General features: G+C 39.5%; 52 protein-coding genes and 1 tRNA gene (1 of these 53 running past the window's edge). 26 read left to right on the forward strand and 27 right to left on the reverse strand.

From position 1 onward, the window contains the following. Positions 1-76: 76 nt before the first annotated feature. A complete protein-coding gene (locus tag F777_RS0112750) occupies positions 77-1,612 on the reverse strand; it encodes an OmpA family protein (RefSeq protein WP_026752380.1) in 1,536 nt (511 codons plus the stop codon). Between the two features lie 181 nt (positions 1,613-1,793). Here F777_RS0112750 and F777_RS0112755 point away from each other — a divergent pair, with 181 nt between their 5' ends. Beyond that, on the forward strand, positions 1,794-2,756 hold the full coding sequence (locus tag F777_RS0112755) for a polyprenyl synthetase family protein (RefSeq protein WP_026752381.1): 963 nt from the start codon (positions 1,794-1,796) through the stop codon (positions 2,754-2,756). Continuing rightward, entirely contained in the window at positions 2,756-4,468 is a 1,713-nt protein-coding gene (gene recJ / locus F777_RS0112760) for a single-stranded-DNA-specific exonuclease RecJ (RefSeq protein WP_026752382.1), read from the forward strand. The genes F777_RS0112755 and recJ overlap by 1 nt, the downstream gene beginning before the upstream one ends. Here the strand turns inward: recJ and htpG are convergent. From htpG to F777_RS0112780, 4 genes are all read right to left on the reverse strand, one after another. Beyond that, positions 4,428-6,287: a molecular chaperone HtpG gene (htpG, locus tag F777_RS0112765; protein WP_026752383.1), complete on the reverse strand. Its 1,860-nt coding sequence runs from the start codon at positions 6,285-6,287 to the stop codon at positions 4,428-4,430. The two genes, recJ and htpG, sit on opposite strands and share 41 nt — an antisense overlap. A gap of 113 nt (positions 6,288-6,400) precedes the next feature. Continuing rightward, entirely contained in the window at positions 6,401-7,477 is a 1,077-nt protein-coding gene (locus F777_RS0112770) for a hypothetical protein (RefSeq protein ID WP_026752384.1), read from the reverse strand. A 54-nt stretch (positions 7,478-7,531) separates the two neighbouring features. Further along, a complete protein-coding gene (locus F777_RS0112775; RefSeq protein ID WP_152530921.1) occupies positions 7,532-8,878 on the reverse strand; it encodes a DUF5689 domain-containing protein in 1,347 nt (448 codons plus the stop codon). Then, on the reverse strand, positions 8,875-11,409 hold the full coding sequence (locus F777_RS0112780; protein ID WP_026752386.1) for a TonB-dependent receptor: 2,535 nt from the start codon (positions 11,407-11,409) through the stop codon (positions 8,875-8,877). The genes F777_RS0112775 and F777_RS0112780 overlap by 4 nt, the downstream gene beginning before the upstream one ends. Before the next feature lie 169 nt (positions 11,410-11,578). On the opposite strand from F777_RS0112780, the gene F777_RS0112785 reads away from it, so the two are divergent. The 6 genes from F777_RS0112785 to rplI all read left to right on the forward strand — a co-directional run bounded on the left by F777_RS0112785 (position 11,579) and on the right by rplI (position 16,928). Continuing rightward, positions 11,579-12,613 carry an endonuclease/exonuclease/phosphatase family protein gene (locus F777_RS0112785; RefSeq protein WP_026752387.1) on the forward strand — a complete coding sequence of 345 codons (1,035 nt, stop codon included), beginning with the start codon at positions 11,579-11,581 and terminating at the stop codon, positions 12,611-12,613. Positions 12,614-12,691: 78 nt separating this feature from the next. Further along, positions 12,692-13,630, forward strand: a complete 939-nt coding sequence (locus tag F777_RS0112790) for a hypothetical protein (RefSeq protein WP_026752388.1) — start codon at positions 12,692-12,694, stop codon at positions 13,628-13,630. An 85-nt stretch (positions 13,631-13,715) separates the two neighbouring features. Then, positions 13,716-15,650, forward strand: coding sequence for a TlpA family protein disulfide reductase (locus tag F777_RS0112795; RefSeq protein WP_026752389.1), 1,935 nt, complete (start codon positions 13,716-13,718; stop codon positions 15,648-15,650). A gap of 49 nt (positions 15,651-15,699) precedes the next feature. Then, on the forward strand, positions 15,700-16,122 hold the full coding sequence (gene rpsF, locus F777_RS0112800; RefSeq protein ID WP_235785953.1) for a 30S ribosomal protein S6: 423 nt from the start codon (positions 15,700-15,702) through the stop codon (positions 16,120-16,122). Positions 16,123-16,124: 2 nt separating this feature from the next. Continuing rightward, positions 16,125-16,388: a 30S ribosomal protein S18 gene (gene rpsR, locus F777_RS0112805; protein ID WP_026752391.1), complete on the forward strand. Its 264-nt coding sequence runs from the start codon at positions 16,125-16,127 to the stop codon at positions 16,386-16,388. Between the two features lie 93 nt (positions 16,389-16,481). Further along, a complete protein-coding gene (rplI, locus tag F777_RS0112810; protein WP_026752392.1) occupies positions 16,482-16,928 on the forward strand; it encodes a 50S ribosomal protein L9 in 447 nt (148 codons plus the stop codon). An 81-nt stretch (positions 16,929-17,009) separates the two neighbouring features. Here rplI and F777_RS0112815 read toward each other — a convergent pair whose 3' ends face one another. Both F777_RS0112815 and F777_RS0112820 read right to left on the reverse strand, forming a co-directional pair. Next, a complete protein-coding gene (locus F777_RS0112815; protein WP_026752393.1) occupies positions 17,010-17,237 on the reverse strand; it encodes a WG repeat-containing protein in 228 nt (75 codons plus the stop codon). Next, positions 17,237-19,066 carry a WG repeat-containing protein gene (locus tag F777_RS0112820; RefSeq protein WP_026752394.1) on the reverse strand — a complete coding sequence of 610 codons (1,830 nt, stop codon included), beginning with the start codon at positions 19,064-19,066 and terminating at the stop codon, positions 17,237-17,239. The genes F777_RS0112815 and F777_RS0112820 overlap by 1 nt, the downstream gene beginning before the upstream one ends. 247 nt (positions 19,067-19,313) lie before the next feature. On the opposite strand from F777_RS0112820, the gene F777_RS0112825 reads away from it, so the two are divergent. Then, a complete protein-coding gene (locus tag F777_RS0112825; protein ID WP_026752395.1) occupies positions 19,314-19,709 on the forward strand; it encodes an RNA recognition motif domain-containing protein in 396 nt (131 codons plus the stop codon). Positions 19,710-19,781: 72 nt separating this feature from the next. Continuing rightward, positions 19,782-20,666 (forward strand): aldo/keto reductase, encoded by an 885-nt coding sequence (locus tag F777_RS0112830; RefSeq protein ID WP_037369479.1) that lies wholly within the window; start codon positions 19,782-19,784, stop codon positions 20,664-20,666. On the opposite strand, the gene pgk is transcribed toward F777_RS0112830, so the two are convergent. Then, entirely contained in the window at positions 20,667-21,887 is a 1,221-nt protein-coding gene (gene pgk / locus F777_RS0112835) for a phosphoglycerate kinase (protein WP_037369482.1), read from the reverse strand. A gap of 84 nt (positions 21,888-21,971) precedes the next feature. Then, the gene (gene gap / locus F777_RS0112840; RefSeq protein WP_026752398.1) at positions 21,972-22,985 is read right to left on the reverse strand and encodes a type I glyceraldehyde-3-phosphate dehydrogenase; all 1,014 of its coding nucleotides are present in this window, start codon (positions 22,983-22,985) and stop codon (positions 21,972-21,974) included. 138 nt (positions 22,986-23,123) lie between these two features. Here gap and F777_RS0112845 point away from each other — a divergent pair. Next, positions 23,124-23,195 (forward strand) — tRNA-Glu (locus F777_RS0112845). On the opposite strand, the gene F777_RS18640 is transcribed toward F777_RS0112845, so the two are convergent. From F777_RS18640 to F777_RS0112855, 3 genes are read right to left on the reverse strand one after another with little or no spacing between them, the layout of a single operon-like run. Then, complete coding sequence (locus F777_RS18640) at positions 23,158-24,771, reverse strand: recombinase family protein (RefSeq protein ID WP_081720548.1); 1,614 nt, start codon at positions 24,769-24,771, stop codon at positions 23,158-23,160. The genes F777_RS0112845 and F777_RS18640 overlap by 38 nt on opposite strands. Further along, the gene (locus F777_RS18030) at positions 24,704-24,868 is read right to left on the reverse strand and encodes a hypothetical protein (protein ID WP_161631517.1); all 165 of its coding nucleotides are present in this window, start codon (positions 24,866-24,868) and stop codon (positions 24,704-24,706) included. Before F777_RS18030 ends, F777_RS18640 begins: the two co-directional genes overlap by 68 nt. 54 nt (positions 24,869-24,922) lie before the next feature. Beyond that, positions 24,923-25,855, reverse strand: a complete 933-nt coding sequence (locus F777_RS0112855) for a hypothetical protein (protein ID WP_026752399.1) — start codon at positions 25,853-25,855, stop codon at positions 24,923-24,925. A gap of 104 nt (positions 25,856-25,959) precedes the next feature. Between F777_RS0112855 and F777_RS0112860 the strand changes: the two genes are divergently transcribed. Both F777_RS0112860 and F777_RS0112865 read left to right on the forward strand, forming a co-directional pair. After that, positions 25,960-26,427, forward strand: coding sequence for a hypothetical protein (locus F777_RS0112860; protein WP_026752400.1), 468 nt, complete (start codon positions 25,960-25,962; stop codon positions 26,425-26,427). Then, positions 26,384-26,713 carry a hypothetical protein gene (locus tag F777_RS0112865; protein ID WP_026752401.1) on the forward strand — a complete coding sequence of 110 codons (330 nt, stop codon included), beginning with the start codon at positions 26,384-26,386 and terminating at the stop codon, positions 26,711-26,713. Before F777_RS0112860 ends, F777_RS0112865 begins: the two co-directional genes overlap by 44 nt. Positions 26,714-27,127: 414 nt before the next feature. On the opposite strand, the gene F777_RS0112870 is transcribed toward F777_RS0112865, so the two are convergent. Continuing rightward, entirely contained in the window at positions 27,128-29,134 is a 2,007-nt protein-coding gene (locus F777_RS0112870; RefSeq protein WP_026752402.1) for a DUF4365 domain-containing protein, read from the reverse strand. Positions 29,135-29,587: 453 nt separating this feature from the next. Here F777_RS0112870 and F777_RS17415 point away from each other — a divergent pair, with 453 nt between their 5' ends. Further along, positions 29,588-30,859 carry an FISUMP domain-containing protein gene (locus F777_RS17415; RefSeq protein ID WP_051408608.1) on the forward strand — a complete coding sequence of 424 codons (1,272 nt, stop codon included), beginning with the start codon at positions 29,588-29,590 and terminating at the stop codon, positions 30,857-30,859. A 278-nt stretch (positions 30,860-31,137) separates the two neighbouring features. On the opposite strand, the gene F777_RS0112880 is transcribed toward F777_RS17415, so the two are convergent. The 4 genes from F777_RS0112880 to F777_RS0112895 form a co-directional block, all read right to left on the reverse strand. Beyond that, a complete protein-coding gene (locus F777_RS0112880; RefSeq protein WP_161631518.1) occupies positions 31,138-31,716 on the reverse strand; it encodes a hypothetical protein in 579 nt (192 codons plus the stop codon). A gap of 336 nt (positions 31,717-32,052) precedes the next feature. Beyond that, positions 32,053-32,946 carry an IS3 family transposase gene (locus F777_RS0112885; RefSeq protein ID WP_051408404.1) on the reverse strand — a complete coding sequence of 298 codons (894 nt, stop codon included), beginning with the start codon at positions 32,944-32,946 and terminating at the stop codon, positions 32,053-32,055. Further along, positions 32,943-33,350 (reverse strand): transposase, encoded by a 408-nt coding sequence (locus F777_RS0112890; RefSeq protein WP_026750796.1) that lies wholly within the window; start codon positions 33,348-33,350, stop codon positions 32,943-32,945. The genes F777_RS0112885 and F777_RS0112890 overlap by 4 nt, the downstream gene beginning before the upstream one ends. Before the next feature lie 117 nt (positions 33,351-33,467). Then, the gene (locus tag F777_RS0112895; protein ID WP_026752404.1) at positions 33,468-34,361 is read right to left on the reverse strand and encodes an AraC family transcriptional regulator; all 894 of its coding nucleotides are present in this window, start codon (positions 34,359-34,361) and stop codon (positions 33,468-33,470) included. A gap of 136 nt (positions 34,362-34,497) precedes the next feature. On the opposite strand from F777_RS0112895, the gene F777_RS0112900 reads away from it, so the two are divergent. The 11 genes from F777_RS0112900 (at position 34,498) to F777_RS16755 (ending at position 45,650) form a co-directional block, all read left to right on the forward strand. Continuing rightward, entirely contained in the window at positions 34,498-35,547 is a 1,050-nt protein-coding gene (locus F777_RS0112900) for an efflux RND transporter periplasmic adaptor subunit (RefSeq protein ID WP_037369485.1), read from the forward strand. A gap of 9 nt (positions 35,548-35,556) precedes the next feature. Beyond that, positions 35,557-38,661, forward strand: coding sequence for an efflux RND transporter permease subunit (locus F777_RS0112905; RefSeq protein WP_026752406.1), 3,105 nt, complete (start codon positions 35,557-35,559; stop codon positions 38,659-38,661). After that, entirely contained in the window at positions 38,658-39,437 is a 780-nt protein-coding gene (locus F777_RS16740; protein WP_037369488.1) for a patatin-like phospholipase family protein, read from the forward strand. The genes F777_RS0112905 and F777_RS16740 overlap by 4 nt, the downstream gene beginning before the upstream one ends. Next, positions 39,434-40,780, forward strand: a complete 1,347-nt coding sequence (locus tag F777_RS0112915) for a TolC family protein (protein ID WP_026752407.1) — start codon at positions 39,434-39,436, stop codon at positions 40,778-40,780. Before F777_RS16740 ends, F777_RS0112915 begins: the two co-directional genes overlap by 4 nt. Before the next feature lie 12 nt (positions 40,781-40,792). After that, positions 40,793-41,032 carry a hypothetical protein gene (locus tag F777_RS16745; RefSeq protein WP_037369490.1) on the forward strand — a complete coding sequence of 80 codons (240 nt, stop codon included), beginning with the start codon at positions 40,793-40,795 and terminating at the stop codon, positions 41,030-41,032. A gap of 10 nt (positions 41,033-41,042) precedes the next feature. Further along, positions 41,043-42,026 (forward strand): beta-ketoacyl-ACP synthase III, encoded by a 984-nt coding sequence (locus F777_RS0112920; protein WP_037369492.1) that lies wholly within the window; start codon positions 41,043-41,045, stop codon positions 42,024-42,026. 62 nt (positions 42,027-42,088) lie between these two features. Then, positions 42,089-42,709: a hypothetical protein gene (locus tag F777_RS0112925; RefSeq protein ID WP_139166666.1), complete on the forward strand. Its 621-nt coding sequence runs from the start codon at positions 42,089-42,091 to the stop codon at positions 42,707-42,709. Positions 42,710-42,742: 33 nt separating this feature from the next. Beyond that, positions 42,743-43,234, forward strand: a complete 492-nt coding sequence (locus F777_RS0112930) for a hypothetical protein (RefSeq protein ID WP_026752410.1) — start codon at positions 42,743-42,745, stop codon at positions 43,232-43,234. Between the two features lie 95 nt (positions 43,235-43,329). Next, positions 43,330-44,421: an adenylate/guanylate cyclase domain-containing protein gene (locus tag F777_RS17420; RefSeq protein WP_051408610.1), complete on the forward strand. Its 1,092-nt coding sequence runs from the start codon at positions 43,330-43,332 to the stop codon at positions 44,419-44,421. A gap of 17 nt (positions 44,422-44,438) precedes the next feature. Continuing rightward, on the forward strand, positions 44,439-44,960 hold the full coding sequence (locus F777_RS0112940) for a hypothetical protein (RefSeq protein WP_026752411.1): 522 nt from the start codon (positions 44,439-44,441) through the stop codon (positions 44,958-44,960). Between the two features lie 72 nt (positions 44,961-45,032). Next, positions 45,033-45,650, forward strand: coding sequence for a cation:proton antiporter domain-containing protein (locus F777_RS16755; protein ID WP_081720515.1), 618 nt, complete (start codon positions 45,033-45,035; stop codon positions 45,648-45,650). Between the two features lie 168 nt (positions 45,651-45,818). Here F777_RS16755 and F777_RS0112950 read toward each other — a convergent pair whose 3' ends face one another. The 3 genes from F777_RS0112950 to F777_RS0112970 all read right to left on the reverse strand — a co-directional run bounded on the left by F777_RS0112950 (position 45,819) and on the right by F777_RS0112970 (position 51,333). Next, positions 45,819-46,394: a hypothetical protein gene (locus F777_RS0112950; protein ID WP_026752412.1), complete on the reverse strand. Its 576-nt coding sequence runs from the start codon at positions 46,392-46,394 to the stop codon at positions 45,819-45,821. Positions 46,395-46,978: 584 nt separating this feature from the next. Next, positions 46,979-48,349: a RagB/SusD family nutrient uptake outer membrane protein gene (locus tag F777_RS0112965; protein ID WP_026752413.1), complete on the reverse strand. Its 1,371-nt coding sequence runs from the start codon at positions 48,347-48,349 to the stop codon at positions 46,979-46,981. 11 nt (positions 48,350-48,360) lie between these two features. After that, the gene (locus F777_RS0112970; RefSeq protein WP_026752414.1) at positions 48,361-51,333 is read right to left on the reverse strand and encodes a SusC/RagA family TonB-linked outer membrane protein; all 2,973 of its coding nucleotides are present in this window, start codon (positions 51,331-51,333) and stop codon (positions 48,361-48,363) included. Positions 51,334-51,480: 147 nt separating this feature from the next. Between F777_RS0112970 and F777_RS0112975 the strand changes: the two genes are divergently transcribed. Then, entirely contained in the window at positions 51,481-52,218 is a 738-nt protein-coding gene (locus tag F777_RS0112975; RefSeq protein ID WP_026752415.1) for an SOS response-associated peptidase, read from the forward strand. On the opposite strand, the gene moaCB is transcribed toward F777_RS0112975, so the two are convergent. The 7 genes in view from moaCB to moaA are tightly spaced (at most 9 nt apart) and all read right to left on the reverse strand, a layout consistent with a single transcriptional unit that may run on beyond the window. Continuing rightward, positions 52,213-53,127 carry a bifunctional molybdenum cofactor biosynthesis protein MoaC/MoaB gene (gene moaCB / locus F777_RS0112980; protein WP_026752416.1) on the reverse strand — a complete coding sequence of 305 codons (915 nt, stop codon included), beginning with the start codon at positions 53,125-53,127 and terminating at the stop codon, positions 52,213-52,215. The two genes, F777_RS0112975 and moaCB, sit on opposite strands and share 6 nt — an antisense overlap. A gap of 5 nt (positions 53,128-53,132) precedes the next feature. After that, positions 53,133-53,576: a molybdenum cofactor biosynthesis protein MoaE gene (locus tag F777_RS0112985; protein WP_026752417.1), complete on the reverse strand. Its 444-nt coding sequence runs from the start codon at positions 53,574-53,576 to the stop codon at positions 53,133-53,135. Further along, on the reverse strand, positions 53,569-54,678 hold the full coding sequence (locus F777_RS0112990; RefSeq protein WP_026752418.1) for a HesA/MoeB/ThiF family protein: 1,110 nt from the start codon (positions 54,676-54,678) through the stop codon (positions 53,569-53,571). Before F777_RS0112990 ends, F777_RS0112985 begins: the two co-directional genes overlap by 8 nt. Next, positions 54,678-54,911, reverse strand: coding sequence for a MoaD/ThiS family protein (locus F777_RS0112995; protein WP_026752419.1), 234 nt, complete (start codon positions 54,909-54,911; stop codon positions 54,678-54,680). The genes F777_RS0112990 and F777_RS0112995 overlap by 1 nt, the downstream gene beginning before the upstream one ends. A gap of 4 nt (positions 54,912-54,915) precedes the next feature. Then, complete coding sequence (locus tag F777_RS0113000; protein ID WP_037369495.1) at positions 54,916-55,647, reverse strand: sulfite exporter TauE/SafE family protein; 732 nt, start codon at positions 55,645-55,647, stop codon at positions 54,916-54,918. Between the two features lie 9 nt (positions 55,648-55,656). Further along, positions 55,657-56,826 (reverse strand): molybdopterin molybdotransferase MoeA, encoded by a 1,170-nt coding sequence (locus F777_RS0113005; protein WP_026752421.1) that lies wholly within the window; start codon positions 56,824-56,826, stop codon positions 55,657-55,659. A 5-nt stretch (positions 56,827-56,831) separates the two neighbouring features. After that, positions 56,832-57,671, reverse strand: the 3' portion of a protein-coding gene (moaA, locus tag F777_RS0113010; RefSeq protein WP_026752422.1) for a GTP 3',8-cyclase MoaA. The gene runs 141 nt beyond the window's last position; only the last 840 of its 981 coding nucleotides appear in the window; the start codon falls outside the window, past its right edge; its stop codon occupies positions 56,832-56,834.

Below are 57,671 nucleotides of genomic sequence, written 5' to 3' on the forward strand. Positions count from 1 at the left end.
ATTTTAGGACGAGGCAATGTCTGAAAACAAAAAAGCCCCAGGTAAAACCAGGGGCTTTTTCTATTCAAAGCTTTTATTAATTTCTGCTTTTCAAGTTTGGATGTGGAGCAGGTACGCTGTTTGGACCTTCTTCAGTAGTACCTTGTAGGTCTACAGATCCGGCTTTACCTTCCTGAGCATACACGAATAATAATCTGCTTTCAGCAATACCTTGCTTTTCAACCAGGTACTTGATAACCGCGTTTACTCTTTCCCAGCTTTGTTGCTGAGCAGCTTTGCTTGTAGCACCGTATCCGATAACTTTTACATTACAAGTTGGGTTAGCTTTCAATTGAGCTGCAGCTGCACCTAGAACTACCATTGCATCTTTGCTTAACTTAGTAGTAGTTCCTTTGAACTGTACGCTTGGTAAAGCACCGATTGAACAAGAAGCTTTTTGAGCTTGCATGCTGCTAACCATCTCTCTGATTTCCTTGCAACAAGCGTTCTCAGGACAAGTTCCGATACCATCATTGTTTACAGGGAAACATTTTTGAGAAGTCAACAATTCCTTATCTCTGTAATCAGGAACTCCATCACCATCTGTATCCTTAGATACACCATGAGAATCAACTGGAGCACCTGCTGGAGTATTTGGTTCCATATCAAACTGATCAGTTACACCATCTTTATCTGCATCAGGTAATACCACTTTAGGCATTTTCATGTGCTGAGGAGCATTTAACTCGCTATAGATAAAGTTGTTTGGATTGATCCAGTAAAGAGGCTGAACTTTCTTGCTGTTATCGCCAATGTTGATATTAACTCTGGCAGTAGTCATGCTGAAATAATCGTTGTTCTCGTTTCTAACATCTTTCCATGTATCAAGATAATCGTATCCTTTAAGTGTAAAGATGAATTTCTGCTCGATACCGATGTTTACTTTCTCGCTTACTTTAAATGCAGCACCCAAACCAATATTTGCAGCATGCATTAAAGCCCAAGATTTTCTATTGTTTACAGTAGCTCCGAATGCAGTTGAAATTAAACCATCCTGAGTATAGGCCTGACCTGGACGCTGACCGTAAAAGATATTGTATCCGCCAGGTTGGTTACCAGGAGCACCCTGGTATTGTGCTTTGGAGCCTAAAAAGCTATAACCAGCCAATACATACAAGTTTGTTTTTGGATTACCTCTGTAATAGCTAGGAGTATTCAAAGACGCAATCAAATCAAAACCCAAAGCCCACATAGAGTTCTTGTAAGCAGTCTGTCCAACAGCTACTCCGTAAGCATTTGGTGTTCCAGAAGTAGACGCTCCGGTTAAAGAACCTCTGAAAGATAAAACGTGTCCAAGAGCTTTTCTCAATGAAACGCCATATCCAAGACCTGTTTTACCTTTAATATCACCCACTAACCAAGTTGGTCCTAGGTTAAAACCCAATTCCCACTGGCTTCTTGGTTTTGCAGGATAAGGATACTGGTTATTCATAAATTCATTGTGCTGGGGCAGATCCTTAACTGCAATTTTGGAAGTGTCTTTCCAATCCCAACCCCAATTTGTCTGTGCGCTAGCTGCGAACTGTGCGAACACAAATAATGCAACTAAAAAAAGGAGCTTCTTGCTTGCCATAATCGATATTTGATTTAAAATTTAATTATAATCGCTGTAAAAGTACTTAATTTTTGATATAAATACTTTTAAATACTATCTGGGGGGATAATTGATAGTTATGACTGCGAATATAGTATAAACGCTGCATTTTACCTATTATTTTGTCATTTTACTGGGTATATTGCAGAATAATTATAACATGAACTTAGCAAAAAAGGTGATTTCGGCTGAATTGGCTCAATTTGAAGTCCATTTTAGAGAGGCCGTGAAGAGCAGAGTGGCGTTGTTAGATCGGATTATGCAATACATAGTAAAGCGAAAAGGGAAGCAACTTCGCCCGATGTTTGTATTGTTAAGTGCACGCTTGGGGGGTGAAATAAACGATAGTACTTATCGGGCTGCATCCCTGGTTGAACTTTTGCATACAGCCACATTGGTTCACGATGATGTAGTGGACGAATCCATGGAGAGAAGAGGCTATTTTTCTATCAATGCCCTTTGGAAAAACAAAATTGCCGTACTGGTTGGGGATTATCTTCTATCAAAGGGATTATTACTTTCATTAAACAACAAAGATCACGAGGTTTTGCGCATTCTCTCCGAAGCGGTAAAACTAATGAGTGAGGGAGAACTGCTGCAGATAGAAAAATCAAGAAATCTGAACCTGAGCGAATCCATTTATTACGATATCATAAACGGAAAGACAGCATCCCTGCTGGCTTCTGCCTGTTCTGCAGGTGCGTCCACTACTTTTGAAGACGCTGAAACTGTTGAAAAAATGAGGTTGTTCGGAGAAAAAGTGGGTATGGCATTTCAAATAAAGGACGATTTATTCGATTACAGCAGCCAGAATATTGGAAAGCCAACAGGTAATGATATCAAAGAGAAAAAATTAACCTTACCGTTGATATATGTCTTAAATAATTGTTCTTCTGAAATCAGGAAGAAAATTATTTATATCATAAAAAACCAGAATACACAAAAGGATAAAGTAGCTTTTGTAATTAGTCAGGTAGAAGAATTAGGAGGCATTGCTTACGCAACACAGAAAATGTTTACCTACAGAGATGAAGCATTGGAAATTTTGTACCAGTTTCCACCTTCTGAAGTAAGGGATGCGTTAGAGGAGTTGGTACGTTACACTACTGATAGGGCTTATTAATGCAGAAAAGATGGAAAATATTAGCTCAGAACGAAGAAGCAACCCGTTCCTTACAAGCCGCTATTAAAATCAGTTCAACTCTTTGTTCCATATTAATACAAAGGGGTATAACCAATTTTGAATCAGCGAAAGAATTCTTCAGACCTGAACTTTCACACTTACACAGTCCATGGTTAATGAAAGACATGGACAAAGCAGTAGACAGAATCATCAAAGCCATTCATCAGAAAGAAAAAATAATGATTTATGGCGATTATGATGTGGATGGAACTACCTCTGTAGCTTCTATGTTTCAGTTTATACAATCATTGCACAATAATGTGGAGTTTTATATCCCTCACCGATATAAGGAGGGATATGGAATTTCAAAAATTGGAATTGATTATGCAAAAGAACAGGGACACAGTTTAATTATCTCGCTTGACTGTGGAATTAAATCAGCTGATTTAATAGCATATGCTTCCTCGCTAGGCATTGATTTTATAGTATGTGATCACCATTTACCCGATGAAATCATACCCAAGGCTGTTGCCATTTTAAATCCCAAACAAAAAGATTGTGCATATCCTTACAAAGAACTCTGTGGTTGTGGGGTGGGATTTAAACTAATGACTGCACTAAGTGAAAAACTGAACCTTCCATCCGATCAATACCTGCAGTACCTGGATTTGGTATCGATTGCTATTGCTGCTGATATTGTACCCGTAACTGGCGAAAACAGAACGCTTGCCTATTGGGGATTACAAAAAGTAAACAGCAATCCATCCATAGGAATCAAAGCATTGATGGAGCTGGCCAACGCAAAATCTCCTATGAGTTTAACCAACCTAGTTTTTGTTATAGCCCCCAGGGTAAATGCGGCTGGCAGAATGGACGATGCAAAAAAAGCGGTTCAGTTGTTTATAGAAAAAGATAAAACTCAAGCAACTGCGTTGGCACAACTATTACACAGCGACAATACAGACAGAAGAGAAGCAGATGCATCTATTACTGTAGACGCAATGGAAATGTTGAAAGCAGACCCGCTAAATGAGCAGAGAAAAACAACGGTTTTGTACAATGAAAATTGGCATAAAGGTGTGGTAGGAATCGTTGCCAGCAGATTAATTGAAACCTATTACCGGCCAACCATCATCCTCACACGCAGCGGGGAATATGCAGCAGGAAGTGCAAGAAGTGTTGCAGGTTTTAATTTGTATGAGGCAGTTCATGCCTGCAGAAAATACCTGTTAGGATATGGCGGACATTTTGCAGCAGCAGGAATGACACTCGCTATTGATCAGATTGAAAATTTTAAAAATGCTTTTGAAGAAGTGGTTGCCAGCAGTATTACACCGGAACAACTCATACCGGAGATCGTTATTAATGCAGAGATTCAGTTTGTTGATATTACAGAGAAGTTTTACAATATTATCAAACAAATGGAACCCTTTGGACCCGATAATATGAAACCTGTATTCATTGCAAGAAATGTAAAAGATGCAGGCTTTTCCAAAGTGGTAAAAGACCTGCATCTTCGTGTTGTAGTGAAACAAGGTGATAAAATTTTATCCGGAATTGGTTTCAATCTGGGCGAAAAAATAATACACCTTCAGAACAATCAATCAGTTGATCTGGTATTTACCATTGACGAAAATGAATGGCAGGGCAATACCAGCTTGCAACTCAAAGTTATTGACCTCCTCCCTGCATCATCTGTACAGAGCGATTAATAAAGTTCGTCAGTTCTGCTCCCTTCAGTAATCCCTGAGACAACAAAGCCAGATCTGCAAGGTTTCTCACCTGATTGCTCTTAACGGCTTCATTGGATTCTTTCAGGATGGTCTGAAAAACAGGATGATTGCCGTTCACAGTTAAAGTAACTTCATCAGGCATCTGTGCATAGAAAGCAGTCATACCACCACCTGCAGCACCCATATCTTTCATACGGCGCATAAACTCAGGACGGGTAGCAATCACCGGAGGTGTATCTGTACTTAATCCTTTTACTTCTGTAGTTACATGTAATTCGGGAATCTGAAGCGTGAACAAATTCTTTAACTGTTCAGTTTCATCCTTCGACAATACAGACTCATTACTTTCCTGTTTGTCAATCAGATTGTCAACTATATCCGCATCCACTCTTACGAAACTGATATTCTCCCATTTCATTTCCATGGTATTCAGAAATGCGGCATCTACCAGGGTTTCCATTTTTACCACTTCATAACCCTTTGCCTTACATGCCTGTACATAAGCATCCTGTTGAACGGGGTTAGTAGTATAAAGAACGATATGCTTACCCTCTTTGTTTTTCTGCGTAGCTTCTGTAGCTGTTTTGTATTCATCCAACGTGAAGAACTTACCATCTACATTCTCCATTACCAGAAACTTGTTGGCCTTCTCCAGGAACTTGTCGTCGGTCATCATACCGTATTTCACAAACAGACCCAGACTCTCCCATTTCTGTTCAAACTCTGCGCGTTCATTTCTGAAAATTTCTTCCAGTTTGTCTGCCACTTTCTTGGTGATATGTGCATTGATTTTTCTAACATTCGGATCTCCCTGTAAGTAGCTTCTGCTTACGTTCAGCGGAATATCCGGGCTGTCAATCACACCATGCAGCAACATTAAGAATTCAGGTACAATGTCTTTTACTTCATCGGTAACAAATACCTGGTTGCAATACAACTGAATTTTGTCCTTCTGAATTTCGTAGCTCTGCTTGATTTTAGGGAAATATAAAACACCGGTAAGATTGAATGGATAATCCACATTCAGGTGAATCCAGAACAATGGTGTTTCACCAAAGGGATACAATTCACGATAAAATTTCTCGTAATCTTCTTTGGTTAATTCACTGGGCTTCTTAACCCAAATTGGATTCGTATTGTTAATTGACTTCTCTTCTGTTTTCTCGTCTTCTTTTTTTACTTCCGCATTTTGATCTTTGAAATATATAGGAATAGGAAGGAATTTGCAGAATTTCTCAAGGATACCTTTTAATTTATAAGCATCCAAAAACTCTGCACTCTCTTCATTAACGTGTAAAATAATGCGGGTACCTCTTTGTTTTTTTTCAACTTCGTACAATTCAAATTCAGGGCTACCATCGCAACTCCAGTAAACAGTAGCAGCATCATCCTGATAACTCTGTGTAATTACTTCCACTTTGGAAGCCACCATGAATGCGCTGTAAAAACCCAATCCGAAATGTCCTATGATATTGGCATCCTTGTATTTGGTCAAAAACTCTTCTGCTCCACTGAAAGCCACCTGATTCAGGTATTTGTCAACTTCTTCTTTGGTCATACCCACCCCACGGTCTTCGATGGTGATGGTTTTTTCTTTTGCATCCAATACAACATCAATGCGCAAATCCCCTAATTCTCCTTTTGCCTCTCCAATGGAAGAAAGTGTCTTGATTTTCTGGGTAGCATCGGTAGCGTTACTTACCAGTTCTCTTAGGAAGATTTCGTGATCACTATAAAGAAATTTTTTAATAATCGGGAAGATGTTTTCCGTCTGTACGCGTATCTGTCCTTTTTGCATATCAATGTTTTTTCCATGAGTTAGCAAAGAAAGTACCAATCAGAGAACCGCTGACAGGATGTCAAATAATGGCATTTCCTGCTTTTAAAAAGGAAAATTTTGACAGATTTTTTCTATTTCAGAACGGGAATATAAAAGCAGGCACCGGTAAGACCGTATTTCCCATAGTGCACTTCTTTAACTGGCGTGTAGTCTGACCAGATATTCCAATTGACTTCAATGTCGGTATAGCCCTGTTGCTTCAGAAATTGGATTATCTGGGCTTTAATAGCTTCGGTGCCCTCTGTGGGCCTGTTGTAAGTAACAAACTGGATGGTAGTTTTTTTATAGGGGAACTGGCGCATAAACTCTTCCAGTTCTTCCCGGGTAATCATCACCGATGAGAAATCATTTTTGGGTGGCGTCGGGTTTTTAGGTTCAGCTTTTACTGTAGTCCGCTCCGACTTTGTATCCGTTCTTACTGATTTTTCATATCTGGATTCCTGGTAAGCAGGAATATTATTTACCGGTTCTGAATAATTGTATGGGTTAGCAGGTCTGCGATTGTTCGTAGGGGGTATACTGCCGTTATAGGTCTGCTGAATTGTTTGTTCATCCCAATATTGTATGGTTGATTTAGGCCTGATATTATCGTCCACTCTCCTCTCCGTTTTTTTTCGGGGCGCTTCCACACTTTCCATATTTTCGGAGGGATAAGACTCTCTGATACGACGGGCAGGCTTAGGTTCTGCAGGTCTAGGCTCCATGGCTTTGGCTAACGTTGACTTTTCTACGGAGGACTCAACCACAGCGGGTTTGGCTACTTTTGATCTTACGGCCACAGGCTCAACTGTAGCTGGTTTTGTTTCAATTGGTTCTGCTTTTACTGTAGCTGACTCAATAGTTAAAGAATCAATTAAAGGAACAACTGCTTGTGTAGTGGAGTCATTATTATTAGATGAATCAGCTACCGGAGCAATATTTAGGCGGGATTCCATCAACCTGCGTTGCTCTTCGTACCAGGCCTGAGCGGACTCATCTACTACCTGTTCTTCTTTAACGAGTGGGACAATTTTTTCTTTCTGTTGGATCCACCAGAATGCAGCATACCCTATGCCGGCCATGATAAATAGCGCCAGCATGAGCAGGAGGAATCTTGGATTTTTTTTGTCTTGCGTTTCCTCTCCCGTTAAATCGGTTGCGGTTAACATAGTACTAAGTTAACAAAAATCCTTATACAACAAGGGTTTCAGCTTATAAATGCCTTATTGAGCAGTAATTTTAACATCATCTACCCAGAAGTTGGTATTTCGCTTCCCTGTTAAACTACCCAAATCGGACCCTGTATAACGAAATCCAATAAAAACCTGCCCCTTATAACCATGTAAAGAAATATTACCCGATTTAACCCAGCTTGCACCAATTCCATTGCTTGCCCCATTGGCTATATTGGCTTTTAAAGGCTGCCATTTTGCTTTCCAGGGTTGTCCCCTCCCATCGTAATTGGCAGACAACAATACTTCAAGGGAAGCGCCATTGTCAAAAGCGTCCCTGGTTAAAAATCCGAGTTGTTCATGGGTACTATTGTTAAGTTGAACAGGAGGTAAGATGAGCCAGCTACTAATAACTGATTCCTGTGACCCCAGTGCTGTAACTGAAGCGAATGAATTTTGCTGAAAACGCTGAATCTGAAAATCCTGTTTTGCCAGCTCGGGTATATTTTGCCAAAGCGGAATATTTAGGGTAGATGAAACGGGATACTGTTCAAAATCTTCGTAAAACAAAGTATATCCGATATTGTTACTGCATCTACTGTTTGTAAAATGTACATCACTGGTATCACGAATCATCAGTTGACGCTGCGAACCAAATTCAGAATATATCCCAGTAACACTGCCACTCCCATTAGGGGATTTTTGTTTTGCAAATTTGGCGAAGCCACTGGTTCTTAAATACACGGTTCCTCCGGAACAAAATTTAAGCGACAAACTATGGGTTACTTTGTTCACCCAATCCCCGAAAAAGGCTGCAGTATCATTTTCAGCAAACTGAATTTGATTCAGTTTTACCAATCTGCTGTGCAGCGAATCATGCAACTGATCATATCCTACTTCTATAGGCTCAGGCATTTTCTGTAATCCCACTGAAACAATATGCTTCTGAAATAAGGATGAAGGCAATGGAAGTATAGCCGGGAACTGCGGATCGGACCTGTCTATTCCCCCACCCAGCTGCAACATACCGCCATACTCTCCCATCCACAATCCATTCAATTTAACAACAACCGCCATCCCAATTGGATACAGCGCAGACAAACTAAAACCATCCAGTTTAAGGGTGATGGCTGCAGTACTATCCTGGATAACGATGGACTTATAAAAATTATCGGTTGCATCGTTAGCCGTAACAATTCCGCGGATTACTTCATTGTTTACAAACTGCTCGGCATTCCCCGCAATATGCGTATTGTAAATACTTTTGATAGAGGCATTCACTTGTTCAGCAGCTAATGCTGAAGTGGGAGGCATTTCTCTGCTTCTGGTGCATGCACCGCAGCAAACAAACAAAAAGAAAAACAGCTGATTCAATTTCTGAACATACCCTTGTTTCATAATTTCCATTTTAAACTCAAAGAATAGAGCGATCCCTGACGGTAATAATATTTATTGGGAAAACGATTCAAATCCTGCCCTGATAAATCCATTCTCAATTGTTCAAATCCGCCAGTAATAAAAGTCTGATTTAAACAATTGCTTATACCAAGAAAACATTGCAATGTGTAGGTCTTTCCCTTGCTGTTTCTGAAGAGTCGGAAGCTATACCCTACTGCCAGATCAACACTATGTATTGAAGGAAGCGCAGATGGATTTGTCCAGCGTTCAACATCAGAAGTATTCAGGTTGCCATTGATGGTTGAGGGAGAGCGCCGCAAGGGATTCATCGACAAAAATTGTGGCCCAAGAAAAGACCCACTGATATTTAAAAATAAATTTCCATTCAACCGATAGGATAAACCGTTATAAAAAGCCAAGGTTGGCATTCCAGGAACAGGATAACCCTTAATATAGAGCTCCCCTCTTTCGGTTTCAAAAGCAGCATTGTCGGGAAGTATGCTATACACAGGGCGATGATTGTAATAAAATTTTCCAAGACTAAATGCCGAGCTGATAGTAAATCCCCCACGTAATTCGAGGGCTGCACTTAATTCAACACCCAATGAACTGGTTCCGATATCAGACAAAGAATAGTTCACCAGGTTGCGATATCCATCATGATAGAAACTCATAACATCCATACTATTAGCAGTCCGATGATAGTAACCATTGAACTGTACTTTAAGCGTAGGTGCATTTAAAATATATCCGAGTTCTACCATAGAAAAACTTTCGCTTTCAATGGCCAAATTTTTTATTGAACTAGTTCTTGGAGAGAGATAGATATCGTTGGCAAGCGGCGGCTTGGAAGCCAGCATCCCATGAATGAAGGCATAATTTCTTCCATTAATTTTAAAAGTAGCACCTGCTTTCAATTGCCAGTTCTTAAACCAGTCCCTTTCTGATGGTCCATAGGAACGCATCGGAAACAACCCATTTCTATACAAGCCTTCCCGCTGGTACTGTGTTGAGCTGTATTCAACAGCGGTAAAAAAATCCCATTTAGGCAACTGATAAGCCAGTTGCAAAAGCCCCACCCATTGCTGTAAATGCATTTTAAAATTGTACCCCCAACGATCGCCCTCATGCAGCATTTGATCAGGATAATTCAGATCGTTTTGAATGGCAACTCCAGCATTGGGATCGTCTTCAGCAAATTGATTCCAGTTGAACGAATAAGCTGCCCCCATTAAATCATGGATACGTTTAAAATAATGATAGCGCTCCCACTTGTACTGAGACTGAAAAAGCAGTTTCAGGGAAGAACTATAATCAATTTGATAGCGGATGTTAAAAGCCAGTTTAGTGGACTGTTCAACTTTATCATCCATAAAATACCGGGCCCTTTTATCTGCTGTACTCTGTTGATTAGCCTGATACATGCTTTCCCAGTTCAATTGTAATTGCTCCGGATGGCTTTGCAAATGATGAATAATCTGATTTTGCAAAACAGAATCCTTATAAAAAGAAGGCAGGTAACGATAGTAATCTGGTCTGGGATCCGGAGCATTGTACCAATCCAACCCCCTGTTAAATTTCTCCCCGCTGCTAAACATCAGGGTGCTCACTCGTTTAATAATCGGGCTTATCTGAAAGGTCTGTGATACAATTGCAATCGGCTGATGCTGAAACTGCCAGTTGGCTTGTTTTAAATTACCCTGATACCAGCCCCATCCAGGCTGATACAATTTCTTACCAGTTAATTCTAACAGCTCTTCAGCAACTGCAGCAGTTCTTGTATTCATCTGCCGGTTACCCAACAAAATCAAAGACCAGTTTTGATTTTTAAACGTTTTATCAATGGCAAGAAAATAGGAAACCCCTTCGAAAAAATTGGCCGGATACAGTCCGCCCTTCCCCGATTTATAAGAAAAAGAATGCGCAATTGTCCACCCATTTTTTGTGGTATTCCAAACTTTGGTAAAGGCAATACGATTATGATAATTTCGATTGGAAATATTGTGCGTTACGGTTGTCTGCGGGAATAATTTTGCTGCATTCAGCTGCATAAAAACAGCATTTCCCGCAGCGCCAAACTGATATTCATTATTTCGCAAGCCCGCAAACAATTGCTGGTTACCCGTTACTTCATTGAGTCCTCCCCAGCTTGCCCAGGGTATACTACCATCTGACAATTGGCTGATATTGATATCCTGTACGTATTGCAAAAAATGCCGGTTGGAAAGCCCTTTGGGTTTAAATCTCCGCACGCTGAAACTAAACCCGGTTAATGCACTGAATAAATCTTTCCCGGACTGAAGTAAAGAAGGTACAACAACAGGTAAAGTTTCACCCACTTCTTCTTCAAAATCCTGCACATACTGATCTTTAAAATATTTCCAGCCCTCTTTATCTAGTGAACTATCTACCCATTGATTCTTTTTTACAAAAGTGTTTACAGGAGGTATCATCTGGGCCTTTACTTCAGGCCGCACAAATACATGAATACCTGCACAAAAATACAGGGAAGCCAATAACCCTTTCCGCATTTTGGAATAGTTGCGGAATTACAAACATTTTAAAACTAATGCGTTTATCCGATACAAGAAACCCTTTTAAAAAATTTGAGCGAACTACCTGAAAAAAACAGTTGTAATCCCCCCATAAAAAGCGTATTAATACGGTTCTCAAATGATTTGTTTTATTACAAATTGTTGGATGAAATGGATTAATATAATTGTTGTTTTCTTACTCTTATTCGATCAAACCAAAAAGCCTGTAGAGAAGGCTGTCATTGGGTTTTACAATCTTGAAAATTTATACGACACGATTGACAATATACTGGTAAACGACGATGAATTTATTCCTACAGGAGCTAAAAATTATTCAGGGAGCATTTACCAGAACAAACTATTTAAACTGGCTTATGTACTCAATCAACTGGGCACGGAAGACCATCCGCGGGGGGCTGCCATAATCGGGGTTGCAGAACTGGAAAACGATACGGTACTGAATCACCTGGTAAATCATTTTATGCTGCGCAACAAACAATTTCATTTTATTCATTTTGATTCCAGGGATGCCAGGGGGATTGATGTTGGCTTATTATACCAGCCAGATTTTTTCCATCCCTACACCGCTCAATCCTTACAGGTGAATTTGCCCGGAAGCAGCAAGGACGCTTATTACACACGCGACATTCTATATGTGAAAGGACAATTGAGCGGAGAGACTATTCATATTTATGTAAATCACTGGCCCAGCAGAAGAGGTGGTGAAGAAAGAAGTGCACCGGCAAGAGCAGCTGCTGCCAATACCTGCAGACAACATATGGATTCAATTCGTTTTCATGACCCATTAGCCAAAATTATTGTTATGGGTGATCTGAATGATAACCCGACTGACCCTAGTATACTGAATGTATTGGGTGCAACCGGCAATCAAAAACTTGCCAATAACCAGGTTTTATATAACCCTTGGATTGCTTTTTATCAAAAGGGTTTCGGGACCCTTGCCAACAGAGATGTATGGGGTCTGTTCGACCAGATATTAGTTTCAAAACCATGGTTAGTTCCAGAAGATAGCTCAAGCAAAAAATGGGAATATGTAAAAGCCGTCATTTTTCAACAACCTTATATGTTAGAAAATACGGGCAAGTACAAAGGTTATCCCATGCGCACCTGGGATGGGAACCAATACAGAGGTGGTTTCAGTGATCACTTTCCAACCTATATTGTTATTCGAAGAAGATGATGAACAGGTAAATACGTATTTATTCGTATTGATTATCCAGAAATAGTACATGAGTTTTGAATCATTAAAATGAAACTCATGAAAAGAATTATGCTATTGCTGATTTTTGGCATTGCCTGCTCTGTTATACAGGCACAGGAAGTCAATTTGAAAAATTTTGAAAAAGCTTATATCGCACAGGATTATAAAAATCCATTTAAAAGAGCCAAGAAGATTTGTTTTTTAGGTGTAAACCTGGGCATCAGAACACAATCATTTACTTCAAAAAACCAGAAAGGGACCAATACATTACATACTTATTTAGGAAACTTAACTATGGATGTAGGATATGAACTGGCGGACTTGTTCAGAAAAAAACTGGAAGACAAATTCGCAGAACTGGGATATACGATAGTAGATCCAAATTCACTAACAGAAAACGACTTGTACAAAAAACTGATGGAGAATACAACCAAAAAACAAGATGAGGAATTTTTCTCAAAAGATTTCGGAGTTGCTATCAGAACCTTCCCTTCCGGCAAACGCCCGGTGTTTAAATTCCCCAAATTCAATGGTGGAGCACACGCCAGACTGGCCAATCAAGAAGACATGATTGTGGTGAATATTTCTCCGGTATTGGAACCCTATTTTATAAACTGGGACAGAAAGTATAAATACACAACTGAATACACCGACAATTTTGACTTTGATCCTATCATGAGATTCACTACTTATGCCAATCCTTTCTGGTATGATGTACCTAATCAGATTGCGGGTCCGGATTACGGCTTCATTAATTTCGAAATCTTTGTTGGAAAAGATGCCGACAAACTTATCTATTCCAAAACCAACGATTACATCACTGACTTAACCAATGGAATCATGATTGATGGTAAGTTAAAACAAAATGCCATCAGTAGACTTACCTATTCTTATGGTATCAATATGGACGTTCCCAAATTCAAGGAAGCTGCCAGCGTTGCATTGGATGCTTATGTAGCTCATTTGGCTGCCTATGCAGCTGATAAAAGAAATTAAGTCATTGGTTTACAATATATATTAATATTTAACATTTGATGATTGATTAAATGAGTAACTTATAACCTCATTTAATCAATCATTTATGTTTAGAGTCTTCCGATTATTTGCACTGCTTCTTTTTACCCAAGCAGTAGTTGCGCAAAATTTTACGTACCAGCCGCAAAATCCACAGCCTGGTCAAAGCGTACGATTTACCTACAATGCAAAAGGCACTGACTTGCCGGGTAAAACTGAACCGAAGTTGGCCATTTTCCATTTTAACTTTCTGGACAATAAAAACGGTGTGATAGAAATAAAACCTATCGTCGGAAAAAATGGACTGTATACAGGCTCTTTTGTGGTACCGAAAACTGCCAAAGCACTGGCATTTATGGTGAAAGAAGGTTCTGTCTTTGAGAGCAACAAAAAAAAGGGGTATATCATCTCTATTAAAGATAAAACGGGCAAGCCTGTATTGGGTGCCAAACATGCACTGGCCAGTGTGTACAGTGGATTGGGAGAATACTACCTGGGTATAGAACCCAACCCTGACAAAGCCAGTGCGTTAATTAATGAGGAATGGAAATCATTTCCTAAAAATCGTTATGCTTTGTACAATCAATACCTGAGTGTCAATTATCAAGCAAACCGCAAATTACTCGATAGCAGCTTCGAGCAAATAGCCAAAGAAATTCGCAATCATCCTTTAGCGAAAGAAGAAGATTATTCCTTTTTATCCATGTATGCCAATGCGCTAAAGAAAGGGGAACTGGGAAAAGAAATAACCAATCAGATGAAATTGAAATTTCCCAATGGAAGCTGGAAAGGAAGAGATGCCATTGCTGCCTTAAATACCTTAGAAGATCTTGACAAAAGAAAGGAAGCACTTGATAAAATTGTAGCTGAGTATCCTGCTAAAGATGACAGAAGCAAGAATCAATACAGTTGGGCCTATCAATCAATAGTACAAAGTTATATAAAGAGTGCAAAGGTTTTCAACATGGAAAAGTTTCTGCAGTATTGCTCTCCACTGTCGAAGGAAGATAAATTATCTCTATTCAATAATACAGCCTGGGATTGGGCTTATAAAAAAGATACGTTGATTGCGGAAGCCGCTCAACTTTCCAGAGAAGCCACCATGTGGGCAGAAAACGAAATAAAAAACCCAACAAAGCCCAAACCTGAATTTTATACAAATGATCTATGGCTGGAAAGCAGAAAATCTACTTTCGGTATGTATGCGGATACATACGCTTATATTTTATTTAAACAGAAAGACTATACAACCGCGTTGAAGTATGCCAAGGAAGGCTGTGAAGCCAATAACTGGGCTAACAACGAATACAATGACCGTTATGCGGAAATTGCTGAAAAAGTTCTCAGCAATTCACAATTAGTTGCTGAGCTTGGTGTTTTTGTAGAAAAAAATACAGCCGGTACAAAAACAAAAGAGGTTTTAAAGAATGCCCTGACAAAAGAACTGGGCTCTGAAACTGCAGCCAATGAAAAAATGCAACTATTGGGTAAAGCAGCTTCCCTTAAAGCCAAAGAAGAAATAATAAAGAAAATGATTGACCAGCCCTCCGTTGATTTCAAACTGAAAAACCTGGAAGGCAAGGAAGTTCAACTGGCTAGTTTAAAAGGTAAAGTGGTAGTACTGGATTTCTGGGCTACCTGGTGCGGACCCTGTATTGCCTCTTTCCCAGGCATGCAAAAAGCGCTGGATAAATACAAAGACGACCCGAATGTAGCATTCTTATTCATTGATACCTGGGAAAGCCAGGAAACCATGGAAGAGCGCACCAAAGAAGTCTCGTCCTTTATTGCCAAAAACAAATACAGTTTCAATGTATTATATGACGAAAAAGATACATCTGATGCCTATAAAGTGGTTTCCGCCTATAAAGTAGACGGAATTCCTACCAAGTTCGTTCTGGACAAAACAGGCAAAATCAGGTTTAAAAGCGTGGGCGGAGACTCCAATATCGACAAATTAGTGTCTGAATTGAGCACGATGATTGAATTGGCAGGCCGTTAATTTGGTTAAAAAGGTTATTCTTCCTACTTTTGCAGCCCCAAATCTGTATTTGGCAGATTTTCCTGCTTGCAGGAATCCACTGGGAAAAAACCAATTTTTAACCAAAAAAATTCAAGTAATGAACAATTACGAATTGATGGTGATTTTCACTCCGGTTCTTTCTGAAGACGAATTTAAGTCTGCTCAGAAGAAATTCCAGGACATTATCACTGAACTGGGCGGTGCTACCGTTCACAGCAATCCTTGGGGTTTAAAGTCTTTGGCTTACCCAATTCAAAAGAAAACCACAGGTATCTACTGGGTTTTAGAATTCACTCTTCCTGCTGAAGGAGTAGAGAAGTTGAAGATTCAACTTTTACGTGACGAGCAAGTTATGCGTCACATGGTTACCCGTCTCGATAAATACGCCGTCGAGTACAATTATACCAAGAGAAATGGCGGATTTCCTAAAATTGAAAAAACCGAAGCATAATCATGGCAAAGAATGAAATCAAATACCTTACCGCGATTAAGCAGGAGAAGCCAAAGAAGAAATTCTGTCGTTTCAAGAAGTACGGTATTAAGTATGTAGACTATAAAGATGTTGAGTTCTTAAAGAAGTTCATCAACGAACAGGGTAAATTATTGCCTCGTCGTTTATCTGGTAACTCTTTAAAGTATCAGCGTAAAGTAACTGACGCCGTTAAGAAAGCACGTCAGATGTCTTTATTGCCTTATGTTACTGACTTATTAAAATAGAAATATTAGTTAACCATCCCTAATCGCATAGCAATATGCGAGACAGTCAAATCAACTATCATTGATTGGGCGCTGGGACTAAATCAAAACAAGATGCAAGTAATCTTAATTCAGGACGTAGACAATTTAGGTGGTAAAAACGAACTAGTTACCGTTAAGAACGGTTACGCTCGTAACTACTTAATTCCTCAAAAGTTTGCAGTTGAAGCAAGCCCTTCTAATTTGAAGCAATTAGAAGAAAAGTTAAAGGTAAAAGCTAAGAAAGAAGCTGCTATGCTGGCTGAAATCAACAAAGTAGTAGAAGTATTAAAATCTTCTCCTGTTAAAGTTGGTGCTAAGACCGGAACAAGTGGTAAAATCTTCGGTGCTGTTACTTCTTTACAAATTGCACGTGCTATCCGTGACCAGAAAGGTTATGAAATTGACCGCAAGCGTATCAACATCGTTGATGAAGTGAAAGAGTTGGGTAGCTACAAAGCAACCATCGACTTCGGTAACGGAAACAACACTGAAATTGACTTTGAAGTAGTAGAAGGATAATCTTTCTAATACCCAAAAAATAGAACGGCCCGATTCTCATCGGGCCGTTTTGCTTTTACCCCCCGATAAAAGCAAGTTTCTTTATAAAGTGCCCGGTCTGATGGGCGGAAGCTCGTTGGTTTTCTGATTTTGATCTAAAGTATCTTCAGGTACCCTTTTTCCAGTAGCATTGATATAAAACCACTCTGAGCCTTTTTTTACTAATGCTTTTTCTTTGTAGAGTGATCCGGCAAAATCATAAATAAAAGGAACGACCACTTTGCCTGTTTTATCAATAAAACCCCACTTCCCGGCCTTGGAAACATTCATTACGCCTCCGGAAAAATAAGGAAACAAGAACCCCCCAAATCCTTTCGGCCGGCCCTTGATGATAATAGAGTCGTATTTAAACTCATCATATGCTGCCAGGCTAACCATTGTTTTTTTAGTCTGATCAAAAATGAATTTTTTAGTTTTTCCTTCCCCCCCACTATTTCATTTTGATTAATTATTAAAACATTTTTATCATTGGTTATTTCCACCATGGATTGCTTTACTGGAACTAATTCTGCACCATTTGAAGTCAATACCCCCCATTTGCGATTTTCAACAGCATCAAAGCCCTCAAATAAATCATCCCATTCATCTTCTTCATCTTTCTCAGCATCTGCCGATTTTATCTCGTCATACCCCCCGGGATCATTTCCTTCAGCAACTATATAGTTTTTAGCCTGATTAGAAATAGATGAATACTTAAAGGGAATAATTTCTTTGCCATTTTTATCTATTACTCCCCATACAATTCTGTTCGTCTCACCCACTTTAGGGGCAGAAGCAATGTATTGCTGATTGGTGTCAAGGGAATTTATAGAATGATATTTAGGCATAATGACCCATTTGCCCGTAAGGTCCATGATTCCAACTTTTCCTCCATCCCCGGCTTTTGCCTTAGTAATCAATCTTCCGTCTTTTAGCTTAACAGGAAATCGATACCTCACTTTTTCTATTTCAGCTTTATCATCTACTGTTCCCGGTAATATTTTAGGCAAGCCATTTAAATCAACCAGTCCCCAGCCTTTGCTATTCTTTATATAGACATGCCCTTCCGATACATGATCAAGGTAACTGTAAATAAAGGGCAATACCGTTTTACCGCTTTGATTAATTAACCCCCAAAATCCAGACTCTGATTTACAGGAAAAATAAACTTCCCCATTTGATTTGCTGGCTTTAATCGCTTTCATGATAGGCGGAATAATCACTTTGCCTTCCAGATCGTACACACCAAACAAATTACCATAGTCAGATTCTGCAATAAAAAATTTTTCAGAAATGTATCCATTTCTATAAACCGGATCCACCAAACGAAATCCATCTTTATCTTTTAACCCATATCCAGATTTGTAAAGTCCAAAGTTTACTGAATATACTTCTGTTTGTTTAGATTGGGTAGGAACAGGCCGAGCAGCAACGGGCAAACTGGTTAATGGTTTGTATCCAGGCTGGATTTTCCCTTGACTGTAAGCCTGTCCAGTCCATTGGTGAACCTGAAGTTGTTCAAAAGCAACTTTCATCTCACTATTTGCAAACAAGCCTACATTAGGTGTAAACTTGGCAAGGCTAATCTGTTGTGATACAACCGCAACATCGTTTACAAAGAACTGGTAAGTGTTTCCGGTTTTTTCAACATATATTTCATTGGTCGCATTTAAACCTGTTTTAATTAATGAAGACTTAACCCATCCTTTTGTAACATTAGTAGCAATGCCGGCTTTCCCGTAATTGACCATATAGTATCCTGAACTGGAAATCCCGAACATGATATAATTATTTCCATTTTCGGCATTCAAAACCATACCATATCCATAATCCTGCAAACCAGCGAGCTGTGTTAAACTTGCTTTATAACCAATGCTAGTACTGCTGCTTAATCCAACACTAAATGTAACCCATTTGGTTACCCCCTTTTTCTTATTATGAACCTGATAAACATACTTGCCGTTTTGTAACCCATAGTCTGTTGAATCTGTGTTCATTCTGTTATTAAATTGGGTAAGCCCAAATCTATCGTCGTCAAAAGTGTAATTCACCACTTCCAATTTCTGCGCCTTTGCTACCATAGAAATCGTAACCAGAATGCCAAAAAAAATCTCTTTCATTTTATTAATATGAAAGGCCAAAGTAGTTAGTTCGGGATATCCCGACAATACCGCTTTTGCGGTATTTTTTGCCTATTTTGATATAGAATTGTCATTTTTTTGGAAAAATGCTGCTAATTCAGTAAAAACCCTATCTTTAACTGTCCAAATGCGGAAGCTCCAGGTCTCAGAACGTTTTCACGTAAATGTTTCAGGGTTTTTGGTTACTGTTTTTGCTTTGGTTTTTTGATCACTTAATTTCTAAAAAATGAACATTTACGTTGGAAATCTTAACTGGAACATGTCTAGTGAAGACCTTCAGAATCTGTTTGCTCCCTACGGTGAAGTAAGCAGTGCCAAAATCGTTACCGACAAATTTAACAACGACCGCAGCAAAGGCTTTGGTTTCGTTGAAATGGCTGATGATGATGCTGCCCGTGCAGCTATCGCAGCATTACACGATACTGAGGTAATGGATCGCAAAATTGTTGTGAACGAATCAACACCGCGCCCAGAAGGCGAAAGAGGCGGATTTAAAAAGAAGCCTTATGGTGGCGGCGGCGGTAATCGCGGCGGCTTTGGTGGTGGCAATCGCGGCGGCGGTGGATACGGTGGCGGTAATCGCGATCGTGGAAACGGCGGTGGCGGATACAACAGATATTAATCTAACAATCCTACGGATTTATAAAACTCGTTCTGACTGCAGAACGAGTTTTTTTTATTTCTATATTTAAGCATGGAAAATAATTTGATATTGAACAGTCCGGTTGCCGGCTGTATGCGTTGGGGAAAATGGGGTGCCAATTTTACCACATACGATTATCGCCAGATGATTGATCAGTGTTTATCAATTGGGGTAAATAGTTTTGACCACGCAGATATTTACGGGGATTATACAACAGAAGAAGAATTCGGAGAAGCTTTAAAGGAAGACAAGACCATTCGTTCACAAATAAAACTGATTACAAAATGTGGCATTCAGATGGTTACTGATAACCGACCCGAACATAGCATCAAATCGTACAATACCAGTAAAAAACATATTATTCGCTCGGCTGAGCAATCCCTAAAAAATTTTGGTACAGACTATCTGGATGTATTGCTGATACATCGACCAGATCCTCTATTAGATCCGGCAGAAGTAGCAGAAGCCATTCAATCCCTTCAAATACAAGGGAAAGTAAGATCGTTTGGCGTATCCAATTTTCTACCTCATCAGGTAAATATGTTAAGGAAATGGGTTCAGATAGATTATAATCAGATTGAAGTATCCATTATCCGAACCTCTCCGTTCACGAATGGTATTTTAGACAATTGCATGGAAAACGACATTGTACCAATGGCCTGGGCACCACTGGGTGGAGGTTTATTAACAGATGACCTGCATCCTCATTTCAGAAGCATCTCACATGCTGCTCATTTGCTTTCAGAAAAATATGCCATGGGATTGAATGAAATGCTGATTGCCTGGCTGAATACGCACCCTGCAGGTATTCTTCCTGTTATTGGCACAACCAAAGCGGAAAGACTGGATCAGGCAAAAAAAGCAGCTTCCATCAAACTAACCAGAGAAGACTGGTTCTTTTTAATGAAAGCTGCTACGGGTGAAGATGTTGCTTAATTAGCTATTGGAAATGGCAGCGATGCCTGGCAATATTTTTCCTTCAAAATATTCCAGCATGGCTCCTCCCCCTGTACTTACATAACTTACCTGATCGGCAAAACCAAACTGATTAACAGCTGCTACACTATCGCCACCGCCTACTAAACTATAGGCTCCGTTTGCAGTGGCTTTAGCAACCGCAACTGCGATTGCTTTGGTACCTGCCTGGAATTTTTCCATTTCAAAAACCCCCATCGGACCATTCCATAAAATGGTTTTTGAACGGGTGATGGCAGCTGTAAATGCCTCAATCGCTTTCGGACCAATATCCAGTCCCATCCAGCCATCAGGAACCTGGTTGCTGTCTGCTACCTGTGTATTGGCATCAGCAGCAAAATTGTCTGCAACCAGACTATCTACCGGCAAATGAATGGTTACACCCTTTGCCGCAGCTTTTTCCAATATTTCGAGTGCCGTATTCAAACGATCGTCTTCGCATAAACTTTTACCAATGGCTCCACCTTTTGCTTTCATGAATGTGTATGCCATTCCGCCACCAATAATAATATCTGTTGCTCTCTCCAATAAGTTTTCGATGATCAGGATTTTGTCACTCACTTTTGCACCTCCAATAATGGCGGTAAAAGGTTTTTCTGCTTTATGCAAAACCAATTCAGCAGCTTTTACTTCTCCTTCCATTAGTAAGCCAAACATTTTATTTCTCGGAGCAAAAAACTGTGCAATAACAGCAGTGGAAGCATGCGCCCTGTGAGCAGTTCCAAAAGCATCATTCACATATACATCTCCTAACTTACTAAGCTTCTCTGCAAATGCAGCATCCCCTTTTTCTTCCTCTTTATAGAAACGAAGATTCTCCAATAACAAAACTTCTCCTGCCTGCAATGCGGCAGATTTATCAATGGCTTCCTGTCCAATGCAATCGTTTGCAAACTGCACCAATACTTCCTTGCCCATTGCCTTAGTAAGGAGGGATTGCAAATGGCCGGTAATATGAATTAAAGAACTTTTGGTTTCAGGCCCTTCCTTGGGACGGCCCAGGTGGCTCATTAAAATAACAGAACCGCCATCCTTCAATATTTTTACGATTGTAGGGACTGCTGCACGCATGCGATTGTCATCCCCAATTGCATAAGTTTGTTTATCTAAAGGGACATTAAAGTCTACTCGGATTAATGCTTTCTTACCAGCAAAATGAAACGATTCAAAAGGACTTGCCATATAAAATATTTATTGGCAATTTAACCAAAAAACAAAAGCCGTCCTGAATTATCAGAACGGCTTTCGATAGATTTTTTCAACTATTTACTTGCTGATTAAGCCTGCAAAATAATTTACAGTTCTTACCAACTGACTTACATAGCTCATTTCGTTATCGTACCAGCTTACGGTTTTCACAATCTGAGCATCACCAACCGTCATTACTTTGGTTTGCGTTGCATCAAATAATGAACCGAAATGAGTGCCGATAATATCTGTACTTACAATTTCATCTTCATTGTAACCGAAGCTTTCGTTTGCAGCAGCTTTCATTGCAGCATTTACTTCTTCAGCAGTTACTTTCTTATTCAAGATAGAAACCAGTTCAGTTAAAGAACCAGTGATGGTTGGAACACGCTGAGCGCTTCCGTCTAATTTTCCTTTTAATTCAGGTAAAACCAAGCCGATTGCTTTGGCAGCTCCGGTACTGTTTGGAACAATATTAGAAGCAGCAGCTCTGGCTCTTCTCAAGTCGCCTTTAGGGTGCGGAGCATCCAAAGTATTCTGGTCGTTGGTATATGCGTGAATGGTAGTCATGATACCAGTCTGGATACCAAACTGATCATTTAAAACTTTAGCCATTGGAGCCAAACAGTTTGTGGTACAAGACGCACAGGAAATGATGGTTTCAGAACCGTCCAAAATGCTGTGGTTTACATTGTATACAACTGTTTTTAAATCACCAGTAGCGGGTGCAGAAATTACGACACGCTTAGCACCGGCTGCAAGGTGTGCAGCTGCTTTATCCTTATCAGTAAAGAATCCGGTTGACTCAATTACTACATCTACACCGTGCGTTCCCCAAGGAATTTGAGAAGGATCTTTCTGAGCATATATTTTAACGGTTTCACCGTTTACTACAATTGAATCTTCTGTAGAAGTGACAGAAGCATCAAAACGTCCTTGTGCACTATCGTACTTCAATAAATGAGCTAAAACCGCCGGACTAGTCAGGTCATTAATAGCAACCACATCAATTCCCTTCATATTGTAAATCTGACGAAACACCAGACGACCGATTCTTCCGAAACCGTTAATAGCCACTTTTACTGTACTCATTGATAACTGTTTTTATTTAAATAATTGCGTTAAAGGAACAAATTTACAGTTTATCAAATGATTTTGGGTATTTTGATAAAAAAGTTTGGCAGAAAAGAAATTGCCTCTTATTTTTGCAACCCGAAAGACAAAAACCATGGCCGGTTCGTCTATCGGCTAGGACAGCCCCCTTTCACGGGGCAAAGACGGGTTCGATTCCCGTACCGGCTACGAAACGAGAATCAAGGCTACTTCCAACGAGGTAGCCTTTCTCATTTTCCTCCGAAACCCTTGCTACACTTGATATTAGAGAAACTACACTATTTACTCTTGGAGTTCGAACTCGCCTATTTTGCTTATCATACCTCATTCCCTCCGGGAATAGCAAATATTGAAGACGTTGCTTATCGTCATAGTCGCATGAAACCCATAACTGTAGTGGGTCTAGCAAAATATCCAAACCATTTTTAATCGCCTTTTCTAAGTTCGAACTCTTAAAATCACTTTTGACAATTTCCTCTTCTAATTGCTTCTTTTCATCTATGTATTTGTTTCTGTATTTATCGTAAAGTTCTTTGGTGAATTCCTGATTAATAAACCTTTCTTCCAGTGCTTCCACTTTATCAGTCAATTCTGTAATCTTTCTTTTTCTAGATACATCCTCCTGTAGTTTGTCATTAAACTTATGCGATACAATTTCCTTTACTTGTGTTTCTATTTCTTCTATATGAGCTGGTTTAATCTTATATTTTTCCAACTCCTCCATAAAAAGCTTATTTATAATTGTAGCCTTTTCATTAACAGGTTCGGCATGTCCTCTGGTTTTATAATAGATATACCCTTTTTGTTTATAGCCAGTAAACGGAGAGTTCGTGAGCTCACTTTTTAAAAACGACTTTAATGGCATGTCGGGGTCTTTGAATTTCTTTGCAATTCCCTTATGTGGATTAGTAATTGCAACCTCATTTGCTTTCATAAATAACTCCATAGAAACTAGCGCAGGATGGTGCCCTTTAATTAATTTACCAGGGAAATATGCATTCACAAAATATCCGCAATAAAATGGATTGGTAATTTGGCGATAAAAGCTTTTATATTCGATTGTTGACCCTAATTGGCGCAATTGGTCTACGATTTCTTTGTTGCTCCATTTACCTTCTGCTTTCCATTTAAAGCCCATTTTCATAAACTTGCCCTGGTCATTGATTACATATTCGTGATACTTGGCTTTCTCCTTTCTTCTCAGGTTTGTATAACCATATGGGCAGTGACCAATATAATACCCCTGTTCAATTAATTCAGAAGTACCACGCATGGTTTTGGTTCTTCGTAAATCGTTATCATACTTACCAAAAGCAAAGAATATTTGTTGCTGCAACTCTCCAGCAGGTGAAGTAACATCAATATCTTGTAGCACACTAATTACCTTAACACCCATTTTACTTAAATCAATAATAAGTTCTTGTGCATGATCACTTCTTGAGAAACGCTCAAATGAGTAAACCAATATGGCTACTACATCCTTGTTTTTCCTGACATAATTAAGCATTAATTTAAACTCCTTCCGCTCATCCGTTTTGGCCGACTCCGCCTCGCCACCAAAAAAGGCTTTAATCTCAAATGACCTTTTGGCTGCAAATACGATAGCATCTTTTCGTTGAGTTTCAAGGGATGTATTGTCAAATTGAGAGACATCGGACACCCTTGTATAATTTACAATACTATTCCCCTCCCTCCATTTAGGCGGTTTCGCTTTTTTGGCAAATTTGGTTGTCATCTGCTGAAGCTGTAATTCCAAGTTGTTCATCTTGAAGTAATTTTTTGATAATTTGATTAGCGATAATCTCTGATAAAATTTGAATTGTTTTTAGTTCATTTTCATTGGATTGAAATTTTTGATCCATGATGATTTAACATTTCACCACTCGGCCCTTTAATGGGATGCGATTAGTATGCTGTTAATTCTTCGAGCCGGTTTTACCGGAAGTCATATTCTTCGTTGTTCTATTAAATGTAATTGTTCTATTATCTCTGGTACTAATTGTTACTTCTTCATAGTTTTTTAAATGAAGTATTTTTTTTACTTGTTCTGCCTGCTCATCTGTAAAAGTTTGTTGAACTTGAGTATCAACCCTCATTATTTTTTCTGATTGAATTAATATTCTTATTTCTTTGATATTTTTCTTTCTCAACTCCTTAAGCACTAAGCGCTCTTCATCTTCAAGCAAATAAGGTATAACAATATTTGAAAGCTCTTTATTATCAACAAATTCTTTTAGCAAGCCTTTGATTGATATATATATGTGCGGTGCTTCAACATCAAATGGTGCTTTGCTGTGGTTTGTAAACTCTTCACCTCTTTTTTCTACTACTAATCCATTTGGGTAAATTAAAACACCTGCTTCCTTTCCCATCTTTACACACCAAACAACCAAATCGGATAAGTAACTAATATCAAATTTCAACCCATATAATAATAGTTTGTCTCCTAATATGTATTCAATATCTACTAACATTTGCTGCTCAAACTCATCAAGCTTAATTTTTGATTGTTTTTTTATAAGGGTTTCTTTTTGTTGTAATAAATTTTTTGTTGGCAGATCATCAAAGTATGCATCTTTAAAAAAATAGTCGGTTACTTTTTCAGTATCCTTAACTGGATAGCCTAAAGCCCGAAGATTGTCCAATATTCTTAGCCAAATTAGTTGAGACAAACTTACCTCCAATCCCCAACCACCTTCTTTAATAAATGGCAATAAGTTATTACGTCTCCAAAAAGGAAGGCTTTTGTAAAGCGATTGCCCATCTTTTCCAGCAAAGTCTTTTAATGGTAAAATTGGCTGAAAGTAGCTCATCTCCAAATCCAACAAACTCAAGTAATCATTTTTCATGTTTTAAATTAATGCGTATTTTTATCTAAATTTTAATCTAAAGTAAGATTTTTTATAACATATACAAAAAATCTTACGATCTTTAATGTTTAATTAAGAATAATATGAACTCGAAAAAGAAAGAAATTTCCAGTAAACCATCCTTAACCTACCTTTTAGGACGTGCATGCGAGGACTGCGGGGAACCTATTGCTGACCAAGAACGCAAGACAAAAAGACATTGTAGTGAGTATGTAGATGAAAACGGAATTCACCACAATTGCCGTAGAAGAAAGTACCAGAAGAAACACCAAATACATGAAGATCGACTTTTGGATTGGGCAGCGGTGCAGAGGCAAACAAAAACAAAAATTGAAGAAACAGTTGCCACTCATGGCGAATTTGTAAACCTACAAATATTAGAGGCATATGGAATTGCATTAAACAACTACATAACAATCAGCCATGGATATCAAGAAAGTTATCTAGAATTTTTAGGCTACAACATAATTATTAACCCATTTAAACAATCAATAAAAATTCAAAAACATGATAAACCAAGAAGTAATGTGGATGATAGAACGTTATCATAAACCAGCACAAAACGTAAAAATCAAAACCACTTTCATATTAATCGGCTTAGGCATAATAGGTGTCGCCTATATTGCAATAAAATCGTCAATTACAATGTCAAAGGAAATTCTAGAGTTAAAGGCAAATACATTGAAAAACCTCGAATCCATACATAATTTAACCTCAAAAACTGCTATGCTTGAATATGACCTACAACAGAATGAATTAATTATTGGGTCATTAAGGAATGAAAGAAAGTCCTTGTTAGCAGAATTACATAAGGCTACTAAAAGTAGCCATACATAGTAATTCCTAATTTTTACAGAGAATACGTTAGGAACTTAGTGTTCCGGAACGATTTATTCTGTTCTGGAACGTTCTGTAACATTCAGGAAAGTACCTGTACGTTCTGTAATGTTCAAAACTATTCTCGAACATAAAAAAGCTGGAAATTACGCTTACCAGTTCACAGTATAAAACATCTTCTATACGTTAATATCACATCTGATGGAGTGTAAGTAAAGAATTAATGAATACTACTTCCCTCATAGAAAATACATAACATATTATTTTTCTCGACAATGAATGTACTGTATTGAAAGTTTTGTTAGCAGCAGCCCAGTAATATTCTCTACTGAACATTTGTTATCTGCTATTACTTTCAGATAAGCCGCTACCACTTAAATTTTTTTTGATTAATTATTCAACAATTTTTTGCTTTCATTCTTTATTAACAACACTAGTCTGATATCCCCAATCAGAGAGAAGTTTGGCGACATCAGTAGCTTCACTGCTTTCGAGACCTGTCTCCCTGCTTTTCAAGATAAACCGGATGGGAGATTGGTATCGTTCACCATTTGGTCCGACATTGGAGGGAGATTGCAGAATGAGTAGTTTACCTGTTGCGTTTGAATTGAAAAATGTCCTATACCCTTTCATCTCATCTATAATAAAGGAGAGACTAGATTCCTGTAAGTGAGTCGCATTCATTGTAATCCTTGCCAAGGTCTCCATTTGAAGGTCGTCGAAATCCTTCAGGAAATCCATTGAATCGGGATGATAGTTAATAGGCTCATGCACTTTAATTTTCTCAGCGAGTTTCTCGGCTGACAGTTCGTACGGAACACCGTCAAATTGTTGCTCGAGTAATTGTTTTTTGCCTAATAAATCTTCCCTATCAATCGGATCAGTATAGTCAAGAAATTTCCGGGAGACATCAATCAATTCTATGGAAGTACAGAGAGAATGGTAAGCTTCCATGAGATGATCAAGTTCCATAAAAAGGTTATAGGCTTGCAGTCCGAGGATAATATTATTAAATATTAGTTCCTTGCTGATTTTTATAGTTTCCCTTACTGGTTGAAAAGTATAATAATCCAACTGCTTTGAGTATGTTCCACGATTGTTTAACGCCCAAACGTGAGCGAGCAGAAGCTTTTTGTCGTTTGCTTTTGCATATTTATTCAGGCCATCAAGTCGGTTAGTGTATTCTTTCTCTTGTTCAATAAGTAACGTAACTTTTTCTAGCCGCTCCTGCATGGTAAATGATCTGCCTAAAGTTTCCATTATCCTCACTTCACTAAACGCTCTATGCCTGATGCCATTAAACAGAATCATAAGGTTCTCGGTATTCCAAAGTTCAAGCATACACTTGATATCCTCGGGTTGCCGAGATGCTTCGATATCGTTAAACAATTTCTCGATCTTGCTAGACAAGTCTTCCGGCATCGGATGAAAGGATTTTACAGCAAGCAATTCGTAGAATATCGAATTGATATCAATAGTGATTTTATCAATACCGCCGCTCGCATTTTCACCAAGTTTTTTCAGTCGGATGTCAAATTCATCCTGGGTAATATTGGCGAGTGATAAATCTGATTTGAGTTTACTGAATTGTAGAGTTATTTCACTTTCTACAAGTTGAGGATTACGCTTATTTAGTTTGTTAAAATACATAAGCGATTCAGCATATTGACCGAATTCAGCATAAACCACTACCGCCATTACCAGCAACTTATCATCCTCTAGGATCTGCTGATGCGTTAGCTTTGAAAGAAGTCGGTAAACGATCCGAATATCATAACTGTTCAGAAATGACATCCCATGTTTAAGCAGGATCGCTTTAATATCCTCGATGCTATAGAGATCAGTTTGAGAAGCAGTAAGATCGCCGAGCGGCAGCTTGTATTTAGATCCATGATCCCGGTGCATTCTTTCATTTTGCTCAAATAACTGTACAAAGACCTGATGAATCTGATGTACTGCTTTTGGGTCAAGTATATTTGAGGCTGGAATATTAATACTGACTTTATTATTATTTTTCCATTCATCTGAAATACGCTCTTCCATTAATCTTTCATAGATCCGATCAACATAATCGAACAATAATATATTTTCCGAATCACTATATAACACGATCAACCCCCTAGCAGGTAATCTGCGCATAAGGTAACCCAATCGGGAGGTTTCAAATGAGTATGAAATGAATGCATCATTTTTAACTCTTTCAAATTGGCCGGCGATACTTTTTAGCTGGATTGGAAACTGCCATGCAGATGCCTGTGTTTTATTGATCACTAATTCAACTTCATAATCTATCCCGGTATCAGGAACTTGTGGCCTGCAGTTAAACCCGGTTTTGAGATTGATCTGTTCATTCATCCTTCGGGTGGATGTTTCACTGTTTTTTGAAGAAGCATCAATTACTGGAAGTTGGTTAAACGCCATTATAGTCTAATTATTCTGCACATCAAAATACTAAATAATTAAATACCAGTTTTTTATAGAAAGTGTAAAAATAGTTAGAAGGCAACCCAATAACTGATATTTATTTTACTTATAAAAGATTAAAAATCAATTTTATTTAAAATTCAAATGTTAATTATTCATCAAAGCTTATTGGATCTGGTGCACCGCATAGCTTGCGCATATGGTTAAACGCTTGTAATATTTTTTTATTAACTAGGTTGTGGTCACAATCATTGCATATATAGCTATTGATTGGGATTTTGCCATAAGTATCATTTTTGGCTTCCATTTGGCTTAAACTCTTACCTTCATATGTACTAATTTTTGATCCTGAGACTGCTTTAAAATTGGTTCATTCCAAACATGCAGGTTTTCAACGTAGAATACGGGTTGATATAAAAAGAAATTCTATCTTACTCTAAATTTTAATATATGATTTTAAGACAAATAAAGCGAACGGGAATATTCTGCGCCCTATCTGTTTTAGTTTCTTTTGTTTTATCAGCACAACCTAATAGCACAAAAATTGGGGCATTAGAATGGGCTACATCTAATCTTGATGTGGATGCCTTTCGTAATGGCGATAAGCTGATGTATTGCGCCAATAAGCAAGATTATGATAAAGCGGTTTACAACAACATCCCTGCATATGCTTATATCAATTTTGATCCTTCAAACCGAGGTAAATTTGGCGCAATCTATAACATGGCCGCAATCATGGATCCCCGTGGCCTCGCGCCTAATGGTTGGCGAATTGCATCTCTTAATGACTGGAAGGAACTTAGAAATTCTGTGAAAGGTATTCATGAATTGAAAAGTAAGATGGGCTGGAAAAAAGGCATGTTTGATCCAGAATCTTGTGTACCTAACGGAACCGACAAATATGGATTCAATGCAATTGAGTCAGAGGATTATTTTTCCGAGAAGAAAGGTGTAGTGTACAGCACATTCTGGTTTACATCTAGTCGCTCTTCGTTTTATGGGTTGAAAACCTTTATTTTGATGTGTTTCAAAGACGAAGGGGCTGCTTTTTTTTCCATGGGCCCTGTTCGTTGTGTAAAAGGTGATAACCTCCCAAAGCCTGTGATAATAAAAAAACCTGCTGATAACATTGTGGAATGGGTACAGGTTGGGTATGACGTATGGATGAAAAATAACCTAAACGTAGACACATTCCGCAATGGAGATAAAATACTTGAGGCCCGCACAAATGAAGAGTGGATTGCCGCAGAAAAAAGTAAAACACCAGCATGGTGCTACTATGAAAACGATCCTGCCAACGGGAAAAAATATGGAAGGCTTTATAATTATTATGCTACTATTGATAAAAGAAAATTGTTGCCCGATGGATGGATTATACCAGAAACCGAAAATATCTTTAATTTAAAAAGTGAAGTGTCCCGTTTATTAATGGTCAATCCAAAGGGGCCCATGGAGGGGGGATTACTAAGGCCACCAAAAGAATGGAATCCTACTATTTACAAAGCTGATAATTCTACTGGGTTTACAGCATTGCCTGCAGGCGTAAGAGCAGAAACCGGTGGATTTGAAAGCATCAAAGAATATACAGCTTTCTGGCTTCGGGATTCACATGACGCAGACTTTGCTTATTTCTTTTCCATTGATGACGGCAACGAACTATTTAGTGAGTTTAGGGCAAAAGGGACGGGGCATTCGATAAGGGGTGTATGGCGGCAGAATTAATGAACGGTTTTAGGGTTACAATTTATATATATTTAAAAAAATGCAAATTCTGTACTAAAACAAACTCTTAATAAAGTAAGAGAAGGCTTATTTGTATTTGATTTTGAAACCCAATAATTATTTGAGGCCTTTATACTGAAGAAAAATAGCACGTTTTTGGAATTGTATATGCCATCTATTCTGGTTTGGCTATTTAAGAACGAACGCTGATCATGGAAAAAAGTAACCCCTTTGCAAAATTCCTTTAAAAGGAACTTTCTTAATAGTGGTGCAAGAAATTATAAAAAACTCACGCTATATCCCCTGCATAATTCAATATCACCAATTACAAACCCTGCGACGGTTGCTGCCGCAATCACTTGTTCATGATGTTTTTCTCGAAAATTAAGATGCAAGTTACCATCATCACAAAGTCGTAACGATACAGGAACTTCGCCATCACTGATCATCAGAATAACAGGAATATCGTACCTGCGTGAAAAAAAGAAGAGGGGAAATATATCCACTATTATATCTACACTGAACTGTATGACATAGGAGCGTTTTATACCACGGCTTATACGTTTAAATATATTTCTTTTTTGAAATGTCTCAAATGGAAAATCAGAAAAATCCGTGTTAACGAAATCAAGAAGGGTCACTTTTTGAGAACCTAGTGTTTTTAAAAAAAGGGTAATACTCTCAGGTAATTTGAGGCAATAATCTTTTCTGTTTATTGCAGGATAGACAATTACGCAATTCCCTGTGACTGGCGAATTATTCTGATTAAACTGTTGACGGTGGTCGAAATTTTGTTTCAACTGCTTTTTGTCAGAACGGATTGATTCATCGAGATCAACAGAGTAAGAATTTTGCATATCACATATAAATGTGTCAGCAAATTCGTCTGATTGAAAAAAGGTCTTACGTGTAATTATTTCCATTTGTGTCTCGTCCTAAAAAAACCTTACACATTTAAAAATTAATCCGGATATTACTTTACATGTGTTTTTCTTAATCCTGGATTTTGTTTACAATCAAAGATAGTCATTTTATATCCTTGTATATTTTGATCTATTTATTAGCCTTAAAACGTTGGAAGAAACGTAAACAAGCTCTGCTGAGGGGCATCTTGTCAGGGATATTCCAACCAAATGAACACGATAATCGGCAAAATATTTTGCCGATTATTTTTAGTGTACTTCTGCTATGTCTTAAAAAACCTGTTTCTTTTTCCTGGGATAACTCTTCCAGCTTTTATTAATATCACCTGTCATTTGATGTGCTGACCGTGGTGTGAGATAGCCTAAACTTAAATGAGGTCGTTTAGAATTATATACCTCAATGTTAGAAGTTAAAACCTTGACAGCCTCTTTATGATTTTGATAAACTCGTTTGGGATAAAATTCGTTTTTCAGAATACCATTCATTCTTTCAGCCAGAGCATTTTCATACGGGCTACCACTCTGTGTCATACTAATTTCAATATGGTTTAGTTTCAATACATCTACATATGCCGCCGAGCAATATTGGATTCCTCTGTCAGAATGGTGTATCAATTTACAGCCCTTGCTTCTGTTATTGATTGCCATTTCTAAGGCCTTTAAGCAACCAACAGCTTCCAGCGTTGGGTATAAACAGTATCCTACTATCAATCTTGAATATGCGTCCGTTATTAAGCTCAAATAACTAAACCCATTAATGGTTCTTATATAGGTAATATCACACACCCAAAGCTGTTCTGATGCATTTAAATTAAGCCCTGTCGTTAAATCCGGATACTTCTTTAACCAATGAAATGAATCAGTAGTTTTTATCATCCTGCGTCTCTTTCGGACAAGCAGACCATGGTGTCTCAGTAGATTAAATAGCTGATCTCTTCCCATTTTTATCCCATGATCCTGCAGTGGCCCTGCCAAATAATGAACCAATTTCCGGGTTCCAATCATTGGCATAATCAACCTGGCCTCCCGGACCAAACAGAGAACTATCATTTGAGCAATCGTGATATTTTGTTCTTGCTTTTGAGCATCATAAAATGCTTGCCTTGTCACACCAAACAGTGCACAAATACTCTCCAGTGATGCTTTTGGATTTCTTTGCCTTATTCTTTTGACTGTTTGGTACCAGACTTTTTTCTAATCTTAATTTTGAGGTCGTCCTCAGCAACTTGGATCATAGTTTGAAGGGTAAGGACCTTTAACTCAGATTTTTCAAGTGCACCAGTTAGCTCCTTAATCTTTTTGGACAATGCCAAGTGTTGTTGATTTTCATTCATAGTTGATAATAAATCTAATGAATGATTTTGGGATAAATCCTTTGTGGATTGCTTTAAAATAAATAGCCTTAGGGTGTTCCTATTGACTCCATATTTACGGCATGCCGTTTTCTTTGGCATTCCCCTTTCCTGAATTTCTCGGACAATTTCTAACATTTCCTCTTCGCTTCTCCGCCTATATGGTTGGCTACTGGGGAAACTAGGCTTTGACTTTTTTTGAACCTTTTCTGTCATGCTGAATAGTTTTTTGACAAGCTATTTCAGGACTAGACAAAATGGACAATCCTATTTTATCATGATAAAGAAATTCCTGTTTTTAAAGTAAAAAAAGACAGATGATCTCTCTAAAACCTATTTCTCTCTGTACTGTAGCGGTGTCATACCAACCCTTTTCCTGAAATAGGAGCCGAAGAAAGAAGCGTTGGCAAATTCCAGTTCAAAGGCTATTTGACCCACTGTCATATCTGAACTTTTGAGCAATGCCTTGGCTGCCATAATAACCATTTCATCTATCCACTCCAGTACTGGCTTTCCACTTGTTTCTTTGATAACCTTTGCAAAATGTTTTGGTGTCAGGAACAACTTATCGGCATAGAACCGCACACTGCGCTCAGTTCTGTAATTTTCAAAAAGCAAGGCCATAAACCGCATATGAATATCTTCATTCCTATTTTGCGCTTTAGTGGTAATATCCATACTGCTGGCGTACAATTGCAATATCTGGTAGATAAGTGCATACAGCAAATTCTTGATTACTTCTTCTCTGTACGCGACATGCTGTTTTTGATACTGTTTTACAATAAGCTTGTGCACATCCAGCAAATTCCCGAATGAATCATCGTTCAGATGCAGGCAGGCTTGCTCCTCTACTGCCTTAACTATATACCCTAATTGGGTGGACAGCCTGATGTTGGAAATAAAATCGAACGTAAAAAACAGAAACTCCACTTTCAGGTCATCGCTCTGTTCCAGTATCTGAACAATGCTATTTGGCACAGCAATAAGCACGGTATTTTGACACACGTGATGTTCCGTAAGGTTTATCCTCACCTTGGCATTTCCCTTTACACAAAACACAAAGGCAATTCCATCCAGTATATGTGGGTGGTCCAGATCAAATGCATGCTCCCGCAAATCATTGGGGCTTTTGGAGACAATAAAATCTTTTGTTTCTGCTATCACATTTACGTGAAGTTGCCGGGCAAAGTGTTCTATGGAGATTTTACCGTAATCTTCTTTTTTCATCTTTATTTCTGATAAATACAAGCTACAAATATACAAAAACCGACCTTTTGAACATCATTAAGGAAAAATTGATTTAATCAGAGGTGCTTTTTGTTCAGAACTTTGCAACAGTTTAAAATTAAAACAGCAAAGAGATATGTATAAAACAGCGTTTCCCCTGGCAAAACACATCGGCGTCTTATCCTGTGTGTTCATCCTTTTTTCCTGCTCTTCCAAGGAAGAGAAAGCCGAAACCAAAGCAGTTCCGGTAAATGTGCAACAGATTAAATCAGATAACAATGCATACCCACAGGAATACATTGGCACTGTGGAAAGCGAGAATGCAGTCGATGTCAGCTTTCTTGTAGTGGGGACTATAGAACAACTATATGTGACTGAAGGACAAAAAGTTTCCAAAGGACAATTATTGGGAAGGTTAAATACCATTTCGCTGAAGAACGCACACGAACTGACATTGGCAACGCTCAAACAGGCAGAAGATGCCTACAAAAGAATGTCGGCAATGTATGAAAGCAAGAGCCTGCCTGAGATTAAGTTTATCGAGATAAAAACTCAGGTGGAACAGGCAAAAGCAAACGAAGCCATTGCCCGTAAAAATCTGCAGGACGGTAATCTATATGCTCCTCAATCCGGTGTTATCGGTACGCGCTACCTTGAACCGGGAGCCAATGTAATGCCCGGAACACCTGTGTTCAACATTATGGACATCAGTAGCGTAAAAGTAAAAACGGCTATCCCCGAAGGCGAAATATCAGGTATCCTTACAGGAAGTAAATGCGAGGTTAAAATCTCTGCACTTAATGATGAAACATTTGAAGGGCAGGTCATTGAAAAAGGCGTTGCCGCCAATCCGGTTTCACATACCTACGACATTAAGATAAAAATCAACAATACCACAGGGAAAATTATGCCCGGTATGGTATGCAGGACCTATTTGGGAAATAACAGGTATTCGGAAAGTGCCAGCATTATCGTTCCGATAAAAGCCGTGCAAGTAGACTATTCTGGCAAACGCTTCGTATGGCTCAAAGACAAGCAAAATAAAGCGGTATACAAAGAAGTAACGCTCGGTAATCTTTCCGAAAACGGGGTACGGATCACAAGTGGTCTGCAAGATGGCGACCAGCTGATTACCACAGGTTATCAGAACATCAGTAACGGAACATTGGTAACTGTAAAAAAATAATCCCGAAAAATGGAACATAAAAAAGAACATACAGGACTCATAGCCATGGCTATGAAGTATAACAAAATCGTACTGTTACTCATCAGCACGTTTGTACTTTGCGGTTTTTTTGCACTGTACAAAATGCCCAAACAGGAGTTCCCGATTTTCACCATCCGCCAGGGCGTGGTGGTAGGGGTATATCCGGGTGCTACGTCGGCAGAAGTGGAAGAACAGTTGACCAAGCCGCTTGAAAAATTTCTCTTTACCTACAAAGAAGTAAAGAAATCCAAAACCTACTCGCAATCGCGTGACGGCATTGTGTATGTGTTCGTGGAGTTGAATGATGATGTACAGAACAAAGATGAGGTCTGGTCGAAAATCAAGCACGGATTGTCCACCTTTAAGATGCAGTTGCCGTCCGGTGTTTTGGCACTCATTGCCAATGACGATTTCGGTGACGCTTCAGCATTATTAATCGCACTCGAATCGGATACCAAAACCTATCGCCAGCTTAAAGATTATGTGGAAGCGTTGGAAAACAAGCTCCGCACGGTGGAATCGGTTTCTAACCTGCGACGATATGGTGTGCAGAACGAACAGTTGAGCATTTATGTGGACAAGGAAAAGGTAGCGAGTTACGGTATCAACATTTATAGTTTATATCAAACACTGCTGACCAAAGGAATGGTTGGGCCATCTGGGAATATAGATAATGACGAGATGGTGGTTCCAATCCATATTACACGGCCTTTTTCTTCCGAGCGTGATCTGGAAGAACAAATTGTTTATTCCGATCCGCAGGGAAATCATATCCGCCTCAAAGATGTGGCACAGGTAGTGCGTGAATACCCTGAAGCATCAAGCTATACGATCAGCAATGGCAAAAAATGCCTGATCCTTTCCACCGAAATGCGAGAGGGCTATAACATCGTGCAATATGGTAAAGATGTGGAAGTGGTGATGAAAGCGTTTGAGAAAACATTACCGGATGACGTCAAGGTGTTCCGGATTGCCGACCAGCCGGAAGTAGTAGACGCCTCTATCAACACCTTTTTAAAAGAACTGGCTATAGCCATTGCCGCAGTGGTATTGGTGGTCATGTTCTTGTTGCCTATCCGTGTGGCAGGTGTTGCTGCTTCCACCATTCCTGTTTCGATTTTTATATCATTGGCATTGATGTATGCTTTCGGAATAGAGCTGAATACCGTTACGCTGGCGGCATTAGTAGTAGTCTTAGGTATGATCGTGGACAATTCTATTGTGATTGTCGATAGTTACCTGGAAAAGCTGGATGAGGGAATCCCGAGATGGGATGCTGCCATAGAGAGTGCACAGGAATATTTTAAAGCGATATTGTCGGCAACGCTGGCTATCGGGATTACGTTCTTCCCTTTTCTGTTCACCCTTACGGGGCAGATGTATGATTTCGTCCTGGCGTTCCCATGGACGATACTTATTACCCTGGGGGTATCCCTTGCCGTTGCAGTACTCTTCGTACCCTACCTGCAATATTTGATTGTTACCAAAGGATTGCATTCGGAGCAGACCAAGGTCAAAAAGAACAAATCGTTCCTCGACTATGTACAGTTTGTGTATGATAAATTACTGGAGAAAGTATTTCAATTCCCCAAAACATCATTTCTCATAGGTGTATTGTCAGTTATCGGTGGCGTTGCCATGTTTATCAACCTGCCACTGAAACTTATGCCTGTTGCCGAGCGCAACCAATTTGCGGTGGAAATCTATCTGCCTCAGGCAAGTTCATTGGAGCAAACCGAAAAGGTAGCAAACGACATGAACCAGGTACTTGGCAAAGACAAGCGGGTAAAATCCATTACCGCGTTTATGGGTAGTGGGTCCCCACGTTTCCAGACAACTTATGCCCCTAAAATCGGTGGCTCAAACTTCGCACAATTCATCGTCAATACCGAGTCAAGCGAAGCAACAGAGGAAATCCTGGATGAATATGCTACCAAATATGCCCATTATTATCCCAATGCCTTTGTAAAGTTCAAGCAATTGGATTACCAGATTGGCGTGGATGCCGATGTGGAAGTGCGACTAAGCGGCGACAACATAGCCGACCTGAAGGAAGTTGCCGGAAAGATTCAATCAGCAGCCGGGAAAATGGACGAGCCGATACGGATCTATACCAACTACGAAGAAGTTTTGCCCGATATCCTCGTTGCATTGAATCCTGTAGAATCTAACCGTTTGGGCATAAGCGAAGGCATTCTGGGTGTAGGCTTGGCTTCACGTTTCGGCGGATTGCCCATTACCACCCTTTGGGAAAACGATTACCAGATACCTGTGGTGCTCAAATCGAAATGGGAACACAAAGATGCCGTGGCGGGAGACGTGGAAAACGAATACATTTCCGGATTGTTCTCTCCTGCCGTACCGTTAAGGCAGGTTGCCAAGGTAACTACCGAGTGGAACGAAGGGCAGATTGTTCGCCGTAATGGTGTACGTACCCTATCGGTTTACATTGATTTGAAACGTGGCGAAAAAGTAGGTGCCATGCAGACCAAAATCGAAAATCTGGTAAATGGTATGCAGGACGAAATCAAAGATAAAAATATCACGGTGACCTATGGTGGCGTAAAAGATTTTAACGATGAAACCATCCCTAAAATAGTATCGGCTTTAATAATGTCCATTGCTATTATCTTTTTCATTCTGGTATTCCACTTCAAAAAAGTAAGCCTGGCTTCGCTGGTATTTGCCTCTACCGCGTTCAGTATTTTCGGGGCGGCTTTCGGTATATGGGTCATGGGATTGGATTTCAGTGTTACGGCGGTGTTGGGCTTGGTAAGCCTGATCGGTATCATCGTGCGGAACGGTATTATTATGTACGATTATATCGAAGAATTAAGGCACAAACACAATATGCCTGTTTTGGAAGCCTGTATAGATGCAGGGAAACGCAGGATGCGTCCTATTTTACTGACTTGTCTGGCAGCATCAATGGGGGTTATTCCAATGATTATCAGCAAAAGTCCACTGTGGGCACCAATGGGAACCGTCATCTTTTTCGGAACGCTGATATCCATGGTTTTTATTCTTACCATGCTCCCGCTCATTTATTGGCTGGCGTATAAAAATGAAGGCCCTAAAAATGCAACGATATGATTGTGAACAATAAAATAGGCGTTACACTTTCCGGTGGCGGTTTCAGGGGCATAGCTCATTTGGGCATACTACAGTATATGCTGGAGCTGGGTATAGAACCTGATGCCGTTTCCGGCGCAAGTGCCGGGGCACTGGTCGGAGCGTTTATAGCAGCCGGATATTCGCCGGAAGAAATTTTCCAATTTGCCAAAAAGGAACATTTTTTCAACTATAAGAGCGTATTAAAAGGTGGAGGATTAAGTACGGACAGTTTTGAAAAGATTATTCGCACCCATATTCCACACGATAGTTTTGAAGGCTTAAAAATACCACTTTATGTATCAGTTACCGACCTTACGAATGCGCAATCCCTGATTTTCAACCATGGTAGCTTGTCTTTTGCCGTCAAGGCTTCCTGCTGCTTCCCATTGGTATTTCAGCCGGTTCTGTATGGTGAAGATACTTATCTGTGCGATGGTGGTTTGCTGAATAATTTCCCTGTGGAGCAAATAAGGGCTTCCTGTAATAAAACCATCGGCATCAATGTCAATCCGCTTAACAAACATCAGGGAAAATTCAGTTATACGGGGGTGGTGAGCAGGATTATCCGCATGGCCACATCCGGTATCACGGTAGATGGAAAAGCAGATTGTGATGTGTATATACAACCCGATGAATTAAACGGCTACAGTACGTTTGACATAAGAAAGATTGATGAATTATATCAATTAGGATACGCTCACGCTCAGAAATTCGAAAAAGAATTTTTAACACTTAAAGAAATTAAGCAAGAATGAAAAAGGTAATCATAGCAATATTTGCATTGGGTTTTTCGCTTAGCGGATACGCCCAAACACACCTCACACTCGAACAAAGCAAATCGCTGGCTTTGCAGAACAACAGCAAAGTGAAAAACAGCGAACTAGAGGTAGGTGCCGCTCAGGAAATAAAGAAAGAGGCCTATACCAACTATTTTCCTAAAGTGAGTGCCACGGCAATGGGAATGCAGGCAATCGACCCGCTGCTGGAAATGAAAATGCAGGGTGGCAATCTGCCTGTTTACGATGGAAACCCTGCCAACCTGGGCAACGCTACACAATTTGCCTATATGCCCGATGTAAATATTGGTTTGTTCAACCAGATGGCATTAGGCTATATCAATGTTTTACAGCCTGTGTATGCAGGTGGGAAAATCAAGACAGGCAATAAGATGACCGACCTGAATATTGAAGTAAAGCAAAAGCTGCAAAAATTGTCCGAGAACGAGGTGTTGCTTAAAACAGAGCAACAATACTGGCAGGTCATCGCTATTCAGGAAAAGCAGAAGACGCTCGATAACTATATCAAATTTCTGGACACGCTCTATAACCAGACCAATACGGCGTACAAAAATGGTGTCATCATCAAGAATGATGTATTGAAAGTGACCATTAAGCAAAGCGAATTGAAGGTCAATAAAACCCAGTTGGAAAACGGAAAAAAATTATCCCTGATGCAGTTATGCCAGACCATAGGAATGGAATATGACCCCGAAATCATCTTGGATGATAATCTCAATGACCTTTCCGTTCCCCAAACCTATTTCGTGTCCAATAGCGCGGTATTGCCCAACCGTGTTGAATACCAGCTTTTGGAAAAAGCGGTAACGGGTGCAAAGCTGGAAACACAATTGAAAAAAGGTGATTATCTGCCCACTTTCGGCGTAGGCTTGTCTGGCTATTACCTTGACCAGTTTGAAAGTAACCAGAAAGGCGCTTTTAACGGAATGGTGTATGCTTCTTTGTCTGTTCCCATCTCTGATTGGTGGGGCGGAAAACACAAACTAAATGAGCTGAAGTATAAAGAAAAAATCGCGCAAAATACGTTGAACGATAACAAAGGACTGCTTAACCTGCAAATGGAAAAAGCGTGGACAGACCTGACAGAAGCCGATAAGAAAGTGCACCTGATTGAAGAAACCTTGGCACAGACCATTGAAAACCTGAAAGTAAACCAGGACAGTTACAATAACGGCTTAATCCAGCTTTCGGATTTGTTGGAAGCACGGGCTTTGAAAGCTGAAACCGAAGATAAGCTCATCGAAGCGAAAAGCCAGTACAAAACAGCAATAACCAATTACCTGCTGGTAACAGGACGATGAAACATTAAGGAAATGCCAGTCAATCAACATACCTATTGGTTCAGGGTTACATTCAAGGAAAAGCTGGATGAGTTTTGGTTTAGTGAAGACCTGCTGGAAATAAGCCCAAGATCAACGTGTGAATTTATCGAAAGCACTAATATTATTAAAATATCAAACACTTTGCTTTCCGTTCGAGAAATCATGAGAGTTTTAGAATATTACCGTGTCCAGCACGCACAGCTATCCGATTGGGGCGAAGTGGATTTATAGTATAATAAGAATGGATTTAAAAGCTAAAATTACGGCAACAGGTGGTTTTGTGCCAACGAACCGCAGAACGAATAACTACCTGGCTAACATAACAGATACCAGTAATGAGTGGATTATTAAACGTACCGGGATAAAAGAGAGAAGAATACTTGCGGACGAGTTGGCTACTTCGGATATGATTGTTCCGGCAATAGAAGATTTGATGAAAAATACGGATATGTCGTTGCAGGAAATAGACTGCCTTATCGTGGCTACCTGCACACCCGATATGCCTATGCCGTCCACGGCAAATATTGTCTGCCGCAAGCTGGGACTGAAAAATGTTTTCGGGTTTGATATTAATTCAGCCTGTACAGGATTTTTGTACGCCATTTCTTTGGGCGCATCGCTCATTGAGAGTAGAAAATACCGGAATGTGATTGTAGCAGGAGCCGACAAGATGAGCAGTGTGACCGATTTGCAGGACAGGAGAACCAATATCCTCTTTGGAGATGGAGCGGGTGCAGTGCTGTTGCAACTTTCTGATGATGAAACAGGCATACAGGACAGTCTGCTGTGCGGAAACGGAGATGGAGCGGAAATGTTGCTTATTGAAGGAGGCGGTTCTCTTTATCCTGCATCAATGGAAACATTGGGCAGCAGAAAACATTTTATCCGGCAGGATGGTCGTGCCGTATTCAGAAACGCCATTGAAAAGATGACAGCCGTTTCTAAAGCATTGCTGGACAAGAATGCACTTAGCATCGATAATGTTGACTGGCTTATTCCCCATCAGGCTAACATGCGGATAATTGAAGCGGTCGGGAAAGAATTGGGAATAGACGCAGGCCGTGTAATAAGCAATGTACAGTATTATGGAAATACAACGGCGGCCACTATCCCTTTATGTCTGTGGGATTATAAGGATAAATTCCAAAAAGGAGATTTGTTGCTTCTTACGGCATTCGGAGCGGGCTTTACCTGGGGCGCAACACTTTTAAAATGGGGAATGTGAGTTCAACAAGGAAATATTTTTTTAATCAGTTCATATATATTAATTATTTAAATTTTAAAACAATGGGAAATTCAAAAGAAAATCAGAGCCCAATCTTGGTAAAGATTGCCAATCAGCTACTTAAAGACCAGCAGGAGCTGGATTCTTTAGCAGTACAGTTGTCGCTTGGTAAAGCCGAAGCAAAAGACAAATTTAAAGAGGTGAAAACAGAGTTTAGGGAAAAGTTGCAGGATCTAAAACACACACTTTCATCTGAATATAAGGACAGTCAAGATTGGGTTAAGGAGACCAACGTTGCAATAGATGAATTTGAAAAAAACCTGGAGGAAAGTGCCGAAGAAGTTTTTGAGGAAAGTAAAGCAAATATCCTGAAAGCGGCAGAAAATCTAAAGGCACAAATAAAAAGAAATCCTACATCGGAGAAATTATTTCTTTTGTACACCACTTATTATGAGAAAGCGCAGTTACAGTTAGATGTACTGGAACAAAACATACAGAATAAAAAAGCAGAATTGACCGATTCTTATAAGCATAGCATAGAGGAAGCCAAAAAATCCGCAAAGGCAATCATCGATAAGCTCAATGACAAAAAAGAGGAAGCAGATTTTAAGACCGAAATCTTTAAGAAGGAAATAGGTCAAGTTTACGAGCATTTAAAAAAAGCAGTAAAAGCACTTGGTTAAGTTTCAAAAATCAACACTTTAAAAGTTTTAACAATGAAAAAAACATTCTATGTAGTGGCTGCTTTAAGTTTTATGGTAGCAACCACCGGTTGTGGCAATAATTCCGGAGAACATCTGGACAATGCGAAACAACATGCCGAAGAAGCGGGTAAAGAGGTTAAAGAGGCCGTAAATGATGCCCGGGAAGAATCTGCCACAAGAGCTACGGCCGATTGGGAAAAATTTAAAACGGAATCTGATAGTTCCATTGTAGAAACCCAAAAGCGGATTGACGAACTAAAACTAAAAATAGAAAAAGCGGATAAGTCCCAAAAAGAAAGACTGAAGGCAAAACAACAAAAGTTGCAGCATGAACTGGATGCCGAGAAAGAAAAGCTCAGCCTTCGGTATTCCAAATTTGAAACAAAATCACAGCAACTGAGTGACAGTACAAAAGCTGTGACAGCAGCATTCAAACAAGAGTTTGAACATGATATGGAAAGGCTTGACAAGGCCATAAAAGTTTTTTTTGAAGATAAGCAGTAAATAATATAGAAAAAGGCGGCAATGCAACTGTTTGCTTCGCTGCCTTTTTCATATTCTAAAAAGAACGTTCAAATGAAAAATGAGATGCATCCGGTATGAAAAGGTTACAATTAAAAAAATGGAACTATAATAAAAAAATGTACAATTTGAAGGAATTGTTACTGATTGCGTTCCTATGGATTGGAGCAGCTCTGCTATTTGTTTTCATTAAAATAAATGACCTTTCTGAATTTCGTCTTACAGAAGTCTATCAAGTGCAGCATTGGGTGTCCACTGTTCGTATTTATATCATTGCATTTCTGCTGTCAGGGCTGATTAGTATCCCTATGGGCATTATGCACCTTTTTGTTTATCCTGCCATCAATAAACAAAGTTTCGGTTTTATATTACGTATTAGATTGTTGAACATATTACTGCTAATAGTTTACTATTTCTTCATTTTTAATGGGAACCTGCACTCCTTTAATTTCTCCTTGATAATGTCTATAAGTGTATATGCAGTATTGATAGAAAGTTTCATCACTATCATTCTGTTGTTAAAAAGGAATCTGGGAGTAGGCTTTTTCTCCGATTTTTTTAAAAGTAATTACCTAAACCCGAGTAAGGAAGAACGGGTTTTTATGTTCCTTGACATGATAGATTCCACGCCATTGATACAACATTTAGGATCCTATGAATTCAGTAACTTAATGCAGGACTGCTTTGCAGACCTTTCCGATGCAGTGATGGAATACAACGGAATAATTTATCAATTTGTGGGTGATGAAGCTGTAATAACCTGGAAAACAAAACACGGATTCAGGTTTAGTAACAGCCTTGATTTTTATTATTCGTACCTGTGCATATTGGAGTCAAAAAAGGACTATTATACTCAAAAGTATGGTGTTTTGCCAAAGTTTCGGGCTGCTGTAAATAGTGGAGAGGTAACCATTGCCCTAGTCGGTGATATTAAAAGAGAAATAGCCTATTACGGAAATGTATTGAACACGTGTTCGCGCATCCAGAAATTGTCGGATAACGGCCAAAACCAAATCATCATATCCGAAAGTTTTTTTAAGCATGTGCAATACAGCGACAACTATTCCTTTCTTGCCTTAACTGATTTAAAACTGAAAGGAATCCCAGATATTAAAACGGCTTATGTGGTGAAACCCATCCGTACCAACTTCAACCGCTCTGTGTTATAACTAAAAAAAGAGGGAAGATGGAAAAACTAATCACAATCATCTTTGAGGCAGAAGAGCATGCTATAGAAGCATCAAAAGCAATGGAGCAGTTGGCTGAAAACAAGGATATCGCCGTCGAAGAGTTATACATCCTTTATAGGAATGAACAAGGTAATATTATCATCAGAGATGCCCAAAATCAGGAGATACCCCAATCTGTTATAAACACATTTGTCGGAGGTATCATTGGGATATTAGGCGGACCTCTAAATGTTTTATGGGGTTTGACCAACGGTGCAGTAGCCAAAAGGATAAGCAACCTGCTCCGTTACAGCAAAACATCAAAGATGCTGGAAAGGGCATCCAAAACTATTACAAATGGGAAGACAGCTATCGTTGCCCACATTGATGAATACTGGGAAATTCCCTTGAATATGGCAATGGAACCGTTTAATGTAGCTATCAAAAGGCTGAGCATAGATGAGGAACTGGGAAAATATATTCTTTGGAAGCAAAAGGCAATTGAGAAGAAAAATATAGCAAGCAAGAAAAAAGAGTAATTGTAATCTCGAAAGAAACTATGTATTGGACAACGCTCAAAGTTTATTAATGAAATTTAGAAAAAAAATCCGATGGAATTATACTATACTATTTCTGTTTTTATCGTATTGGCTTCTTTGTTTGCCTATTTAAATTACAGATTTTTAAAGCTGCCCGGCACGATAGGGATTATGATTATTGCGATGTTGGTTTCTATGGGCATACGCTTATTTGGCGATCAATATTTTCCGGATACGACCAAAGACTTTTTTGAATTGATCCAACAACTTGATTTCAATGAGATGTTAATGGGGGCAATGCTTAATTTTCTCTTGTTTGCGGGAGCTTTACATGTGAATGTTTCAGATCTCAAAGAACAAAAATGGGCTATCGTGACCTATGCAACAGTTAGTGTCGTGTTATCGGCATTTATAATTTCAGGGTTGCTGTATTATATAGCTCCTTTTTTAGGACTGAAAGTTCCTTACATCTATTGTTTGCTCTTTGGAGCTCTTATATCTCCGACAGATCCTATTGTGGTTTTAGGAGTTCTTAAAGAAGCAAAAGTTCCGAAGCATATTGAAACTAAAATTACCGGAGAATCCCTCTTCAACGATGGTGTAGCGGTGGTGCTGTTTGCTGTTGTTTTAAAACTTTATCTCCGGGTTGTTCTTTATAAAAGTGCAAGATTAATAAGTTTAATTAGTTAGGGATTTCTCAATGGGTATTAACCCCCTAATTCTGGGATTAAATATTGGCAAAGGTTTGACATTTTTTTCACGTTTGATATCATCCTGAATAGTTTTTTGACAATCTATTCCAGAACTATACAGGTATCTCCACCCTATTCAGTTTTAACGTAAAACAGAAATGATTCATTAAAGCTTTCCTCCATCATGCGGCTCAATGAGCAATTGCTCTACCGCTACAGGTTTTGCCTCAGCATCTAGTATTAATACCTGCTGTATGTCCTTTCCATCAATGGTTTCGCCTTTGTTAATAAGCCGGTACCCATTTTCATAAACTACGAAGTAGCCTGCAGGGGAGATAATTAATCCATTAAACACCATACTTTCTGTTTTGCGGTTAAACCCCCATGACACAACTTTTTTCCCTGCGATAAATTGCTCAAAAGAGTTCGCAAAAGTGATCTCCGAAACATATTTCCTCATTTCTGTTTGGCCCATCTCTTCTGGATCCCATATATCTTCTGTATCTCTTGCGATAGGAATACTTTCTGGATCCAGTATGGTATTATCTATGCTGGGAATCGATCCGACATTAGTGCCATTTACAACAAGCGAATACCCGTTGCTAAAACTGGTTACATAACCGCCAAGAAAAAAGTCATATCCGTTGCGCAGCCTAACACGTTTAAAGGGCATAAAGTACATTGAGACCGCAACCTGATGGATAATATTTTCATCAAAAGCTGTATAAAAATCTGTTTCCATTGCTCATTATTGTGTGTTAAATATATTAGTTATATGATGAATTTGAATTTAATAGTGAATATTCTAACCTTTGGCTCAATTAAAAGACCGATTACAAACCCATTCAAACAATTTGTGGGCAATGTTAATTGTTTGATTTTAGCAACTACTAAATAGGTACTGGTGTATAACGTCAAAAGAAAGAGTACTAATTGTTAGTTAGTGGGTCTTATACGGATATAGCTTTACAGTTTTAGAAAATAATTAAAACCCCAATTCAATTGGATCGGGGTTTTTGCTTTTAATTTTCAGTTCCAAAACAGCATTTATATCAGCAGCAAATTCTTCCAAACTGGCTCCTATAGAGGCTACAAAGCCCTCGAGCGAAAGCGAGAGGGTTTTTTTATTTGCGAACGTGCCGAATGTATTCGGTTAAGAGAGCAAGTGAAAAAACCCAGTATCGGCGCAGCCGATGCTAGGGCTTTGGGTAAGGCCCCAAAAAGGGGAAGACAGCCGAGCAAAGCGAGGCTGTCAATCCCGACTCAACAAAAAAAGAGGCCACATTACCGTGACCTCCTTGCTACAATTAATCAATCCCAAAATATTTAACCACCCGCATATAAATCCCAGTTGATTTCCGCCTGAGGACGAGGGAATTGTCTGAAGATGGTTCCTAAATCAAAGGAAGTAGGAATGGTATTCAATCTGTCGTATCTACGGGCATCAATCCATCTGTGGCCCCATGGCTCTGCCCATAAGGAATAACGGCGCTGATACAAGATTTCATTAATCAATGCTGCCTGAGTGGTAGCACCCGCATAGTTGCCAATATTGGCTGCAGTACGAATGATATTGATGGCATTTACCGCATCAGTAGTTTGATTCAACTGTGCATGTGCTTCTGCCTTAATTAAAATCAATTCCTCATTTTTAATGAATGGCATTGGAGCAGTATTGGTTGCCCATCTTTTATCCTGGTGAGTACCAACAAGAGGGGTAGCATCTGTGGTAACGGTTACAGGCGTTGCGCGCTGATGAAACTTCGCAGCTACTCTTGCGTCGCCAGGTGTAGCATCTGCCAGTACAGAAGGATGTACAACAATGATTGTGTTGATATTGGCATCCAGCACATAGAACATAGGATTGAATCCATCCGGTGGTGCACCAAAAGTATGAGCTGGTCCTGCATTTAATGAACCGGTCAGATTCATGAAAGAAAGATTCAATGCATTCAATGCACCCTGCCAGTCCTTTCTGTAGATGGCAACACGCGCTGTGATAGCTTTATTCAATCGCTTTAATCCATCTATATTATTAAATCCATTAAATCCTGCTGTCAGGGTAAATGGAAACACAGATCCTGCATTATTCAAATCCTCGTAACCAGCAGTTAGCAAGGAATCAATAAAACCAAGAGCAGCTGTATACGATCTTACAGGCCCTGGCTTCAATGGATCACTGATATCGGTTCTGATACCGTTTTCATATAACCAGTTGGCTGGAATCAGATACTGATAAGCCATAATAGTTTTAGCAAAACCAGCTACAGCTCGTTTTTCCTGTGCACTCAGTGAACCCGAATTATTAGCGGCATCAATCAATACCAATCCTTGCTTAATCGCCTGATAAGGCGCAGCATAAGATCCGCCCCCCGTAGCACCAAACCCAAAATAAGCAGCATCGGGTAATCGACCTGCCTGTCCGAGCCAGTCAGTCTGGAAACGGGGATCGGAAGCATTCAGATACCAGATTTCTCTGCCGAATGTATTCCAGGCCTGACAAATATTTGTTACGTACCCTTTGTGACGTTGCTCCAACCCCGTTACCAGAAATTGAATCTGTCTTCTGGATGCATTGTTGGTAACACTTGCTTCACTTGGATTATTGGGGTCTGTTAGTTCCTTAACCTTAAGTGGATTGCAACTAAACATAGCTGCGATCACACCGGTTGCAAATAGTATTGTAAACTTTTTCATATGCCTATGTATTAGAAGTCAATTTGTAGGTGAAAAAATAATCTTCTGGAAGTAGGATAAGGAGCCACATCCACGTTATTGGCAATTGCCTGAGCGCCAAATGTGGAAGTTTCCGGATCATATCCTACGTATTTGGTAGCCAGAAAAACATTGTTTCCGGAAATACCAATTCTTGCACGCTGAATAACATTTCCGAATGTGCGACTAACAGTTTCTTTTGGCAAAGTATAATACAAACCAACTTCACGAATTTTCAGGAAAGTAGCATCCTGCACCCAACGTCCTGCATTGTTGAATGGAGCCGGCGGACGCTGACGACCATCCGGAATACCATCCCGATTGCTATCATTAAACCAACCTCTGGTTGTACCACCACCATCTGTTAAGAAAGAAGTAAGGTTGATATTATCACCTCCTTTTCTATACTCAGTTAAAATACTTAAATCAAAGTTTTTAAGGAAAGTGATGTTGTTAGACCAGGATGTTGTCCAATCGGGTTGTGCATTTCCCCAAACAGTAAATACACCCGGAGATATGGCAGGAGTACCAACGATTGTTGTTGGAGGAAGACCCTGTTGAATCAGGAAGGTTCCTAAGGCAGTACCAAATGCGCCGGTTGTGTAAGATGGAATACCCAATCTGGTAATCAGCACATCATTCTTCCACCATAACAAACGAGAGAACCATCTGAAATTAGGTTTCTGAATAACCGTTCCGGACAAACCTAATTCAATACCCTTATTTCTCATCTCTGCTTCGTTACTGATGGTACTTACCACACCCGTTGCAGGAGACAATGTTAATGGCTGTAAATTGTTCTTGGTTGTCTTGATATAATAAGTGGCTTCGAACAAGATTTTGTTATTTAAAAGTCCTGCATCAATACCAAATTCCAATTCCTCAGCACGCTCAGGTAGAATATTGGTATTGCCCACACTGGTTGCTACAGTTGAACCCAATAAGCCGCCAATATTTACACCACCTAAAGAAGTAAATGTAGCACCGAAAGGTACAGGCCCTGCTGTTTGACCATAAGCAATTCTGGGCTTGAACTGAGAAATTGCATTGATCTTCCAGAAATCAAAATTGGTCAGGTTCACAGCCAATGATGCTTTAGGGAAAGCATAGAATCTGTTGACATTTCCGTTGGTATTCGATTTATCCCAACGCATACCAACAGTTCCTATGATCTTATCTTCAAAGTTCATTTGTTGTTGTAAGAAAACACCCACATCGCTTTGTGTACTTTCAAACTGAGATTCTACTTCCTGTACAGTCGCCTGTTTAATATTGGACTGGCCAGGAGCTAAACCACGGCCTCTATTGAACAAGCCACTATTCTTAAAGTCTAATCGTACTAAGCCCGCTTGTGTACTGAAATTCACTCGTTTAACCTGCCAGTCGTACACCAATGCAGCCTGGATATTGGTGTTCATGGTTTCCTGTCTTCCAATCAACACATCTCCCGGATTCGCCTGTCCTCTCTGGAATTGCAAATCATCTGGCAAATACACTTTAGTGGAATTTTGCAAATAATCAAGACCTCCATTCAATCTGAATTTCAATTGGGAATTTTCTTTTTTAAACAGATTAATATCCAATCCAAAAGACTGAATAAAACGATTTACCAATGAGTTGTTGATTGCCTTATCCGTTACAGCAACAGGATTCTCTGCGAAATAAGGGTTATCAGGATATACACCGTTTACCGGTCTTAGGTCAAAGTAGTTGGGCACATAAGCGATATTGTATCCGATACTAGCTCCAGAGTTATTCTGGTTGCCGGTAAACCCTCTATCGGTATTGGTTCTAATATAGTTTGAATTAACGGTAAGAACAATGTCTTTCGAAAGTTTGTGCTCAATATTGGCACGAATGGATTGTCTTTCAAATCCTGTTCTTCTTACTATACCGCCTTCATCGGTTAAGGATCCGGAAACAAAAAACTTTGTCTTCTCATCTCCGCCACGAATACTTAAACGGGAGTTAATTAAGGTAGCTGTGTTACCGTAAAAATAATCTTCGTAGTTCACGAAATTATTATTGGCTACTGCATTCTGAAAACGAGTGAGTTCAATGGGTCTTCTGGCAGCCGGAAAGAAGCTATTAATCTTAGCTTCACTCCAATTATCTACGCCCATCATTCTTAAAGGAGTAGCCATTCCTATATCCTGTCCAAAACTGATGGTGGTTTTTCCTGCCGCACCTTTCTTGGTGGTAATTACCAATACACCAGCATTTGCCCTGGTACCATAAATAGCAGCAGCAGAAGGTCCTTTTAACACTTCAATGCTTTCAATATCGGCAGGATTAATATCCGCCAAACGATTAGCCCCGTCGTCCTGACTGGCAGCACCGGCTCCGGTTACGGAAGCTCTACCCGTACGCTGAAAATCATTACTGATATAAACACCATCCAATACAATCAATGGAGCTGATGCTTGCGTTAAGCTAGATAAACCGCGTAACTGTATATTGATACCTCCACCAGGTGCACCTGAATTCATTCGGATATTGGCCCCGGAAACTTTGCCATATAAAGCACCGTCCGCTGTTTGAATTTGTGTAGTACCCGTTAAATCCTTGGCAGATACCGTGGTAATAGCATTTGCCAAATTCGATCTTTTAATAGAAGAAGCAAGACCCGTAATAACCACTTCTTTTAGCGAGCTCACTTCCTCTTCCATAGAAAACTGCGCTACTGGTTTACTATCTGAAACTGAAACTTCCATCGTTTTAAAACCAACGTATTTCAAAACAAGCACCACTGATTTTGAATTGGTTTTAATGGAAAAGTTTCCTTTGGCATCTGTAGTAGTTACCAAACTGGTTCCTTTTACTGAAACAGAAACTCCGGTCAGTGGATTTCCCGAGACTGCTTCTTTTACAGTACCTGAAGCCGTAAAGCCCTGTGCCTCTGCAAAAAATCCTTTCAGCACAAAAAGCATTACTAAAAAAACTTTGAATAGATAAAGTTTCTTCATGCGAATTAGTTTTTGGTTAATGAATAAAATATCCTGAGGCATTAAATTATTAAACAAAACAAAAATTCAGGTGGTAGGAAATAGCCTGTTTAAAACCTATGGTTATATTCTGTATTTTTCGCGAATTTCAGGATAGATTTATTGCTTATGTGCTACTACAATTCATTAAAATTACCAGCCAAAAAAGAGCTTACACTGAAAGGGAAAACAAAATCCATTCCTGCCACTGATATTACAGTGCAGTCTGGTTTTGCCTACCAATCCTGGCCAATTATTATAGAAAACAATGCAGGTGAATGGGAGCCGGAACTGGCACACTGGGAATTCATACCCTGGTTTATTAAAAATCTGGGAGAGTTACAGGAGAGCAGAAAAAAATACAACACACTCAATGCTACTTCAGAAAAATTATTTGAAAGCAAAGTTTACCAAGCGGCAGCAAAATCCAGAAGATGCCTGGTCTTAAGTACTGGGTTCTTTGAATGGAGACATTACCAAAGGCCGGAAGATAAAAAACCGGTTGCTTTTCCCTATTATATTCATAGTGCATATAAGCAGGAAGACCTGCTCTTCATGGCTGGTATCTGGCAACCCTGGACCGACCAACTTTCTGGTGAAATGATACATAGTTTTGCCATCGTTACCACACAGGCAAATGGTTTGATGGAAAAAATTCACAACACCAAAAAACGGATGCCCACCATTTTGCCCACAACACTGGCAGAAGAATGGATCAGCCCCATCAGAGAAAACAGAGTGAAGGAACTAGCTGCCTATCAGGCTGAAGAAGGAACCTTAACTGCCTACTCGCTTTCCAAAGATTTTAATAAGGGGATTTTCAATCCGCTGGAGGAAGTGGAGTACAAAAACCTCCCACCATTATAAGGTATGACGGCTCCCCTTTATTACATCAAAAACATGTAGTATCTGGGGGAACAAAGCTGCCATGTACTCACTGGCCCCTGAAAGGGATCCGGGGAAGCTCATCACCAGGGTATTATCAATCAGACCGGCTACGCTTCTGGATAACATTGCATAGGGCATGCGATTTTGTCCATAATTTCTGGCAGCTTCCATAATGCCAGGCAGTTCCTTCTGCAACATCGGCTTCAGAATATCCGGTGTAATATCGCGGTGAGAAACCCCGGTACCGCCTACCAAAATCAACAACTGATTCTTCGCATTCGTATTTGCTTCCACAGCATTTCTGATTGCGTCTGCTTCATCTGGTATAACGCCATAATCAGGCACAGATACACCCAATGCTTCCAAGGCTTCCACCACTGCTTTACCTGCACTATCTTCCCCCTTTCCTGCAGCAATGGTGTCTGAACAAACAATAACAGCTGCATTCAATCCTTTGTCTGCATACTTTTTCTTATCTGACTTGCCGCCTGTTTTTGACTGTAGTTTAATTTCCTGTATGCTTACATGCTTATCAATCGGCTTCAGCATATCATATAAAGTGAGGGCCGCAATAGAAGCACCATGCATGGCTTCCACTTCTACACCCGTTTTATAAACCGTATGCACTTCCACTTCTATTAATACTTTCAAATCCTTGATGGTAAAACGAACATCCGTATACTCAACAGGAAGCGGATGACAATCCGGTATCAGCTCGCTTGTCTTTTTTACCCCAAACAATGCCGCCACTTTCGCAAAAGAAAAAACATCTCCCTTGGGCACTTTCTGCTGAACAATCGCATCAATCGTATCCTGACTGGACACCAATACAGATGCTTCAGCAATGGCTTTGCGCAGGGTGTTTGATTTATGGGTGATATTAACCATTCGTTTTAATTATTTTGTTTCCAGACTGTTGATTGATTGGTACAGATTTCCTTACCCCAAATGGGCAGCTCTTTTTTAATCGTTTCTACCATTTCACTGCAGGCATCAATGGCATCCCTGCGATGGGCCGAAGAAGTAAAAACGAACAAACAGATTTCACCAACGGCTACCCGTCCCAGGCTATGATATATATGCATGCAGGTCAATGCGTATTTTTCAAAAAATTGTTCCCGAATCACGGCCATTTTTTCTTCCACCATTAATTCATAAGCAGTGTACTCAATAGCAACTACTTTTTCTCCGTTCAACTCATCCGCTCTTACCTGACCTAAGAAAATGCTATGTGCCCCAATATTCGTTTTAGCAGCATGCTTCTGAATATCATCTGCTATTTTTTGTGCAGGAATGGGTCCCTGAAAAAAAATACGATGCTGTTTTTTACTACTCATTGTTTACAGTATTAAAATACGCGGTTAATCCCCCCTTTACACTATAGGTTTCAACTCCCTTATGCAATTTAATGTATTGTGCTGCATAAACACTTCTGATGCCCTGATGACAAATAATGTAAACAGGTTGATTGGGTAGCTGATCCAGGGATTCCTTCAATACAGACATGGGTATCCGGGCATGAACAAAATCAACTGTTGGATACTCATGTAACTCTCTTACATCTAAAACAAAATGTCCAGGCTGTTTAAGTACTTCAAGTAATTGTTTAACATCTATTTCCGCAATATCAATATCGTCCAGCTCTTCTTCTTCATTTATACATTCCATGTCGTAATTCGTTTGATAAAAAAAGGACTCATCAATTACTGGAGCTTCCGGATTATGGGTCAATCCAATTTCATACCAGCTTCCTGATAAAAAATGATAGTTGAGTAATCTGCTATTTTGCATCTTGCCCAAACGGGTAATCCATTTGATTGCTTCAGCAGCCTGCATGGTTCCGATTATACCAGGCAAAACGCCAATTACGCCTGTCTCTTCACAACTGGCAAACTCATTGCGCAAAGGTTGCTTTGGAAACAAATGACGATAGTGGACGGAGTCAGGAATTTGGATATTATTCATTACAGCCACCTGACCTTCATATTCGGAAACGGCTCCGTATATCCATGTTTTATTAAGCAGTACGCATACATCATTTATCAGGTATTTGGCGCCAAAATTATCAGTAGCATCCAACACGCAATCAAATTCTTTAATGATGTACAAGGCATTTTCTTTATTCAACTGAAAAGGATATTGCATAACCTGAATACCCGAATTCAGTTTCTTTATTTTTTTAGCAGCCACGCTAACTTTTAATTGACCTATATCTGACTCGTCAAACAAAACCTGCCGATGCAGATTGCTTAAACTGACCCGATCAGCGTCCATGATTCCAATGGTTCCAACACCGGCACCCGCCAGATATTGTAATATAGGGCATCCCAATCCCCCCATACCCACAATCAGCACTTTTGCTTCCGCTAATTTTTGCTGGGCATCTACACCAAATCCGGGCAGTATCATTTGTCTGATATAACGATTATAGTCTGCCATTATCCTCCGGAATAAGGTGGCATTATTGCAACAGTATCTCCCTGCTTCAGCTGGCAATTTTCATGAATAATCTGTTGGTTCAATGCCAGAAAATATTTTTTATTAGCCAGCGCAGGAAAACGACCTAACAACCCTTTCATCAATATATTTGTATCCGCACAGTAGTCCCAGGATAACTCTCCTACCTGGGTTATATCTGTTACCGAACCAAAAAACAATACTTTAATACCCATACACTCAATTTACAAACAACAATTTAGAAACCGCCAATATCAGTACCACAGCTAAAATAAATTTTAACTGTGTGGTCTTGAATCTGGATGAGCCTAAATAAGCACCCAGCCAACCTCCTATTAAAACAAAAACAATAATCATGTACATGGAAGGTGCCAGATCAAAACCTTTTTTCCATTGTCCCAGCATTCCGGATGCCGAATTCAAAAATATAAAAATAGAACTAATGGCTGCTGTTTGCTGCATGGTTGCCCAACCCATCATCAATAATAATGGCGACAATAAAATACCCCCGCCCATACCTATCATGCCTGAAAGCAATCCTATGACAGCTCCAGCCATACTCAGCCAATACCATTGAGGACTGGAAATATTTTCAACAGCCGGCGGCTTCAATACCATTCTGACAACCGCAATCAATAAAACAATGGCCAGTATTTTTTTATACAAGGGTTCTGAAACAGGCACAACACTTCCGAGATAAGCAGCTGGTATTGAAGTAATCACCAATGGCCACAACAAAGTAGATTTAAAATGCCTGGCTTTATAAAAAGAGAGAAAAGAAACCAGTGAAACAATTAAGTTGAGAATCAAAGCGGTAGGTTTCATTACCAATGGACTCATATTCAAAAGCGCCATCAGTGCCAGATAACCACTGGCTCCGCCATGACCAACAGATGCATACAGAAATGCAACAATTAAAAATGCAATTCCCTCTATCCACACTTGTTCCATATCGCAATGTTAGAATAAATAAACGGTAACCAACTGGCCTTTGGAAAAACGGAATTCCGCAGCAGGCAATTCAACCCAGCAATTGGCTTCAGAAAAAGCCCCAACTTGATAAGATGCCTGTGCCGCTGAAATGGTTACTTCTCCATTTAGCAGGGATGCTTTTACAAAAAAATCAAGTGGCGTGTTTTTTTCATAATCGTGTGCCAACCTCGCCTGTTGTGTAGGCGAAAGCTGCATACCCATTGTTAACTGAATAACCGGCTTTACATATTGCTGAAAACAATGCAATACCGAGCTGGGATTTCCCGGTAATCCTATAATCAGTTTTTGATTGAACTGGCCTGCATACAATGGTTTTCCCGGCTTCTGTTTTACACCATGAAAAATAGTTTCCACTCCCAGTTCTTTGGCAGCTGTTGCTACAAAATCATAGTCCCCCACACTTACCCCGCCCGTTAACAAAATCAAATCAGCCCATTGAAGCGCCTGATCAATGGCCGCTTTTGTATCGGCTAAAATATCTTTTACCCAGCTCAATTGAATTTGATGAACACCCAGCTGCTTCAAAGCTGCCGTCAAGCCAATTGAATTGGATTCGTATACCTGACCATACGCAAGCATATTGCCAGGTATTACCAATTCATTACCCGTTATTATCAAAGCTATTTTAGGTGCAGGAAAAACGGAAACTTGCGTAATTCCCAGACTGGCCAGCATGGATATTTGGTATGCATGCAGACAGGTACCCTTGGCAATCACTACTGCATCTTTCTGAACAGAAGATCCGGGCATTCTGATATTCAAACCAATCTCCTGCTTTACTTGTCGAATGATAACGCCCCCGTCTTTTTCTTCCACCCATTCTTTCTGCACTACCCAGACAGCTCCGGCAGGAACAGGTCCACCGGTGAATACTTTAATGGCCTTCCCCTCCTGCAAAATCAACATACGATTAGTACCAGCAGGCAATTCATCCTGCAATGGCAGAAACTGATCTGTTGCAAAACTATTAACAGCATAACCATCCATGGAGGATTGCAGAAATCCAGGCATATCTATAGGACTCTTGATATCCGTTGCAACCACCATACCCGCTGATTCCGACAATGGAATGATTACCGGTTTCAAAGTCCTGACTTTGCTGTACAATGCCTGTTTAGCTTCGCTTACTGTGATCATAGTATTTAACCACCTATTGCTATCATACTTCTGTTGTGCAACAGATCGGTATTAATTTTTTCAAATTCCTTTGAGAACTGTCCACCCAGTTCCCGATGTTTTTTATAAATGGAATCTTCAATCAATGGAAGAACATTCTCTCCTTTCCTCAATGCCGTTAACAAATCTGTTTCTTCAGATGAAAACAGACAGTTCTTTATTTTCCCGTCTGCTGTTAAGCGTATGCGATTACAGGTATTACAAAAAGGCGCACTCATGGTACTGATGACAGCAAAACTGCCCGCATGATTTTCGATAGTATATCGTTTACTGGTATCATTAGGCTCACTCATGGCTGTTGCGATTTTGTATTCCTTACCAATAATATTCAGCATCTCCTGCAAGGTTAACAGTTTGTCACTGTTCCATTTATTGCCATCAAAAGGCATGAATTCTATGAACCTTATTTGAATGGGCGTGTCTTTCGTCCACGCAATAAAATCCAATATTTCATGGTCATTCATTCCTTTCACTACCACCACATTTATTTTCAGCTTAAATCCATGCGCCAGCAATAAATCTATATTGGTCTTGACCTGATTAAACTGATCTCTTCTGGTTAGCAGCTGAAACTTTTCCTTTTGTAAAGTATCTAAACTGATATTCAGAGATTGAATACCTGCTTGATTTAACTCATCAATGAATAAATGAACCCGGGTAGCATTGGTAGTCATGGACAAGTTAACACCCAGCTTACCCAAGGCTTTAATAATAGCAGCAGCATCTTTGCGAACCAAGGGCTCCCCGCCCGTTAGCCTTATTTTTTTTACACCATTCTGCACAAACAAAGACGCCAGATGAACAAT

The organism is Sediminibacterium sp. C3, from assembly GCF_000508085.1.
Classification (GTDB): Bacteria; Bacteroidota; Bacteroidia; order Chitinophagales; family Chitinophagaceae; genus Sediminibacterium.

Bases quoted from the DNA above. Each gene is read 5' to 3' on its own strand.
- F777_RS16755 (WP_081720515.1), top strand. From the start codon at position 45,033: ATGGAATTATACTATACTATTTCTGTTTTTATCGTATTGGCTTCTTTG.
- F777_RS0113000 (WP_037369495.1), bottom strand. From the start codon at position 55,647: ATGGAACAAGTGTGGATAGAGGGAATTGCATTTTTAATTGTTGCATTT.
- F777_RS0112770 (WP_026752384.1), bottom strand. From the start codon at position 7,477: ATGTTAACCGCAACCGATTTAACGGGAGAGGAAACGCAAGACAAAAAA.
- gap (WP_026752398.1), bottom strand. From the start codon at position 22,985: ATGAGTACAGTAAAAGTGGCTATTAACGGTTTCGGAAGAATCGGTCGT.
- F777_RS0112790 (WP_026752388.1), top strand. From the start codon at position 12,692: ATGAAAAGAATTATGCTATTGCTGATTTTTGGCATTGCCTGCTCTGTT.
- F777_RS0112985 (WP_026752417.1), bottom strand. From the start codon at position 53,576: ATGAGTAGTAAAAAACAGCATCGTATTTTTTTTCAGGGACCCATTCCT.
- F777_RS18640 (WP_081720548.1), bottom strand. From the start codon at position 24,771: ATGAACAACTTGGAATTACAGCTTCAGCAGATGACAACCAAATTTGCC.
- F777_RS0112920 (WP_037369492.1), top strand. From the start codon at position 41,043: ATGGATTTAAAAGCTAAAATTACGGCAACAGGTGGTTTTGTGCCAACG.
- F777_RS0112970 (WP_026752414.1), bottom strand. From the start codon at position 51,333: ATGAAGAAACTTTATCTATTCAAAGTTTTTTTAGTAATGCTTTTTGTG.
- F777_RS16740 (WP_037369488.1), top strand. From the start codon at position 38,658: ATGATTGTGAACAATAAAATAGGCGTTACACTTTCCGGTGGCGGTTTC.
- F777_RS18030 (WP_161631517.1), bottom strand. From the start codon at position 24,868: ATGGATCAAAAATTTCAATCCAATGAAAATGAACTAAAAACAATTCAA.
- F777_RS0112780 (WP_026752386.1), bottom strand. From the start codon at position 11,409: ATGCGGAAAGGGTTATTGGCTTCCCTGTATTTTTGTGCAGGTATTCAT.
- F777_RS0112755 (WP_026752381.1), top strand. From the start codon at position 1,794: ATGAACTTAGCAAAAAAGGTGATTTCGGCTGAATTGGCTCAATTTGAA.
- F777_RS0112815 (WP_026752393.1), bottom strand. From the start codon at position 17,237: ATGAATGTTTCCAAGGCCGGGAAGTGGGGTTTTATTGATAAAACAGGC.
- F777_RS0112795 (WP_026752389.1), top strand. From the start codon at position 13,716: ATGTTTAGAGTCTTCCGATTATTTGCACTGCTTCTTTTTACCCAAGCA.
- F777_RS0112995 (WP_026752419.1), bottom strand. From the start codon at position 54,911: ATGGGTATTAAAGTATTGTTTTTTGGTTCGGTAACAGATATAACCCAG.
- F777_RS0112965 (WP_026752413.1), bottom strand. From the start codon at position 48,349: ATGAAAAAGTTTACAATACTATTTGCAACCGGTGTGATCGCAGCTATG.
- F777_RS0112855 (WP_026752399.1), bottom strand. From the start codon at position 25,855: ATGAAAAATGATTACTTGAGTTTGTTGGATTTGGAGATGAGCTACTTT.
- F777_RS0112830 (WP_037369479.1), top strand. From the start codon at position 19,782: ATGGAAAATAATTTGATATTGAACAGTCCGGTTGCCGGCTGTATGCGT.
- rpsR (WP_026752391.1), top strand. From the start codon at position 16,125: ATGGCAAAGAATGAAATCAAATACCTTACCGCGATTAAGCAGGAGAAG.
- F777_RS0112860 (WP_026752400.1), top strand. From the start codon at position 25,960: ATGAACTCGAAAAAGAAAGAAATTTCCAGTAAACCATCCTTAACCTAC.
- F777_RS0112890 (WP_026750796.1), bottom strand. From the start codon at position 33,350: ATGACAGAAAAGGTTCAAAAAAAGTCAAAGCCTAGTTTCCCCAGTAGC.
- F777_RS0112880 (WP_161631518.1), bottom strand. From the start codon at position 31,716: ATGCAAAATTCTTACTCTGTTGATCTCGATGAATCAATCCGTTCTGAC.
- F777_RS0112990 (WP_026752418.1), bottom strand. From the start codon at position 54,678: ATGGCAGACTATAATCGTTATATCAGACAAATGATACTGCCCGGATTT.
- F777_RS17420 (WP_051408610.1), top strand. From the start codon at position 43,330: ATGAAAAGGTTACAATTAAAAAAATGGAACTATAATAAAAAAATGTAC.
- F777_RS0112775 (WP_152530921.1), bottom strand. From the start codon at position 8,878: ATGAAACAAGGGTATGTTCAGAAATTGAATCAGCTGTTTTTCTTTTTG.
- F777_RS0112905 (WP_026752406.1), top strand. From the start codon at position 35,557: ATGGAACATAAAAAAGAACATACAGGACTCATAGCCATGGCTATGAAG.
- F777_RS17415 (WP_051408608.1), top strand. From the start codon at position 29,588: ATGATTTTAAGACAAATAAAGCGAACGGGAATATTCTGCGCCCTATCT.
- recJ (WP_026752382.1), top strand. From the start codon at position 2,756: ATGCAGAAAAGATGGAAAATATTAGCTCAGAACGAAGAAGCAACCCGT.
- moaCB (WP_026752416.1), bottom strand. From the start codon at position 53,127: ATGGTTAATATCACCCATAAATCAAACACCCTGCGCAAAGCCATTGCT.
- F777_RS0112950 (WP_026752412.1), bottom strand. From the start codon at position 46,394: ATGGAAACAGATTTTTATACAGCTTTTGATGAAAATATTATCCATCAG.
- F777_RS0112915 (WP_026752407.1), top strand. From the start codon at position 39,434: ATGAAAAAGGTAATCATAGCAATATTTGCATTGGGTTTTTCGCTTAGC.
- F777_RS0112825 (WP_026752395.1), top strand. From the start codon at position 19,314: ATGAACATTTACGTTGGAAATCTTAACTGGAACATGTCTAGTGAAGAC.
- F777_RS0112865 (WP_026752401.1), top strand. From the start codon at position 26,384: ATGATAAACCAAGAAGTAATGTGGATGATAGAACGTTATCATAAACCA.
- F777_RS0112900 (WP_037369485.1), top strand. From the start codon at position 34,498: ATGTATAAAACAGCGTTTCCCCTGGCAAAACACATCGGCGTCTTATCC.
- F777_RS0112785 (WP_026752387.1), top strand. From the start codon at position 11,579: ATGAAATGGATTAATATAATTGTTGTTTTCTTACTCTTATTCGATCAA.
- F777_RS0112930 (WP_026752410.1), top strand. From the start codon at position 42,743: ATGAAAAAAACATTCTATGTAGTGGCTGCTTTAAGTTTTATGGTAGCA.
- F777_RS0112895 (WP_026752404.1), bottom strand. From the start codon at position 34,361: ATGAAAAAAGAAGATTACGGTAAAATCTCCATAGAACACTTTGCCCGG.
- F777_RS0112975 (WP_026752415.1), top strand. From the start codon at position 51,481: ATGTGCTACTACAATTCATTAAAATTACCAGCCAAAAAAGAGCTTACA.
- pgk (WP_037369482.1), bottom strand. From the start codon at position 21,887: ATGGCAAGTCCTTTTGAATCGTTTCATTTTGCTGGTAAGAAAGCATTA.
- F777_RS0112925 (WP_139166666.1), top strand. From the start codon at position 42,089: ATGGGAAATTCAAAAGAAAATCAGAGCCCAATCTTGGTAAAGATTGCC.
- F777_RS0112750 (WP_026752380.1), bottom strand. From the start codon at position 1,612: ATGGCAAGCAAGAAGCTCCTTTTTTTAGTTGCATTATTTGTGTTCGCA.
- F777_RS0112870 (WP_026752402.1), bottom strand. From the start codon at position 29,134: ATGGCGTTTAACCAACTTCCAGTAATTGATGCTTCTTCAAAAAACAGT.
- rplI (WP_026752392.1), top strand. From the start codon at position 16,482: ATGCAAGTAATCTTAATTCAGGACGTAGACAATTTAGGTGGTAAAAAC.
- F777_RS16745 (WP_037369490.1), top strand. From the start codon at position 40,793: ATGCCAGTCAATCAACATACCTATTGGTTCAGGGTTACATTCAAGGAA.
- F777_RS0113005 (WP_026752421.1), bottom strand. From the start codon at position 56,826: ATGATCACAGTAAGCGAAGCTAAACAGGCATTGTACAGCAAAGTCAGG.
- F777_RS0112820 (WP_026752394.1), bottom strand. From the start codon at position 19,066: ATGAAAGAGATTTTTTTTGGCATTCTGGTTACGATTTCTATGGTAGCA.
- htpG (WP_026752383.1), bottom strand. From the start codon at position 6,287: ATGCAAAAAGGACAGATACGCGTACAGACGGAAAACATCTTCCCGATT.
- F777_RS0112940 (WP_026752411.1), top strand. From the start codon at position 44,439: ATGGAAAAACTAATCACAATCATCTTTGAGGCAGAAGAGCATGCTATA.